We start from the raw sequence: 52,065 nt of genomic DNA on the forward strand, positions 1-52,065 counted from the left end.
CGAACGCCCCAGGAATTCGCCCTGGCGGCGGCCCTGCAGGCCGCCGAATGAGATCCGGAAGCTCACCTTCCGGCCGGACCAAAATCCGGGGGACCCTCATCACAGCCCGAGAACTTGCATAGGCCGTGGACCACAAACGGGGTCAACTCCAATGAGATCCGGAAGCTCACCTTCCGGCCGGACCAAAATCCGGGGGACCCTCACTCCCGAAGCGGACCCACCTTCAGCCCCGTCGGCACCGCCGCGCGGGGCTCTTTCGAATCTGCCCTGGCTTCAAAGATACCGAACCATCCATCAGGCGAACGCGTTTGCCAGCATTCAGATCAAAGGAAGGTTCTCATGCGCCATCGCGTTCTCGCAGCCGCCACCGTCTTCACTCTTCTTGCAGGCGGAGCCTCTGCACAGGCTCCCGCGGCGACTCCTGTTGCGCCCTCCGCTCCTGGCGCTTCAGGCGTAGTTGCGCCTCAGAACAGCACTACCGGTAGCAATGGCGCAGTAACGGCTTCGCCGACCGGACAGCCGGCCGACACGATTTCTAACAGCTCGTCGTCGGCCGGGAATGCCAATCAGCCTGAGCGCGCTGTTCCTCAGGGCGGCGGCGGTGGCGGCAGCAGCAAGTAGCCGCGGATCGCTATCATCTGCGTGCGCTTTCTTCGGCCCCGCCGGCCATGCCGCGCGGGGCTTTTTCGTGCCCGGTATCCCCAGGCGGGACGCACACCCGGCCGGCCTCGCACGGCCCGGTAACCGGCACTGACCATCCTGCTGCCGAGCCAAGTTGCGTATCGGCTCGGGTCACACGCTGGTGAGATCGGACGCTCCCCCGCCCCGTGAGCAGATCGGGGCGGGGCCGAGCGAACGGCTAGCGGGCCGGCAACCATTCCCCGCCGCCATGTCCGACCTCCCGCCTCCCGTCGCTTCCTGGCGCTACCAGATCGAGCGCCCGTCCGAGCACGCCTCGCCGTGCCGGCATCTTCTGCCGACGAAGTGGGCAGCCATGCGGGCGAACACGCTGGCCTTCATCGACCAGTTCGGCGCCGAGGCGCACCGGCTCGGCAGAGCGGCTGTTCGACGTCCGTCCGGAGCACGGCATGATTCGAGTGGGCTTCTGTTTGGTCTAATAGTAGGGAAATTCAGCGCGTGGCGTTAAAGCACATCGCCGTTCATCCCGCGCGGCAATACTCCGCTGATCGGTGTACCTGCCGTCAAGCATCACTTGTGTGTGAGTCGCGAATTCGAGCGGAGGCGGCCTGCCCGGTGACCGCAATATAGTCGCTCGCAGAGAGTTTGAATGCAATCAGCCGGCCGACGCCAATGTTATATCATCAGCCACTGACGGATTATTACCGAATTATCATCTTGCCGACACCGAGGCTCATCGTCTAAGGCGATAAATCCAGCTCGTCCGGTTCAATTCTGCAGTGGACCTCTTACTGCTGCCGGCGGGAGTACAATTCTATGTGTGTCGTTCGGCAGAAATGCGGATGCCCGACCAGGCGGAAATATAACATCAAGCGCCCACCTAATTCACCCAATATGTGTGGACACCCGGTCGTGCGCTGGATCGGCTTTGCGAAGCGTCGAGCTCTGGATCTTGCCCGGAGACGGGCAATTGAATCGACGAGTGCCCGCGTCATTCAACTGAATTGGGCCGACACATTTGGCCGACCGGTCAGAGTCAAATCTACCGGCATCGTTCGGCCTATTGCATTGATACTGCCCTTCTGATCGCACTCGCGTTGTGTGACGTAAGGCCAACCGCCATACGAAGCTCGGACAGACCTGGGGCCCACCGATCTGGGAGTACGCGTCCAAGGGGAGCGGCTGATCCCGCCTGTGATCTGCGAGGATGTCGGGGGCAACCACGGTCTTAGCCGGCGCAGGTTGTTGCGTCGGCCAAGCCATTAATGCGGCAGGCCTTTTCGCAGCGCATCATTCGGGTATGTCCACTCGCCTACCGAGTCCGAAATGCACTTCGAGATCCGATCCACCGGCCGCTATCTCTAGAGCTGGGTGCTGCTCGACGCGACGCATATGAGGGTGATGGAATCGGACCGGAGCTTTCCGTCCGAGGCGCAGGCATCGGCCGCCGCGCTCGCGTTCTCGAAGCTCGTGACCCGCGCCGGCAAGACGCTGACCGGTGGACCAACCGGCGGCTTGCTCTAATCCAACAGGGATTTTCGCGCAAGGCACTGTTTCTGCAGACCAAATCGGACGCCATTCACATTCGTCCACTGGTCACGAAGATCGTCGGCACCGACGTCTTGAAGGCAGCTGTCGCCTCAGGCTTGTTCCGTCTTCGTTCGCAAGCGGAGGGCCACCAGAATGGGGCGCCTGGGAGATGCGGGGCTCGGTCGGGTGTACGTCGACTGCGCCACCTGCAAGCGCTCGGGTCGCTACACCGTCGCCAGCCTGATCAATCGGTACGGTGTCGACATCTCGACGATCGACCTGCTGCGGCACCTGACGGCCTCGTGCCACCATCAGCGCGCGCCCGGGGAGCCGCCCGCGCGGAAATACGCGCACCTCTGCCTCGCCGCGATCACGCTCCCGCCGCCCGCCAAGAAGATCCCGCCAGTGCCGCCGGGCGTGCCCTACACGATCGAGATGTGGCGCGAAACTGGTGGCAACGTCGAGCTGCACCTGGCGACGATCTATCCGCTGTCCATGGCGATCGTTGCGTTCGAGGCCGCCTGCCTGGAATGGCCGACGCACGAAATCACGCTTCGGGATCGCGCCCGGATCGTGCGGAAGCGGGAGCGGCCGCTGCGGAGCGCCATCACGTCCAGTTCCGGCGGGTCTCGCTGACGGCCATGCCATCGGCCTCCAGGCGCACCAGTGCCCGGGTCGCGTGCATGGCGCGCTCCCGGCCAGGCAACCCGGCGCGCTCGGCGATCTCGGTGGCGGTTGAGGGCGCAGATGTCAGGACAGCGAGTACGCGCGGTCGGATATCCAAGCGCGGCCGGGCGCCTCGTGGCGATGGGGCCTTCGGCATGCTGCCGAGCTACTGCAACCGACTCGGACCGTCCGTGAGACCGAGCCGAAGCGCGAGACCCAGGAGATGCTCCAGCGAAACCCACTCGCCGCCATCGATCCGCCATTGCTCGAAATCGCCGTCCGGTTCGACGGAGTGCCGACACACGCGCAGCAACTCGACCGCTTCAACGACCGGGTCGTACTCGATGAAGTTCATCCCATCACCGGGTGCGCCAGCAGGATCGCAGTCCGTACCATGTTGCGCTTCCAGGCGGCCTTGTCGGTGGTGAGCGCCTCGGCCGCGCGCGTGTTCGTGCGGAGCGTCTCGACTAGATCGAGGGTCCAGCCTTTCGTGAGCGGATATGATTCGGTGGCGAGGTCGGCCAGCACGGCGTCGACCGCGGCGTCGATCTCCTGATCGGTGACATAGGAGGCCTTGCGCAGCTCGGAGACGGTCGGGTTGGAAGCAATGATGCACCGCAGCAAAACCGCGTCAGCGTCCCGATAAACGTCCCGGTGCGGTGTGCCGGTTGTTCAGGGGCGGTGCTAAGTCTCGGGAAAGATTGGTCGGAGTGGCAGGATTTGAACCTGCGACCCCCACGTCCCGAACGTCGGGGTGTTGCCTCATCCCGTAGTGCGGCGGCCTAAACCGATCACGTTTGTCCGCGTCTGTTCACGCTGGTTTCTGTCGTTTCTGTCTGGTTTCTGTCGGGACCGCCCGCCCGCCTTAGCCGCCGCCTCGCGCTGGTAGTCCGGGTGGTGATGCCAGTAGTGCCGCTCGATCGTCTCGACGGTGGTCGCGTAGAAGCCCGCGGCGTCCTCCTTCGTCATGCCGTTCTGCATGCCCCAGGTGATCGCGGTGTGCTTCAGGATGTGGGGCGTCACGTCGGCCGAGAGCCCGGCATCGGCGACCGCGCGGCGAAAGGCTTTATCGACGTCGCGAACCGGCGCGCCATTCCACTCCACGACGTGCTCGCGGCAGAGGCCCATGCGATGCCACCGGCGGAGATGCGCCAACAGGCGGTCGGGCAGCCGTACCGGCAGCTTGCGCTTGTTCGTCTCGCGCTCGCCGGCCGGCCGCCGGTAGAAGACGCCGGTCTCGAGGTTGATCCATCCCCTCCCCTCGGCCGGCTCGAACGAGGCCGCGCAGATCGCGCCGGCCCGAGTGCCGGTGTAGAGCGCGACGAGGATGAACCGCGCGACGTGGCGGCGCGAGCGGCGCCCGGTCAGCTGGGCCTTCTGGACCTCGCGGTAGCGGTACGCGGCGCGGATCAGGCGGGCGGCCTCCGCGCGGGTCAGCCAGCGCTCGCGAGCGACGCCCTTCTCCGGCAGCACGACGCGCACGATCTCGCGGTGCAGGCCCTCCCGCAGATGGTGCTCGATCGCTGCGCGCAGATCTTCGAGCTGCCGGCGAGTGCCGCCCTTGGCGACATAGGCCCGGCAGGTCTCGCCCGTGACTTGGGCGAGTGACTTGGATCCCCAGAAACGCTGAAGGGCCGCGGCGCGCTGGGCGACCTCCTTCGGCCGCGCCTGCCGCGCCGCGCAGTCGGTCAGGTAGATGTTGATGACGTCGGCGACCGGTATGGCAGAGAGTGGACGGTGGCCTTCGCGCGGCGGCGTGTGCTTCTCGGCGAGGTAGCGGGCGAGGGCTTGCTCGGCTTCCGGAGGAGCGCATCGATCGTCCTCGACAGGGACGCCTGTGCTGCGCTTGACGCTGCCGTCTCGGACGACCCAGACGGCTCGCTCGAGGAGATCTCCGGTTTCGGCGTGACGCCGCTCGGCTTGAGGGTAGAGACGGGCGCCCTTCGAAGGCCGCGACATGCTTCTCTCATCCGTTCGATCTGCCGAAGGGTGGTGTACTCCTTACCCGCCGTGAACTCGGTTACCAGGCGCCCGGCGTCGCGCTCCTTCCGGAGCCCGCTCGCCGACATGCCTCCGCCGGGATAGGCGAGCGCGGCCGCCACGTCGAGGCGCAGCGGGGTGGTGTCGTCGACCTCGTGCCGGTCCGGGATGCGGATGCTACGCGGCACTGCCCCCTCCCTGCTGCTTAAACCCAGTGCGTTCGAGCGGCGGCGTTCGGCACTTGGTGTCCCGCCACACCTCAACGCCCGGCGGCGAGGAGTACGTCGAATACTCTAGTAACGGAGTATTCCCATGGACACGATCAACCTTCGCCGATCCAAATCGCGCATCCTTATGGGCGTTTTGGGGTCCTGCTTGTTCGTTGCACTCGCCATGTGGCTCGTTCTGGTTCGCCCCAACGTTGGCGCCGACACTATAATACCTGGAAGCTTTCGGGATTATGAGATGCGCACCGGCGCAGTATTTTTCGGCCTTTGCGCAGTTATGTGGGGCCTGAAGTTGCTTCAATCCGACCCCGTCATCTCTGTCGGTCCGCAAGGCATCTATGACCGTCGTCTCTCGACGGACTGGATTCCCTGGGACGCGATCCGAGCCATAAAGCCTTTGCAGTTCTGGATGAGCAGCTACTACCGACTGGAGATTGATCCCGAAGCTTCTGCGCGGATCCATTGGACGAAACGGGCTCGCTTCACATCGTGGCTGAACATTATGTTCGGGCGGCGCTATTGGATCAGCGGCGCCGAACTCAGCGGCGGCTTCCCTGCATTGGCAGAGGCGATCGGGCGTAGTCGGCCCGACCGCTGAGAAGTGGCTGCCCCTCTTAACCTGGGGATGAGCTCGAAGAGTCATGCTGCCACCTCTTCGCAGCTCCCTGGGACAGCTTGGCCAGGACAAGCGCTGCCAAACGTAAAATGCAAATCGTCGAGGAAGGCTCGATTTAAGAAATCGAACAGAGGTTGTGTCGATAACCTAAGCGCGAAATAGAAAGTTGAGCGCCCAAAAATGCCCCGCGAGAGACGTGCCCGTCCGCGAAGCGAGGCGGATCTCACCGGCCGCATTGTGCCGAACTTCGGCCGGCCGATCGGCTGCAAGATCCTGGATCGATCGGCGAGCGGTGCACAGCTCCGCGTGAACAGCGTCTTCGGTTTCCCGGAGACATTCATGCTGGAGATCCCGCAGACCGAGGAGCGCATCAACGCGCGCGTGGTCTGGCGGTCTGCAGGCAATCTCGGCGTGGAGCTTGAGGAGCCGGCGCGGCTGGCGAGGTAGCAGCAGTCGGCCTGAGGGGTGCGGTAAGTCATTCCGCGCCCCCTCCGTCGCTCGCCGGCGCACACCGCTTAATTGTTGGCCCCAAGGTAGGCTTAGCGGCCAAGCCCCTTGATGATTGTCCTATGCCGAATCCCCAGCCGCACAGCGGCTGGAAATCGATCTGCGGAGACTTATCGAATGCTGTATTTACAATCCTAATTGCCCAATATATAGACTCCGCGCTCTGGGGAGCGTGTTGTGTAGGGAACACGCTATGACTGATATGACACCGATCGCGGATGAAGCCGCGACACGCTTGGCCTTTGGCCTCATGCGCAGTGCCTATCTCGATCTCGCGCGGACGTTGCGCAGTATCGAAAAGGATCCCGCAAACGAGTTGCTGCGCGCTGTAGAGCACAGAATTGTATATAGGCTTGGCTCTGCTGGGCACGATTGCCCGGACGGTTCCACCCAGGAGGGTGCGCTCACCTTGGCTGCCGGTCGCGTTCGAAGCGTGCTTCGTGAAGCGCAAGAGGTCTGAGTCCCGCTTCACGATGGGTGGGCGGTTCTCCGCCTCGCGTACGAACCGCCCCACCACCCCGCATGCGGTCAGCGGCTTCAGCACGCCACAGTCGTCCTCGTCGTCGATGTCGAGCCCGTAACCGAACTCGGCGTCGTCCGCGGTGGTGTCGTGGCACCGCGGGTTCGGGCAGTCGTCGCAGCCGCAGTGGCCGAACTCGTCGGAGCCACAGCACAGGTTTCCGCACGGGCAGCACATCTCAGGCGGCCTCCTCGGCGGGAGGCGCGAAGCCCGGGAATCCGTCGTCGTCGAGCGGCGGTCCATCATCGCGTGTGTCGGTCTCGGCCATCAGCCGGTCGAGCTCGCCCTCAATCTCGGCGAGGGCCTGGACCTGGGCGGGCTTGAGGAGGTCGCGCCACGCCTCGAACACTTCCCGGCCGGCCCGCGCCTTCTCGCGCGCGACATCGGGAAGGGTCCGCTTCGGGGCCGCGGGCTTCTCCGTTGAGCGCTCCTCGGCCAGCGGCTTGACCGTGAAGGCCCGACGGACCGCCTTCGTGACCGTCAGCGGCATCGTCACGGGGCTCGTGATGCCGGACATGTGGCTGATCCGGATGCCGCCGACGGCCATGCCACCGAACTGCACGGCGTCGTCCCGGTAGAGCGTCATCCGCCGGCCGGCGTAGGCCTCACCGTCGCTTCCCCAGATCCGCAGCAGCACGCGGCGCATCGACTTGCCGGGCTTGTACGGCTTGCCGCCGTCGCCCTCGAAGTAGATCGCGATCGGCTGATCCGGCTCCTTCATCTTCGACACGCGCGTGACCGTGATGGTGCGCGGGCCGCCGATCAGGTCGTCGGCGTTGAGCTGGTCGGACCGGGGAGCGGTGGTCTGCGAGATGTCGATCACGCCATGATCTCCCGTTCGATGCGCTGGGTCAGGACGCGGCCGAAGAGGCTCTCCACCTCGCGGTAGCGGCTCATCGCGTCGCGGAGGCGCTGCTCGAAGTCGCCGGCGGCGGACAGGATTGCGGCCTGGATCGCGTCGTCCGGGTAGGCGCGGATCACCGCGAGCGGCAGGCCGCCGGAATACGAGACGAGGTCACACCAGAGCCGCTCGGAGACGAGGAGGCCGGTCTGGATCTGAAGCACGTAATCGGCCGGGATCGTGCCGTCGGGCACGTGCACCAGGAACGTCTCGACCTGGTACTTCTGCCGGCGCGACTTGCACTCCACGAGGCCGTCAGTGCCGACCAGCGCGTCCGGCGAGTAGCCGAGCGTGAAGCCCCAGCGGTCGTTGGTGATGAAGCCGACGGTCTCGGTCGGCGCGTAGTGCTTCGCGTAGAGGGTGAGCGCCTCGATCTCGTCGTCGCGGCCGCGCAGCATGTCGTCGCTGACGTACCGCGGCTCGACGAACTTGGTGATCCGCTGGGCGAGCAGCTCGTACAGGTGCGCCCGCTCCTTCTCGTTCCTGGCCGCCTTGAGGGTCGGCGTGAGGATCAGCGACATCTCGCTTGCGGTGAGCATCCCGCAGCGGACCGCGATCCACTCGTCGGTGCCCTGGTAGAGGTCGGCGTGGATGCGCACGGTGGAGCGCTGCGCTGGGGCGTCGGGGGCGAGCAGGGCCATGGTGGTCACTCCCCTGCCCGCTTGGCCTGGCGCTCCAGCCAGCCGCGGACCTTCGCGTCGTCGGTCTGGACGAGGACGGATTCCCCGCTGTCGCGGACGAAGGAGAGGCCGAAGCCGGCGGAGCGGGCGGCGAGCGTGAGGCGCCGCTCACGGCCGGCCCGGAGCGCCGCGATGAGGTCGCCACGCTCCCAGCGTGCGCGGATGTCGCCGACCATGATGTGGACCATGCCGGCGCGCGGGAGCAGCTCGGTCGCCTCGGCGGGCGTGAGGTGCATATCCTCGGGCGCCGGCGCGGCGGGGCGCGGCTCGGGGGCGGCCAGCGCGAGGGCCGCCGGCAGTGCGAGGGCGAGGTCGAGATAGCTGACGATGCTCACGGGCGGGCAAGCTCCAGGAGGGCCCGGCGGTCGGCCGCGGGCATGTGGCGGAAGGCGGTGAGGAGGGAGCGCTCGTCGGCGGTCACGGCGACGCCATCGACGTCGAGGCCGCCGATCAGGCTGAGATCGAAGCCGTAGAGCCCCGCGAACTGGGCGCGGCGGGCGAAGGGGATCGCGTCCTCGCCGCGCTCCCAGCGGCTGAGCACCGTCTGGGACGTCCCGATCAGGTGAGCGACATCTTGCTGCGGCATGCCGGCGCGCAGGCGGGCCTCACGGACGATGCCCGCGACGGTCTCACGCTCGGACAGCTCGGCGCCGCTCGGGACACCGCGCGGGCGCGGCCCGGTGGCAGCGAAGCGCGGGCGGGACTGCGGTCGGTACTCCGGGCGCAGGAAGGCCGCGTCGGAAGTGCGAGCGGGCCTCATCGCGCACCCGCTAGCTTCGAGGTCAGCCGGCCGGCCGACATCTCCACCTTCTGGTGGATCTCGGCGAGGCGTTCGGTGATGCGCTGGAGCCGGTTGAGGTCGTAGGGCTGGCCGGCGCCACGCTCGACGGCGCGCTCGACGTGCCAAGCCATCGTGCCGAGGCTCTCGAGAAGACCGTCGAGTCCGGCGACTCCCACGCAGAGCTCGCCGTCGCCATGGACGCGCTCGTAGGATGGGATCGCCACGGCCGGGATCGTGCCGGGGTTTGGGCCGACGATGGCGAGGTGCCCGTGCAGGGCGCGGATCGGGTGCGGCGCGTTCATCTAAGCGGCCTCGCGAAACTGGTCGGCTTCGAAATCCGCGATGGCGGCCAGCTCGTCGGCGGCCTCCAGCGCGAGGGGATCGGCGTGGTCCTGGGCGGCGAAACAGGCCTCAGCCCAGCAGTCGAAGTCGTCGCCAAGGGGCCCGTAGGGGCCGCGCAGGGCGTAGCCGGCAGCGTGGCCGCGGATCGCGTAGCCGGCGGGGAGGTCGAGGCGCGCCATGGTCAGGCGGCCTCGGGAACGAGAGCGAGCGAGCGCGGGCCGGCAACGTCGCCGGCCACAAGCCGCGCCTCGACGTAGAGGTCGGCCGCCCGCAGGAGATGCTCGCGGGCCCTGTCGACGGTCTGCGGAGCCGCCAACGGTGCGGGCGTCTCCGGCACGTCGAAGAAGGACGCGATCGGTGCGCCGGTGAGCTTGGCGACGATGCTCAGCGCAATGGCGCTGATGCGGTTCGTGCCCTTCTCGTACTTCTGGAGCTGGGCGGCGGAGACACCGATTTCGGCTGCGACAGTGCGCTGGGTGAGGCGAGCGCGGATCCGGGCGGCGCTGATGCGCGCGCCGATCCGGACATCCACGTCGGTAGCGGGCTGGCCAGCCATCAGCGGGCGCCCCGGACAGCGGCCACGTGGTCGGCGATGAACGCCGGCACGAACGGGGCGAGGCCGATGGTCAGCGAGCCCAGCAGACAGTGAGCGATCTGCACCGTGGCCGAGGCGTGCTGGAGATTGTCGAGGTAGGCGGTGAGCATTTGGGCGCTCCATCGGCTCGGTGAGCGGCGATGAAGAAACGCTACATGACGTAGCGATTGCGGTCAACACACCATGTAGCGATTATGCGCGAACCGACTGCGGCCGGACCGGAAGGCGAGCGCTCCTATCCACATCCGTCCACAGGTGGCCGAAATTTTGTTCTTGATGCGTTCCTTTTACCGAGCGGATGATCCCGGCGTCGTTCCGGAGGAGCCCGATGCCGAGTACCGAGCGCTACGCTTTCCAGACGTTCAAGAAGATGCCGACCGGCAATTTCAGTCCGGGACGATCCATCCCGTGCAAGACCCTACAGGAAGCGCTTACGAAGGCAGAGCAGAGCTGCACAGGGAAAGAGGATCATGGTGCAGCCGCATATCTCCTCAGAGGCGATGAGGATATCGGCGAGACCGAAGGGCCTAAGACTGTTGGCGTCTACGGCGCTTGTCCGCCGGAGGTCACTGACGATCTGCCGTTCTGATGATTTACTCGGCGGCCTGCGTTGCGGTTTGCACCGCGGCCTGCGAGATTTGCGACCAGCTTCGGGCATGCACAGTGCTGATGATGCCCGAAGCCCACTTGATGCGTGCATCGGAGACCAGTGGCGCGTTGAAGCTCTCCAGGTGGAAGCGCCCCTTCTTTGTGCCCTGCAAGATTCGCTTGAGGTAGCGGTCGCCCGTGCCGGTCATCACGACCGCGTAGAGCCCCACAAGCCTTTCCGGGTTCTCTCCGTGCCTTGAGCACAGCACGACGTCGTCGGGATCGAACTTCGGATAACCCGAGGTCCCGCTGACCCGGAATGCGATCGTGCCTTCTTCGACCGGAAATGGTACCGAGATCTCGTACAGGTCGGCGCCATCGGGGAGCTGCTCCGATGCAGTCTCAATCAAGCCGCCTGCGCTTACCAGTCCCTTCACGCCGACGACGTTCTGCCCTTCGACCACGCGCACAGGCGCATCCGTGTCGCCGAACAGAATGCCGCGGGCGGTGACGTCCACGCCGTCGAACCGGAAGCGAGCGGCGTAGCGCTCGGCATCGTCCTGGCCGATCGTCCGCGTGCCGCCCTCATGGGCTCGATAGGTGCTCTCGGGCCACTCGTTCTGTAGTGCCGCATCGCGCGCCGAACGGTAGCCGGCCGCGGCGCGGGCCGCCTTCAGACGGAGCCCTTGCTCCTTCCTGATCTTCTTCACGTCCATGCCACGTAGCGTAGCGATCGGAACGCTACGTGCTGCGTTGACGCTGATCGCTACCTCATGTAGCGATTGTGCCATGAACTCGTTCTCCGATGTCATAGACGCTCTCGGCGTCGCTACAGTCTCCGAGGTCCTCGGCATCCCGGAGAGCCATGTTCGGACCCTCAAGGCCCGCGACAGCATCCCGGCCGGCTACTTCAAGCGGCTCGTCGATGCCGAAGCGGGGCGGCAGGCGGGCGTGACCTTCGAGCTGCTGTACCGGCTCCGCGACCAAATCGCTGAGAGGCGCACGAAGGCGGCCGCCTCGCCGGAGAAGGCCGCGTGATGGGCGCCGCCATCCTCATCGGCTCTGCGATCGTCTTTCACGGCCTCGTCTTGAGCGTCGCCCTGATCGTAATTGCGGATCGGCTCGGCGGTCGCGCGGCCCCCCTCAGCTCGACCTCGACTGCCTGGACTCGCCGCCCGAGCGGGCGGAGCCATGAATGCCGGGGCTCGAGCCAGAATTCGCCTGTTCCGGACACGTCCCGTAGCTGCCGCGAACTGGCGACCGGATACACGCGCCAGTCGACCGCGATGGATCGGTTGGCCACCACCGGCAGCAATGCTCCTTCCGGCTGGGTGGCCTGAATGAGCAGCGCTCGCGCACCTCTTGGCCGGACGACCCGCATACTTGCGATCCGGAACTCGTCGTCGGTGGCGTTGTGGAACAGGACGCGGATGTGTCTGCGGTCGCCGTTCAACGGTGAGATCTCTGCGAGTGAGGCCCAGGGAAGCCCCGCCTCCGCCTCTGCCTTCGCCTTCCGCACGGCATCGCGCCTGTTCAGCCAGTTCAGCGCCAAGGCCATGCATCCAGTTAGGGCGCCAACCCATCCAGCGACGGCGCTCGCGACGATGATCCACTCGGGTATTTTTCAGCTCCATCGGTCGGTTCGCACCCCGATGTTGAGGCCGCGCGGGCCGGGTGTCTATCGGATGCTCCGGCCCGCGCTGGTGGCCCTGTTGTTCGGGGGCCGCTGATGGGTACGGCATGCCTCCTCCTCGGCACGTGGTCCGTCTTGAGCTGCACCGCTGGGCGCGCCCTGATCTCGGGTGGTCCGGCTGACGCGCTGGTCCGTCGCGCGAGCCACGTCGGCCTCGCTATCGGCGCCGGGCTGATCGTCTGCGGCGGAGCGCTCCAGTGAGCACCCGCCCTCGCCTTTCGCCGCGTGCCCCTGCCGTCGCCAGCGTCGAGGCTGTGGCCTCGGTGGCGGTCTCCCTCCGGACGACTGCCATGCCGCAAGCCCTTACCGCTGCCGACCGCCTGATGCAGCTCGCGCGGATCCTCCGCTTCGGCGCCTCGGAGCTATTTCTTGAGGTGCAGCAGATCCAGCGCCGCCGTCCCGCGGAAGTGGCGACGGGCCGAGACGCGGACATCGCCCTTCTCGCGATGGGGATGCAGGAGGCGGCGCAGGAGCTCGACCGCCAAGCGGCGGATGCGGATCTGCAGGCCTACCTCGCGCACCGCGCCGCGGGTGGCGACGTGCTGCTCCTCCCGCTTCCGGTTGTCGTTCGCCAGCCGGAGCAGCATCGGCCTGCGGCGAACGATGCCGGCTTGCTGAACCGCGTCGTTCGCGCGGTCAGCCGCGTGCTCCGGAGGGCCGCCTGACATGTCCTTGTGCGTGCACATGGCTCGCTCTGCCGTTCTCAACCTTGAGAACCGTAACGCCGAGGCTGGGCCGACGTCGTTATTTACTAACGCGCGGCTGTGCATATCCATTCCCCATCGCAGCGGTCGCAGGCTCACGCCTCCCGTCGGCGAGCGACCCGGCCGAGACCATCGCAAACTCGGACCCTCGGCCGGGTCGTCCCCTCTCCTGCGCGCGCGGCTTCAGCTCCCCAGCCCCGCCGTTCGCGCTGTGTGTCGTGCGTACCCTCAAGAACTCCCTCTGCATGTCGGCTCCTTCCGTCCGTGGTCGCAAGTAACCACGGGTGGATTTGTGGATGTGCAAAAGGTTTTTGCGGAAAGCTCAAATGCCGGACGCTGACGTGATGCGGGCGCGAAGCGCCTTCGACGAGCTGTTGCGCTTCGAGGTCCGCGGACCGGGCGACACGGCCAACGCCATGCGCCGGATCGCGACGCGCGCCGCCATCCCGTTCGGGAAGCTGTGGGCGCTCCGGTACCGGCCGCCCAAGGAAATCGCCTCGCACGTCCTCGCGAGGATCGAGGCCGCCCACGCCGCTGAATGCGAGCGGCAACTCAGGAGGCTTGCCCATGACGTCGAGATTACCGCCGCCGTCGCTGGGTCTGCGCACCCTGCTGTGGCTGAGGCTCAAGCTGTTCTTCGCGCGGCGGCAGGCCCTGCTCCGCGCCGTCCAGGACGGTCGCCCGCACCCGCACTGGTCGGGTCGGATGCTGCACCGCGTGTGCCGAGCCTGCGGGGTTCGGCGGACCTGATCGACCTGCCGCTGTGGCGGGCCGCGAACGAGGAGGAGTGAGCATGGATCCCTTCAAGCCGACCCACGTCTCTCACAAGCAGGTCGAGGCCTACCCGATCGCTGCGGCCGAGTTTCAGGCCGACGGCTCGGGCCGGATCGCGCTCGAGGGCGGCCGCATCATCGATGTGGGTGCCGGCTTCGCCGCGCGCGGCGCCCCGGCCGAGGGCGATTACCTCGTCCGGTATGCGCCGGTGCCGGGTGAGACGGACGGCTACCTCTCGCACTCACCGCGCGGTGTGTTCGAGGCCGGGTATGCGCCTGTCCCGCAGCAGGCCGATGCCCGTGGCGAGCCCGCGCTGTCGCTCGGCGAGACACAGGCGATCGTCGAGACGAAGACGGCGCCCCGCGTCACCGAGGCTTCGATCAAGGCCAAGATCGCGGATGTCGAGTACTTCCGCGTCCGGCACCTGACGATCTGCATCATCACGCTGCAGAACGGCTTCTTCGTCGAGGGTCACAGCGCGCCGGCCGCGCCGGAGAACTACGACCAGGGCGTCGGCGAGCGCTACGCCTACGACAACGCCTTCCGGCAGCTCTGGCCGCTCGAGGGTTATTTGCTCCGCGAGCAACTCGCGGCATCTGAGGCTGATCCGATCCGGGCGGCCTGACCATGTCCGACGGCGCCTTCGTCACCACCCTGCCGGCGTACTTCGCGACCCTGCGCGAGGGTGTCGAGAAGCACGTCCCCGAGACGGCCGTGAACGCGATCATCCGCAAGGGCTTGATCACCCTGCTCGGTTGGGCGGAGGCGATGGCGCACGCGCTGGTGTCGATCACGCCGACGCCCCTGCAGCAGCGGTTCCACGCGCCGCTCGGCGACCGCTCGCCCGTCGTCGAAGAGCCGCGCGTGCCCCGGCACAGCGGCCGCGACCCGCGCCTGCCGGGCAGCCGCCCGCACCCCTGAAACGAGAACCGCCCGGCCTGCTGTGGGAGCGGGTGCCGGGCGGTCTGAAGAGAATGGGCGTGGTGCCCATCCATGGAGAGAGCAATGGAATCCACAACAGACGCGGTCGCGCAAGCGGAAGCCGCTGTAGAGCTCGGCATCGAGACCTTGCGCGGAGATATCCGAGACCGGATCCTCGACAACATCTGCCGGCAGATGCCGTGCTGGACCAAGATGTCCGAGCACGAGCAGCGGGTGATGATCAGCCGCTGCGAGGAGATCGCCGGGAAGACGGTGCGCGAGGCCATCAGGGTCGTCGCCCACCAGGGCTTCGACCACCTGGTGGTGTCGACCGGCAAGTGGACCGTGAAGGACGGCCTCAAGCTCGAGGTCGGCGCCTCCGGCTCTGTCGACGACATTACGAAGCTGGCCGAGCACGGCGCGAAGCCGGCGGTCCTCGTCCTGGCCGAGCCGAGCGTCTTCTTCGGCCAGCGCGCCGATGCGCTCGCGGACAAGGATCAGCCCGACCTGCCGATCGACGAGGAGACGGAGGCCGAGGAGGGCGACGAGGACGAGGCCGATCGCTCGCCCCTGCCCGAGCCGCCGACGCGCGAGACTCGGTCGCGCCGCACGCGCGAACCCGCGGACGCTTGAGCCTGGAGGCGCGCGGTGTCCGAGACCGTCATCATCCGCCTGCCAGGCGCCCCTCGCGGGAAGGGCCGGCACCGCGCGCAGCTCGTCCATCGGGGAGGAGTGGCGCGCATCCACTCCCATCCCGACCAGAAGACCGAGGCCTACGAGAGCGCGCTGCGCCTCGCGGCCGGCGCCGCCATGCGCGGGCGCGCCCTCCTCACCGGACCGCTGGAGGTTCGGATCTTCGCCACCATGCCGATCCCGGCGAGCTGGTCGAAGCGGAAGCGGCTGGACGCGATCGAGCGCCGCCTGCGGCCCACGACCAAGCCCGACTGGGACAACATCGCCAAGGTCATCGACGCGCTGAACCACGTCGTCTGGGCCGACGACGCCTCCGTGGTCGATGGCCTTGTCCGCAAGTTCTACGGCGAGACGCCCGAGCTGGTGATCCAGGTCACGGCTCTGGAGCCGCAAGCCGTGAGGGCGGCGGCATGACATGGGTGCTGATCTTCTCGGGCCGCGAGCTGTTCCGCGGCACCTATGGCGGCGCGCTCGACGCGGCCGAATCCATGCGCCTCTGCGAGCGCTCCTTCCATCCGGACGGGACGGAGCTGGCGCCACGCCTGGATCGCGGCGTGATGCTGGTGCTCGCGCGGATGGTCCCAGCCTTCCGACGGAGGGCTGCATCGTGAGCCACCGCGAGAACAAGGCGCACGCGCTCTCGGAGCGCGGGAACGACCTCTACGAAACGCCGGCCGTCGCAGTGCGGGCTCTGATAGGGACCGAATGGCTGCCGCAACGGATCTGGGAGCCAGCCTGCGGGCCCGGCGCCATCGTGCGCGAGCTGTACGCGGGCGGGCACGACGTGCTCGCCACCGATCTCGTCGATTACGGTTGGGACGGCCAGGTCTCGGGCGTCGACTTCCTGAAGGTGCCGGAGGCCCCCGAGGGCATCGACTGCATCGTCACGAACCCGCCCTACAAGGACGCTCGCGCCTTCGTGGAGCAGGCCGTGCGGCTCTGCCCGCGCGTGATGATGCTGCTGCGGTTCTCGTTCTACGAGAGCATCTCACGCGGCTCCATCCTCGACACCGGCACGCTGGCCCGGGTGCATTGCTTCCGCAAGCGCCTGCCGATGATGCACCGGGATGGCTGGGTTGGCCCGAAGGCCTCCTCGAACATGGCCTTCGCGTGGTTCGTTTGGGACGTCTCCCATCGCGGCCCGACGCAGCTCAGTCGCATGTCCTGGGAGGACTTCACCGACGAAGCCGGCGCCGATCCCCTCCCCATGGCCGCGGAGTAGGCGATGGCGATCCGTTCAGAAGCCCTTCGCGCGCTCGTGGCGGCCGGTGCTTCGGCCGAGATGCTGCTCGCGGTGATCGAGGCTGACGAGAAGGCCGCGGCTGCCGAGGTCGACGCCAAGACCGAGAAGCGCCGAGCTCAGACCGCCGCGCGGGTGCGCCGGCACCGTGAAACGCACCGTAACGCTGGTAACGGCGGTAACGCGTTACCCCCCGTCCCCTCCCCGGATGGTCCGCCCCCTCCTCCTGCACCTCCACCCCCACCCCTTAACCCCTCCCCGACCCCCGGTTCCGATCCTGACGGATCGGCCGACGATGTCGGGCAAGCTGGCGGCGCGAGCGCGGCAGACGAGGCCCGAGCCTTCCGCAAAGCCCTGCTGACCCGGGGCGCAGCGCTGATCTGCGCCAACACTGGCCGGTCCCAGCGCTCGGCCCTCGCCCTGATCGGCCACTGGCTGGCCATTGCCCACGACGAGGCGGTGGTCGTGCTCGGACTGATCGAAGAGGCCGACGGACGCGAGCTGGCCGACTTCACGAGTTGGGTCGACCGGCGCCTCCAGGCCCGGCGCGAAGCGATGGGCCGCCGCCCGGATCGCGGCCGCCCTGCCCAGCCCGCGCCTACCGGCCTCGCCGCCCGCCTCATCCGCCAACGTGCCGAATCCCTGACGGGAGCCTACGATGTCGAACCGCGTGCCATCGACGCGAACGACCCTGACGCCGGCCCAAGCCGAGGAGAGGATCTCGGCACTCCATGGCAGGCTGGAGGCGCATCCCGTCCTTCCGACCCGCTACTGCGTGCGGCGGGACAGGGCGGCCACGATAGCCGAGCGTCGAGTGCTCTCCGACGTCGCCGAGCGGCTTAACGCCGAGCTGACGGCGGTCTCGAATCCCCGCCACGTCGACACGGTCGTGACCCGGGTACTCCTGGGATTCGAGCAGGGGCGCGGGCGCGGGGACGACGAGAACGACTGGCTCGTCGCGGAGTACGTGTCGGCGCTGAAGGCTCTCCCGCTGGCCGCGATTCACGCCGCCGCCGAGCGCTTCCGGTCCGGCGAGACGTTGCGGCCCTGGTCGAAGCGTTTCCGACCCTCCCCGGCCGAGTTCGCCGACGAGGCGCGCGAAGGCCTGATCCCGCTCCGGACGCAGCTGCTGCACATCCGGCGCGTGCTCGATGCCGAGGTCTATGATGTGCCGACGGCGGAGCAGCGCGCGCAGGTCGCGAAGGCGGCCGAGGCTCACCTGAGGCGCATGCGGCAGACCGACCCCGCGCGGCACCGCCCCGAGACGTCGGCCGAGATCGCCCGAGCGCAGCGGGCGAAGCTGGACGAGGACCTCGCCCGGCTCCGCGCGACGGGCCACGGGCCGGACATCGGCCGGCTGATGGCCCGCCTCGACCAGCGCCAGGGCTTGGCGGGAGGTGCATCGTGAGACCCGACCTGTGGAAGGCCGAGCTCCAACGCCGCAAGGCGGCGCAGCAGGCCGCCGAGGAAGCGGCCGAGCAGGCGGCCAAGCGCCCGACCGAGCGCACCTGCGCGTCCTGCGGCGTGTTCGGGGCCTCGTTCGGCTTCGGCGTCTTCCGGAACCGCAGCGACGGCATGTGGTCGTGCGCCGATCCGGACTGCCGCGCGATCGTCAAAGCGCGGGTCGCGGTGCCGCCGATGCCGGCGGAGGCCGCCCGCGCCGACCCGCCGGCAGTTGACCTGTTCGGCCGCTCGGCTGCGTGAGGAGTATCCGCGTCCGGTGCTGATGGCGAACCCGCTAAGGATCGAAGGCCCGGACCCGCCGGCCATGACGTGCGCGGACGTGGAGCGGTGGCTGGTGGCGGCGTTCATGGCCTTCACCAGCTCGGGCATCTTCAGCGTCCGGCCGAACCGGCTCCAGCCGAATGACCCGCAGGAGATGCGGGCGACGTTCGACTGGATCGTGTTCTCGGCCGAGATCCTGGGCCGAGACAGCGAGGAGCGTGTCGCTCTCCTCACCTGGGCCCGTGCCAAGGCCCGCGGCAGGATCAGACGCCACCGCCGGCTCCGATTGTTGAAGGACGTGCCGGGCGGATCGGTTAGCGACCATTGCCGCGAGTTCGGCGTCCAGCGTCGCACATTCGACCGGCGACGAAAGCGTGCCTGCGAGCGGCTAGCGGAGGCCTGGAACAGGCGCGGGCTGGGTGGCGGATCAGACTAATCTCTTCCAGGGCAGGTCAGCTTTGACTGAGCAGTCTGGCGAGGCTGCTTGCGACCCAATTCGGCGATGCGGACCACAATCAGCATTTCCTGAAAGCCGCCATTTGTCAGTCGTCCGGCGACGTTGGCTCGGGGCGGCAAGTGTACAATGGTACTTCGCCCCAAAGCGAGCTGATTTAGCGTAGACGCAAGTTCACTATAGTAAAAGATTAATCATTCTGTCACAACATGCTGCCGACTGCTCACAAAATAGTCAGCAATTCGCTGTCTCTCTAGGCCAAAATGAAATCAGCCGTTGGTCTTAATTGTCACTAAAACTTCAGCATGTGAAGCCTGTTCCAATCACTCGGGTTGCTGGCTGTGTGTCGTCGAAGCAATTTCCAATTTCCTGACCCTTTGTATTAGGGGGAATATTGAATGGCGTCTTGATTTCACATCGGCGAGTCCCGCCGGGGATGTTGATGAACGCTTCGCAGTGTACCTCACTGCAACTTATATTTTGTCCGGAGCTATTATTTCCCTGGATGACCATCCGTTTTCCACCTTCGCGGAGCTGGCATGTGAAACTTGGGTCCGCTGCAAAGGCGGTGGTTGCAGGTGCATTCACTATTGCGACAATAATTGCCGCGACCGCAAAACGATTTTTCATAGATGATCGCTCCTGATTTACATGATTTGGCAGGTATTTTCGGTAATTTTCGATGTAGCTCACCATTATGCTCGTCTTTAGAATTTAATAATTGTGTTTATTGCTTAAGTTTTGGACGAACAGCTTGTATCTGATCTGTCGGTAAAGTTTTTACAAGATCGTCGCCACATACCTTCGCGGCTTTCTCTTGCTCACCCGAAAACGTAAAGTCGTAGCAGGCCTTCACGGCAGCAAGAAAAGCATTTTGAATAATAGTTGCAAGGGTATTTTTTGTTTTAAGACTTTCAGAAGTCTCGTCATAGAAAATGCGACGCTTGGCGTCATCATTAAACTCGTTAAGTGCGAAATCTATGTCCGACAATGCACTCAAGAGCCTTGAATAGGCAGGTTGCTTATTTTTTATATTATCCAAAATCGCATTCTGCCAACGTCCGAAGGCGTCCCGACCCTGTAAATTGAACCTCCAGTACGGCAGAACATCGATTCCGATAATTGCACTCGTGGTAGGATCTAAGTCAGCCACTTGGTCGGCATAAGTGGTGTGAGCATACTGCGCAGCAGCTAGAGGGCCGCCAGGTGAATTAGGATTAGGAGCCGATTTGCCGATGGCGCCTTGGTCCCCATTTTTGATGAAAATAAATTCAGAAACGGTCTTTAGATTATTTTGCGAAGCAGTATCTGAATATCCCGCACTAAATATCCCTTTTAGACCGGCTGAAAAATTCTTCTTACCTTCCTCGGTGTAGCTATCTTTGTTGAGATTAAATTTGACGGTTTGGTCAAGTAAGTCACCGCGATAGATAGCTGAAATGAAATGCGTCCCGCACAACTCAGTAAAATTTTTCATTACGTTCAGTTTATTTAGGTCCTGCGAAACAACTTTCTCTATGCTAGGTTGCCATTTGCCGTCGTTCCGGGTTTCGGCCTGGGTGACGAGCCGCCGATAAATTCGGGCGAACTGATTAACGGAATTGAATGACTTCGATGTATGAATCTCGTCGCCAAGATCAGCGTTGAATAGCTTATACGCAAATGAAAGGCTCACTGATTGTTGCGAGGCCTTGTCGTACGACTGCATATCAGACGTCGTATTGATATACTCTATGTCGAGAAGAGCTGCGCCTTTATGACCATCGGTATAGTCATGACCATTTCCAGCTACGCAATCTTGTCGCAGTTCATTAGCGAAAACATCGTAACCCTGGCCGAGCACAGGCTTCAGAGCTGGCGCTGGGAGACCCGAAGTGCTGAGAGTCTGGGCGTTGTTGATTGTTCCGAGTGGGACATATTCTGCCGATGCACTTGTTGCGAGACATGTGATCAGTAACGAGAAAGTTAGCCCTCTCATCGATCCCTCTTCATCGTTCCGGTTCGGTATTTTGCATAGCTTATTGGAATTTTTGTTCTGCGCAAGTGAGTTATGATTTGTCAATCTGCAGACCTTCCGCCCGGGAACGTGGGCGTGAATTCTAGGTAAAATTCGTAAGACTTGCGGACGTTTTCTATATGCTGGCAGATCCGACTCTTGGTCGCAGCCAAATTCGGTCGCCGTATAAACGTTTGGGTCGCAGGTATTTTGTTGAATAGAAGACTGCCGCAAACCTACCCGGCCCTGTTTTGGCGCATCGTCTATCGAACTGCAGGCAGGTGGATTTTTTCAGAGGCTGCAGCGCGTCGTCAGTCACGCCGCTATGTCCGCTTCGATACATCCCCTGTCCGGAAGCTGACGGGAAGGAACCCACCCGTTGCGGCCTCTGAACATGGGTGCCGGACGATAATTTGGACCAATGGCGAGGGCTTACGGATCTGATTGTCGCGTGGGCCTGCATTCGCTTGCCAGTGTCCAAAAACGGGACGCAGATCAGGTGTCACGGATCGACGGAAGGTCGACCGCCTCAAGGGGCACCACCGTGGCAGCGTCCAGGACCAAGGCCATCACCCTCGCCGGCTCGCCGGCCACCCACACGCACGAGCGGTTCGCTCGGCCGGAGCGGCGCCGGGATCCGCGCGGCGACCGGTACGACCACGCTGGCGCCTTCGACCCGCGCACCGACCTATCGAAGCCGGTCCGGGGCAAGCGTGGCCCCATCCAAACAGCGGCCGTGGCGGTCGACGATCCGTGGACCCCGGGCGGCCGCTCGCTCGCTTCGGTCAACCGCCGGGTCGACGTGCTGGAGATGGAGCGCTCGCACGGGCGGCTCACGGTCTCGCAGTACGAGGTCGGGCGCCAGGTCCAGGCCATCTTCGAGCGCGCCTCCGGCGCCCGGCTCGGCTCCATGGACTTCGGGGTCCGTGGCTCGAAGGACATGACCATAGCGCACGAGCTGTCGGTCATCTACGCGATCGACGACGCCCGGCTGGTGGCGAAGCTTAAGGACAAGGTCGTCCGGGCCGTCGGCGCCCCCGGCGCCCGATTCCTCCACGAGGTGCTCACCGGCCGGAAGACCTTCGCGCAGTTCGCCGAGGCTCGCGGCAAGGGCGGCGAGCGCGGCACCGCCTACATCGCCGAGCACTTCCGGATCCTGATGGAGAACCTCGACGAGGACTTCGCGGCCGAGGGCGTCGCGAATGTGCAGGAGCGGTTCTTCCAGGGCCAGAAGACCGGCGAGGAGACCGACGCGCGTGGCCGCGCCGTCCCGGCCGGCCAGGGGCAGTACTGGGGCGCCGAGGAAGCGCGCTATGCCCCGCAGGCCAAGCCGGATGTCCAGCGGGCCGTCGCCGGACGCGGGCGGGTGCGAGACATCGTGGCGGTTCGGTGCCGGGTCAGCGGGGAGGCCTGACGGCGTGTGCAGCGGCCACCTCGCGATATATCCGCCGCTTGGGATGCGGCGGGTTGAGCGTCCCCGCGTCCGGTACGAGCGCCTTAACCGATCCGCAGCCGACCGGATGCTCGCCGCCCAGACGCCGGCGGCACACCGCTTCTGGAAGCGCGTGCTCGCCTCGACAGTGACGGTCGAGGCGACTTGGGTGCGCGATGAGGCGTTCTGGCGCTCTTTCGATCGACCGCAAAGCTGACATCAGGGCCGACACGTGCCAGCTTCTCCGTCTGACCGGAGCATGTAATGGCACCCCATATCGGACCAGAAACCGAAACCAGGATCGGATTTATTGACGATCATCCGGATATTGTCATAGCGCTCGGTAAGTTCATCGCCCGATGGTCACTTGCGGAAGCTACGTTAACGATCGCGTTTGGCATCGCGGCCAAGGTTGAGCAGGACATATCCGCCGGAGTTCTCTCTTCCACAAACAGCGCAGAGGCAAAAATCCGCCTTGTAAAGACGGCGGTAAAGCAGAGCGATTTGCCGGAAGACAATAAGAAAAGCATGACCGAAGCCTTGAGCGGCCTTCTCAAATTATGCGAGCGACGCAACGAAATATGCCACCACATATGGGGCGCAACTAATCATGGAGATGTTCTTACCTGGGACTTCAGGCAGCCTCCAGGGCTCATGAAACGCCATAAATTCAGGACGACGGCGGACATAAACCGTCTCTCGAACGCAGCAATCAAGTCCGCTTACGAGATTTGCAAATCGAGCGGCTCGCGTTGGGTGACCGAAGCCACCGTCGCGAAGTACCACCTCCCTGACGGCAGTCGTCCTTGACCCGTCGGGCGAAACCCGGCAAAACCCGATCGTCGCGAGACGCACGCCCGGGGCTGAAAAGCCGCCGGGCGTTTGCATTCTGGTAACGCGCTTCGACCTATCATCCGGTTTGGAGGTGGTCAGCGTCATGAACTGATCCCCCAGCGAGCAGATGCTGTCTCACTGGCGGTCGCAGACGCTGCGGGCCTCCCGCGAATTTCCCGGCCTTGAAGGCGCAGCCTCGGTCGCAACCCGAACCCGCTCAACAGCTTAGGCGTTGCCCCGAGAGACGCGGGCGGTGTTCCATGTCATGATCGGTCCCCGATGAGCGCCCACGCTATCGTCACCGCAATCGAGGAGGAGAGCCTCGCGCTCTGCCGCCTGCGCGCGACCGGGCGCCAGGACGTCGACCTCGAAGCCCGCGACCATCACTGCCGGCGCATCCGGTCGCTGATCCGCCACCTCCGGCCGCTGATCGGCACCGTCGAGAAGCGCACCTTCGGCCTGTCCGGACAGAGCGAAAAGGGCAAGCCTTTCACGGTGGCCCGGCGTCGTCGGGCGGCCTGACGCTATCGCGGGCTACAGCCGATGCAGATGCCGCGGCTGAGCTTGTCACCGACCGCATCGTTCTTTGCCCGGCCGGTCGCGGCTCCTCGAAAGGTCGAGTCGTCTGGGCGGCGGGGCGGCTTGATCTGACCGAGCGTGGTCGTATGCCGGACCAGCATCACTGAAGCTCCGATCGGTTCGGCTCCGGCGGCTGTCGGGGCGATGATCGCGACGGCGAGCGTCAGGGTGCGCAGCAAGGTCATTGTGTTCCTCTTCAGGAGGTAACGTCCTCCGACCTGCATCACGGGTGCGGCGTCTTCACCGATCGAGGGGCAGATCCGACGCCCCGATGCGGAATTACCAAGACATTTCCGCAAAAACCGCCACGCCAGCGTAAATAGATCAACGGAATGAGTGACTTAACCGCGATTTCAGGGTCGCGGCGAACCGCTCGCGCCCGGGGCAGAATAAAAACCCAAGAGGCCGCGAAGGCGGTTCTGGCCACCCGCGCGGTGGCCTACCTCCGGGTCTCCACCGACGAGCAGGCCGCTCACGGTTTCGGGCTTGAGACACAGGAGCGAGCCCTCCGCGCCTTCGCCGAGAGCCAGGCCTACGAGCTCGTCGCGGTCATCACCGACGCGGGCGTATCTGGTGCGACCCGGCCCGCCGACCGGGCTGGGTTCGGCGAGGTCCTGCAGCTCGCTGCCGACGGGAAGTTCTCGGTGCTGCTGGTCTATCGGTTCGACCGGCTCGCCCGCGAGATCCGGTACGCCGTCACCACCGTGGCGGATCTGGCCGAGACGCACGAGGTCGGCATCCGGTCCGTCACCGAGCCGATCGACACGGCGACGCCGATGGGGCGCACCGTGTTCGCGATCCTCGCCGGCATGGCGGAATCGGAGCGCTTCACGATCCGGGACCGGACCGCGGGCGGGAAGCTCGCGAAGGCCGGCCGCGGCGGCTTCGCCGGGGGTCGGGTCCCCTACGGCTACGCGACCGACCGGGCGGGCGGCCTCATCATCGTGCCGGAGCAGGCGGCGGTCATCCGACGCATCTTCCGAGAGCGGGGCCGCGGCAAGCGCCCGCGGGCGACCCTCCAGGCGATCGCCGAGGGGCTGAACCGCGACGGCATCCCTTCACCGACCGGCCGCCGCTGGCGGCACGACACGGTCGGCTACGTCCTCGACAACCCGAAGTACCGCGGGGCGGTCGAATACCTGTTCACCTGGACCGGCGCCGAGCAGCACGTGCTCCGGCCTGGCGCCCATGAGGCGATCATCCTTTGACCGCACGCCCCGACTTCACCCCGGCCGACGCGGACCGGGCGCTTCGCCATGCGCAGCGCCTCCAGCGCGACCCAGCGGCCCAGGCCTACGGCGACCAGCTCCGCCGGCAGGGCGTCATCGGCCACCCGGCCGCCACGCCGCTCCCGGTCGAGACCCCGTACGACGAGGCCCGGGCCGGCGAGTTCGAGGTCCGCCGCTCCATGGCGATGCTGCGAGCCCGGCCATGCTGAAGCGCCTCGTCCTTCTCTGGCTGCTCAGCACGCACCCGGCCGGCCCCCAGCCGGCCCGCGTCCATCGCGGCGAGCACGAGCTGTCCGTCGGTGCCGAGAACCTCGGTGCGCCGGCCGGCCCGATCCCGAAGCTGTCGCGCGCCGACGCGGAGCGGCTGCTTGGTATCCCGGTGAGGATCCTCCGCTGATGCCCCGCCTCTGCGCCGCCATCCTGCTCGCCGGCATCGCCGTGGCAGCCCTACGCTCGCGCCGAACGGCCTCGTTCGTGATGGTTCGGCCCGCACTCCCCGACGACATCCGCGTCGCGGCCGAGCGTCTGACGCTCCTGTTCGGCGATATGCCGTCCCGGGCCAAGCACTGACGGCGGGCTGAAGTGTGATGGGGGCCACAGAGATACGGCTCAGCGTCTGCGCTGATGTGCTGGTCATGGAGATCGCGACCGATGCTTGAGATCGCCCGCAGCATTCTCGGTGTCCGGCAGCTGGCCGGTATTTTCCTCATCCTGATGCTCGGCTGGGCCTGGGTCTGGGTGTTTGACCAGCCTGCACACGCCCAGTCTCCGGGCTACATGGCCGGCGCACTCGCCTGCCCGCCCGGTGTCGAAGGGCCCGACTGCACGAGCGATACCGCCCTCGACGTGCTCACGCAGCCGGTGGCGCTCGTCACCGAATGCCCGATGGTCGGCACGCTGCTGACCACGCATCTGAGCCTGCCGGCCGGTGGCACGCATAAGACGTTCTGCCAGCGGCGGCGCTCCTGAGATCAGGAACGAAACAGGCTCATGAGCCAGTTCCAGCCCGGCCAGTCCGGCAACCCCGGCGGCCGCCCAAAAGCCTCGGCCAAGGTGCGCGACCTTGCCCGCGCGCACACTGAGACCGCGCTGCAGGTCCTGGTCGCGATCGCGACCGCGGGTGAGAGCGAGGCCGCCCGCGTAGCAGCCGCCAACGCCATCCTCGATCGCGGCTACGGCAAGCCGACCCAGCCCATCGACGGAGATGGCGAGGGCGGCGCGATCCCGACCGGCATGACGGTGACCTTCATCCGGCCCGGGCAGCCGCCCGATGCAGGTTGAGTTCCCGGAGAAGCTCGACTTCCTGTTCGAGCCGGCGCGCTACAAGGTCGCTTACGGAGGTCGCGGCGGGGCGAAATCCTGGGGCTTCGGCCGGGCGCTTCTGATCCAGGGCGCACAGCGGCCGCTCCGGGTGCTCGCCGCTCGTGAGTTTCAGAACAGCATCGCGGAATCGGCGCACGCGCTGTTCGCGCAGCAAATCGACCTCCTGGGACTGCACGGCTTCTACGACGTCCAGGAGAAGCGGATCCTCGGCCGGAACGGCACCGAGTTCATCTTCAAGGGGCTTCGGCACAACGTCGCCTCGGTGAAGTCGACCGAGGGTGTCGACATCTGCTGGGTCGAGGAGGCCCGCACCGTCTCGAAGACGTCCTGGGACGTGTTGATCCCGACCATCCGCAAGGAAGGCTCGGAGATCTGGATCAGCTTCAACACGGAGCTGGAGGAGGACGAGACCTACCAGCGCTTCGTGAAGAAGCCGCCGACCGGCGCGCGGGTCGTGAAGATCGGCTGGGAGGACAATCCCTGGTTCCCCGACGTGCTCCGGCAGGAGGCGTTGGACCTGAAGGAGCGGGACCCGGTCGCCTACGAGACGGTCTGGGGCGGCAACTGCAAGGCGGTGCTCGACGGCGCGATCTACGCGAACGAGATCCTCGCCGCGGCGACCGCCAAGCGGTTCACGAAGGTCCCGTACGACCCGACCAAGCCGGTTCACACGTTCTGGGATCTGGGCCGGGCGGACAAGACCAGCATCTGGTTCGCCCAGATCGTCGGCTTCGAGTTCCGTCTGATCGACTTCTACGAGAACCGGGGCCACGCGCTCGGCCACTACCTCGAGGTGCTGAAGGAGCGGGCGCTTCCGGTCGAGCAGGGCGGCAAGGGCTACGTCTACGGCGAGCACTGGCTCCCGCATGACGCCCGGAACGAGCTGCTCGCCTCCGAGCGCACGATCGAGCAGCAGATGTGGGCGGCGGGGCACCGGGTGCGGATCACGCCTCGCCTGACGGTCGCCGCCGGCATCGACGCGGCCCGCAAGATCTTCGCGCGGTGTTGGTTTGACGAGGAGGCTTGCGCCGACGGGCTCCAGGCGCTCCGGAACTACCGGTTCGACGTCGACCCGAACACGCAGGCCTTCTCCAAGGCCCCTCTGCACGACTGGGCGAGCCACACGGCTGACGCCTTCCGGTACTTCGCCATCGGCATCGCCGAGCCCCGTGAGGACGATCCGCCGGTGGATGGTCCGAACGACGTCTACGCGCGCCGACGCCGCCGCGAGGCGGATGAGAGCACATCAGGATCAGGTTGGGCGGCATGACGGACACGGACGCGCCCGCCCTCGACGGCGAGGGGGTGGATCAGGCTGGGCTCGACCGCGAGGCGCTGCTGCGCCGTCTGCGCGGCTGGTACCGCACCGACCGGGAGGCCTCCGCGAAGTGGCGCGAGGATGCCCGCGAGGACTTCGACTTCGTGGCCGGCCGCCAGTGGAGCACCGAGGACGAGGCCGTGCTGCGCCAGCAGGGCCGGCCGCCCGTGACGTTCAACCGGATCCTGCCCGTCATCAAGGCCGTGGCCGGCTCCGAGGTGAACAGCCGGCAGGACATCCAGTACCTGCCCCGCGAGATCGGCGACGCGGCCAAGAACGAGCTGCTCACCGAGGCGTCGCGCTACCTCGCGGACGAGGCCGAGGCGGAGGACGAGGAATCCGACGCGTTCGTCGACTGCGCGATCTGCGGCATGGGCTGGGTCGAGATGCGTCTCGACTATGAGACCAATCCGGACGGCGCGTATGTCGAGGACCGGGTCAACGCTCTGGAGATGAACTGGGACGCCGCGGCCCGGAAGCGGAACCTCGCCGATGCCCGCCGCCTGTTCCGCGCGAAGACGATGGACCGGGCGGAAGCCGAGGCGCTGTTCCCCGAGGTCGATCCCGCGCTCCTCGATGCCGCCTGGGCCGAGGATCGTGATGGTGACGGCGAGCATCACGAGATCCAGCCCGGCGAGCGCCGCATCGACCGGCCGGGCCAGGATGCCGACGCCTCGTCCTCGCGCGTGACGATCGTCGAGTGCCAGTGGTGGGAGCGCGCCCGCGTCGCGGTGGCGATCGACCCCACGTCCGGAGAGCCGCAGGAGATGGATCCGAAGCAGGCGGCCGTCCTCGCCCGCCGCGCCGAGATGCTCGGCATGCCGCTGAAGGTGTTCCACCGGATGAAGCGGGTCTACCGCCGCGCCTTCCTCGGCGCCGTGGTGTTGGAGGACGGCCCGGCTCCTGCCGGCGACCAGTTCTCCTACGCCTGCCTGACCGGCGACCGCGACCACAACAAGGGAACGTGGTTCGGGATCGTGCGGCCCATGCGCGACCCGCAGCGCTTCGCCAACAAGTGGCTGTCGCAGACGCTCGATATGCTGAACCGCCAGTCCAAGGGCGGCTGGATCATGGAGAAGGGCGCGGTTCCGGATCAGCGCGCCTTCGAGGCCAGCATCGCCAAGCCCGGCGCGGTGTCGTGGGTCTCCGACGGCGCGCTGATGTCGGCTCGCATGAAGGAGAAGCCGCTCCCGGTGCTGCCATCGGGTCACTGGCAGCTCATGGAGTTCGCCATCGGCTCCATCCGCGACACGTCGGGCGTGAACCTGGAGCTGCTCGGTCAGAAGCAGAACGACCAGGCCGGCGTGCTGGAGTACCAGCGCAAGCAAGCCGCCATGACGATCCTGGCGACGCTGTTCGACTCCCTGCGCCGGGCCCGGAAGCACATCGGCCGGGTGCGCCTGTTCTTCATCCAGACGTACCTCTCGGACGGACGCCTGATCCGCATCGTGGGTGACGAGGGCGCCAAGGTCGTGCCGCTGATGCGCGACCGGACCATGGGCGATTTCGACGTGGTGATCGACGACGCTCCGGCCTCGCCGAACCAGCAGCAGATCGTCTGGCAGACCTTCACCTCGGTCCTGCCGATCATCAAGGACATGATCACGCCGCAGGTCCTGCTCGAGATCCTGCCCTATTCGCCGTTCCCCGCCTCGTTCGTCGCGAAGATGCGCGACCTGCTTGCCCAGAGCGCCGACACGCCGGAGCAGGAGCAGCAGAAGCAGATCGCCGTGCAGACGGCGGTCGCCCGTATCCAGGACATGACGGCCGGCGCGAACCTGAAGAACGCCAAGGCCGGGCGCGAGCAGGCGCTCACCCATCAGGATCACGCCTCGGCCGCCGTGCAGCTCGCTCAGCTCCTGACGGCTCCCGAGGCTGCAGCCCAGACCGCGGAAGCAGCGGCCTGACCCCTTACGCCCGTCGGCGGCGCACGCCGGCTTTCGTCCCCTTCACGTCACGAGGACCACATGACCGATACCGACCTCGCCATCGGCGGCGGCGATGACGCCTTCACGCCCGAGGAGCAGGCTGCCTTCGAGGCCTACGAGCGCGGCGAGGAAGCCCCCGCGTCCGATGGTCTGACCCCGCCGGCCGCCGAGCCTGCCCCGGCCGCTGCCGAGCCGCCCGTGGCCGAGCCCGAGTCCGGTGAGGAAGGCGCCAAGCCCGAGGGCGCACCGGAGAACCAGCCGCGCGACGAGAAGGGCAAGTTCGTCCCGCACGGCGCTCTGCACGAGGAGCGCGAGCGTCGGAAGGCGGTCGAGAAGGAGCGCGACGAGCTGCGCGAGCGGTTCGCCCGTGGCGACGAGCGCCTGCGCATCCTGTCCGAGGCGATGCAGCGCCCCGCCACCCCGGTCCAGCCGGCGGCCACGCCCGAGCCGGTGAAGGTGCCGGACCCGGCCGAGGACATCTTCGGGTACGCGAAGCACCTGGAGCAGCAGATCGAGGCGCTGCGCACCGGCCAGACCCAGCTCACCGAGAGCCAGAAGAAGGCCGAGGAGACCCGCCAGGCCGAGGCGGCGCGGAACGAGGTGATCGGCTTCTACCAGCAGGACCTCCGCACAGCGATGCAGGCGGACGCCACGGTCGCGGACGCCTACGAGCACCTCTTCGCTGGCCGCGTAGCCGAGCTGACGCTGTTCGGCATGGAACAGAAAGCCGCGATCGACGCCGTGCGCGAGGAGGAGTTCAACCTCGCCCAGACGGCCCGCCAGCGCGGCCAGTCGCCGGCTGCCATGATCGCGGCTCTGGCCAAGAGCCGCGGGTTCGCCCCGAAGGCTCCGGAGCCTGCTCCCGCCGCTGCACCACCGGCCGCGCCGGCTGAGACCGCCGCCGATAGGGCTGCGCGCGCCGCCGCCGGACAGGCCGGCCCGGGTCGCTCGCTCTCGGCCGCCGGTGGCCAGCCTGCCGGCGAGATCACGCTGGAGACGCTGTCGAGCATGTCCGAGGCGGACTTTGAGAAGCTGATGGCCGCGAACCCGGCGCGCATCCGCGCGCTGATGGGCGGCTGATCCGATACGGCGCGCGGGTCAGCTCGCGCGCCGCTTTCTGCACGGCTGCGCATCCGGTAGAGTCCGACGATGGCCCGGTACGAGCATCATCCCGAGAACGTTCTCGCTGCGCATGTCTGCGTCTGGGACGGGCCGCTGGGTGTTGTGTGGTTCGCTTGTGCGACCCGGGAGCGTGCCGAGACGCGGATCGCTTGGCTGAACGATGGTGCCGTAGCCCAATCCGCTTGACCCGACGGGCGAACACGCTCAAAGGACTACCGCCGCGAGACGCGCGGGCCCAGCTGGCCCCGTCTCCCCGCTTCCCAAGTTTCCGTCCGGCCCCGTGCCGCACCTTGCTGCAAGGCGGGGCGCTCGCGCGTGTCCGGTCGTTCGACTGATCCCCGCATAGGATCCGCCCGGCCGCGTCAGAGCCTTCGTCCGCGCCACGCACGGCGCCCGTCCGACCCCGTCCCCAACGGTCTTTCTGGGGCCCGGCTTCCGTCCGCGCGCCGACGCACGGCCCGCACGAACCCTCCCCCACGGAATCCAGCCTTCAGAGGCACCCCCATGTCTTACACCGCGTTCGGGCAGAACGACCCGATGGCCGTCAAGCTGTGGAGCAAGAAGCTCGCGGCCGAGGCCAACAAGTCCATCGACATCGATCCCCTGGTCGGTACCGGCGACGACGCCGTGATCCAGGAGAAGACCGAGACCAAAAAGGGCAACGGCGACCAGGTCACCTTCGGCCTGCGCATGCAGCTCCGCGGCCCGGGCTTCTCCTCGTCCGACGTGGCCGAGGGTAACGGCGAGCAGATCGGCATCAACTCCGACAAGGTCACCATCGACGAGCTCGGTGAGGTCGTCGGCGTGAAGTCGGAGAACACGATCGACCAGCAGCGCGTCCCCTTCAACCTGCGCGAGACCGCCCGCGCGGGCATCGCCGACTGGTTCCAGACCCGCCGCACGGTGTGCTTCTTCAACCACGTCTGCGGCTTCACCCCGGCGAACCAGCTCAATGGCGCGAAGAAGTTCACCGCCAACAACGTCGTCACCCCGGCGACCGCGGGCCGGATCTTCCGCCCGAACGCCCGCGCCAACGATGCGGCGCTGACCTCTGCCGACATCTTCACCCTGGACCTGATCGACAAGGCGGTCGAGCTGGCCAAGACCGGCGGCGTGAACCGCAAGGTCATGATCCGGCCGGTCGTGGTGGGCGGGCGTAAGCTCTACGTGATGTACCTCGCCACCGAGCAGGTCACGTCGATCCGCACCAACACCAGCGCCGGCCAGTGGCTCGACATCCAGAAGGCCGCGATGGCCGGCATGCAGTCGAGCAAGAGCCCGATCTACACGGGTGCTCTCGGCGAGTATAACGGCGTCGTGCTCCGCGAGGCGCAGGACGTCACGGCGGGCGTCTCGGCCGACGGTCTCGCCCCTGTCGCCAACACCCGCCGCGCGGTGCTGCTCGGCGCCCAGGCGGCGACCATCGCCTACGGCAAGGCTGGCGGCGACACCCGGTACCGCTGGAACGAAGAGCTGCTCGACCACAAGCGCAACCTCGAGGTCTCGGCCTGGGCGATCTGGGGCCTGAAGAAGACGACCTTCAACGGCGACGACTTCGGCACGATCGTCATCCCGACCTACGCCAAGCCCGCCGACGCCTGATCGGTCGCTGATCCAGCCTGACGGCTGACTTGGGCCGGGGCCTAGCGCTCCGGCCCCTCGCCTGTCCCTGCCTGTCCAGAATAGGAGGCCATCGTGGCCACCAACGTCACCCCGGTGCAGCCGGCCGCGCGCGAGCTGCGCGAGCAGGTCTCGCACACCATCCGCAAGACCGTGAACTTCGCCAACGGCGCCTTCGTCATGCCGGCCTCGCTGCCGGCCGGCGCGCTCATCACCTCGCTGCTCGTGCTGGTCGAGACCGCCTTCACGGCCGGCGCCTCGCTCACGCTGGGCACGTCCATCGGCGGCAACGACCTCGCCGCCGCGGCCGATACCGCCGTCACCGCGGCCGGTGTGAAGCGCGTCGACACCGCGACCCTGAAGGGCCGCCTCGTCGCTGACTCGCCGATCTACGGCACGATCGCCGGAGCCCCGGCGGCCGGCGTGGCCACGCTCGTGTTCCACTACGCCCCGGACAACGACGCCTGATGTCGGCGTGGATGCTGCTGCACTTCGGCGCGGCGGCCCTGGCGGCGGAGGCAGAACAGCCCCCGCCGCCGTCGCCCTCGAAGACGGAGACGGTGCCCGATGCCCACACAGGACGGGCGGCCGACGCTCGCCGATCTGTACGCGGAGATCGCGGACGACATCGAGCGCGCGGACCTCGGCCCGCAGATCGCGACGGCCGTTGACCGGGCGATCCGGTTCTACCAGCCGGACCGCTTCTTCTTCAACGAAGGGTACGTCACCTTCCAGACCATCGCCGGCTCGGACGTCTACTCGGCCGGCGATGCGGGTGCGATCCCGGACCTGATGGCGATCGACAGCGTCGTGATGCTCGACGGCGAGACCCCGACCGTCCTGCAGCGTGTCGATGAGGCCTGGATCGAGAAGGGCGACGAGCCCACCAGCCAGTCGCGACCCTGCGCTTACTCGTATTTCGAGCGCTCGCTGCGACTGTGGCCGATGCCGTCGGATGCCTGGACGGTCCGCCTCATGGCGCATGTCCGGCTGCCCGCGCCGGACCTCGACGAGGCGAACGCCTGGACCGACGAGGCCTCCAGCCTGATCGCCGCGTGGGCGAAGCGGCACCTCGCCCGCAACGTCCTGCGCAGCCCCGCGATGGCGAAGGAGCAGGGCGACATCATCGCCGAGGAGCTGAACGCGCTCCGCGGCCGCTCGAACGCCATCGCCTCCACCGGCCAGGTGCGGGCCTACTATCTCTGAGGCAGCCGTGGCCGCACCGATCACCGATCTGGCGAGCCTCCAGGCCGCCGTCCTGGACTACATCGCCCGTCCCGACCTCGCGGACGCTGTGCCGGGCTTCATCACGCTGGCTGAGAGCCACTTCAACGCGGTCCTGCGCGCGCGCGAGATGGAGACGGAGGCCAGCGGCGGTACCGCCGCGGCGCCGGTCGCCGTGATGGACCTGCCCACCGACTTCATTGAGTGGCTGGCCGTGTCCTGGGCCGGTTCGGGCCGCACGGCGCGCCCGACCTTCGCCGAGGCCGACAGCCCGGAGGCGCGGTTCCGGCACCGCCCGGGCGGCGACCCGCAGTACTTCACGATCCGCGCCGGCAAGGTGCGCATGGTGCCGGAGAAGCCCGGCGTGGTGACGCTGGCCTACTATGCCGCGATCCCGCCGCTGACCTCCAACGCACCGAAGAACTGGCTGCTGGCCAAGGCGCCCGACGCCTACCTCTACGCCGTCCTGGCGGAGGCCTACCTGTTCCAGAAGGATCCGGCCGCGGTCCAGGCGCACACCGGCCTGATGCTCCAGGTCCTGGCCGCGCTCGGGATCAAGGCCGACACGGCGAAGGTGGCCAAGCGTACCGGCCGCCCAGCCGAGCTGCAGGCCTCTGCGCAGGCCGTGGCGCGGCCCGAGTAGCATGGACCCGATCAAGCTGGCGCCATTCGCGCCCGACAGGGCCTCGGTCGACGCCTCGGTCTCGGCGGTCGCGACCAACGTGGTGCCGCGCTCGGACGGGTACGGCCCGGTCCTGGCGCCGGTACCGCTGTCGCTCGCCCTGCCGGCGGAGTGCCGCGGCGCAATCGCGGTGTTCTCGCCGACCTACAACTTCCCGATCTACGTGGCCGGCACCTCGAAGGGCCTGTTCGTCTACAAGACGACGGACCAGGCGTGGCACGAGGTGACGAACCCGAGCACCTCCTACAGCGTGCCGCCGGGGGACTATTGGTCCTTCGTCGTCTACGGCACGCTGCTGCTCGCCTGCTCGGCCGGCACACCGGTGCAGAAGGCCACGATCGACGTCCTCCAGGCCGGCACGCAGCCCTTCGCGGATCTCGGTGGCGGTCCGCCCCGGGCCCGCCACATGGGCGTCGTCGGCGACTTCCTGGTGCTGGCGGGCCTGCCCGACACGCCGCAGACGGTGCGCTGGTCCAACAGCGGGAACATCGAGCAGTGGCCGCTCGGCCAGCTCGACCAGACCGGCGACGAGCAGCAGCTCCCCGACGGCGGCGCCGTGACCGGCTTTGCGGGCGGCGAGTATGGCGTGATCTTCCAGGAGCGGGCGATCCGGCGCATGACGCTGAGCCCGGATTCCGGGAACGTGTTCGACTGCTCGGTGCTGGAGGAGAACCGCGGCGCGGTGGCGCCCTGGTGCATCGCCAAGGTCGGGCCGCGCATCTTCTTCCTCGACCGCGACGGCTTCTATGCCCTGGTGATCGGCGGCGGCCCGTCCACGCCGATCGGTGCCGAGCGGGTGAACCGGTTCTTCCAGGGCCGCGTCGACCCGGAGCGCGTCGGCATGACGGTGGCGTTCCGGGACCCGACCGGCGAGCGGATCCTGTTCGCCTACCGGCTCGCCGGCACCGACGCGTCCGACCCGTCCCTGCTGGGCGAGGCGCTGCTGTACGACTGGCTCCTCGACCGCTGGTCGTTCCTCGATACGCCGCTCCGCTTCGGCATGTCGGCCGCGACGCCGGACACCTCGATCGACAGCATCGAGGGCTCGATCGACGATCCAGCCCAGCCCTCGCTCGATGATCCGATCTACCAGGGCGGTGCCACGCTGCTCGCGGTGATGACGACCGACAACCGGCTTGCCGTGCTCGACGGGCCGGCGCTGGAGGCGGTGGTGCAGACCCCCGACGCCATGCTGGCACGGCCGAACCGCGCCTTCCTGCGCGGGGCCCGCCTCGATACGGATGCAGACGACTGGCGCGTGGCGATCGGTGTCCGCGAGAGCCTCGCGGCCTCGGTGCCCTCCCGCTGGCTGCCCGAGACAGGTCCGACCGTGGAGCGGATCGCGCCGTCCCGCGCTTCGGGCCGCTACCACCGCGCCCGGGTGCGGATCCCCGCCGGCACGACCTGGTCCTACGTCTCGGCCATCGAGCCGGACGCGACGGCGGAGGGTTCGCGATGAACGTCCCCGGCCGGAACGAGAAGGACCTGTCGCTCTTCAGCCGCGCGATCGACGATCTCGCGCGCGGGGCCACCAACGCGATCTCGTCGGACACCTTCACCCTGGCCAACGGGGTCTCGCGCACGAAGGTGCCCTGCGAGAACTGCAGCGTGGGCGCCCTGCCGCGCTGGGTTCCGATCACGGAAGCCGCGTCGAAGGCTATGGTGTGGCTGATCTCGGCCGACCGCGGCAGCTTCACGGTCGGGCACGATCTGAACCCGGCCACCGATCGCACCTTCCGCTTCGAGATGCGCCGGGCCTGAATGCGCCTCCAGCCCCTGTCGATGCCGCTCGCGCCTGACCTCGCCGAGCGCGTCGAGGCATGCCTGGGCGCCGCCTGTGCCCTGCCCCGCTGCGACCTGACCGTGGCCGGCCTGCTCGCGTCGTGCTCGGCCGGCGAGGCCCAGCTCGTCGGCATCTTCGACGGCGACCGCTTCGTGGCGGCGGGCGTGACGCAGGTCCGCCAGCACCGCGGTGGCCGGCTCTCCTGCTGGGTCCTGTCCCTCGGTGGCCGCGCGGCCGGCCCGTGGGGCGCCGTCATCGCCGCCGTCGAGCGCGGCGCGGCCCAGCTCGGCTGCACCACCGTCGAGTTCGTCGGCCGCCGCGGCTGGGCCCGCGTGCTGCCGGACTACACCGCCGCGCCCTGCGAGCTCGGCCACCACTTCACGAAGCGCATCGGGGCCTGACATGGGCGGCGGTACCAAGACCCAGACCACGGTCCAGCAGCAGAACAACGACCCGTGGGCGCCGGCACAGCCCGCGCTCCAGGGCGTGCTCTCCGGCGCGACCGCGGCGTACAACTCGGGCGTCGGCTCGCAGGTCTACGGCGGCCAGCGCTATGCCGGCCTCGGGGACACCTCGCTCGCCGCGCTGGATAGCATCGCCGGCAGCGCCAGCGCGGGCCAGGGCGCGGCCCAGGCGGGTGACAGCTACCTGAAGGGTCTCCTGTCGAGCGGCGGCACTACCTCCGGCATCCAGTCCGCGCTCTCCGGGCTCGACAGCGTCGGGAAGATCGACACGTCGCGGGTGAGCCAGCTCGCCGACACGATGGCCGATCCGAACAACCTCGCCTACTCGACGGCCCGGAAGCTCACGAACGGCGACTATAACCTCTCGACCTCGGGCTACACCGGCCTGCTCGACAGCCTTTCCGGGCAGACCCAGACCGAGAAGTCGCTGCAGGATGCCGCCGACGGCAAGTTCCTGGGCGGGGCGAACCCGTACCTCGACGCGGTGATCGGCCGGAGCCAGGGCGAGGCGGCCTCGAAGATCGCCCAGCAGATGGGCGCGGCGGGTCGGACCGGCTCGGGGCGCTACGCCGCGACGATCGCCGACTCCCTCGGCGCGATCGGCACGCAGGCGCGCTACACCGACTATGACAATGAGCGCACCCGGCAGGCGCAGGCGGCTACGGCGATCGACAGCTCGCGCAACGCCCGCACCAGCCTCCAGCAGGGGCTCTACGGGTCGATCAACAACGCCGAGCAGGTCAACGCCGGCCTCGCCCTCTCCGGAGCCGGGCTCTACAACGACACGAACACGACGGCGCTCGGCGGCGCGACTGCCCTGGCCGGCATCGACAATCAGAACATCCAGAACGGCATTCAGACCGCCGGCATGAAGCTCTCGGCCGCGCAGGCGGACCGGGCCGCGGCGCTCCAGGGTCTCGGCATGGTCGGGACGAACATCGACAATCTCCAGCGCCCGGGTCAGACGCTGGCCGGTGTCGGCGCCGCCCTCGACGCGGATCGCCAGCAGCAGCTCGACACTGCCCAGCAGGTCTTCGACGAGCAGCAGGCGTCGCCCTGGAAGCAGCTCGGGCTCTACTCCGGCCTCGTGAGCCCGATCGCGGGTCTCGGCGGCTCCTCGAGCGGAACGTCGGTCCAGAAGATCCCGCAGCCCGGTGTCATGCAGCAGCTGTTCGGTGCTGGCCTCGCCGGCGCCAGCGTCGCGTCGAAATTCATCTGAGGACCACAGCCATGTCCGCAGGTCTCACGCCGTTCGGCGCCCTCTCCCCGGCCGACATCGCCCGTCTGATGCAGCAGGCTCGGCCCCAGGTCGATGTCTCGGCCGACGACGTTCCGGCCGCGATCTCACCAGGCTTCACCGGCTTCGTGCCGCCAACCGCCCCGACCATGCAGCCGCAGGTCGCCGCCGCGGTGCCGTCCGCCGAGCCCGAGGCTCCCGCCCGCGCCCCGCTGCGCATGTTTGGCGCTCTGCCGCCTCAGATGGACGCCCCGACTGCGCCAGAGCCTGCGCGGTCCCCGCTCCCAAGCCTCATCGGCTCGCGCGCGCCGGCCATGCCGATTTCTGCTGCGCCCGCACCGCGTGGTGATGACGAGGCACCCGCACCGCCCGTTCCCACTCGTCCGCTGAGCTTCGGCAGCCTGCCGACCCCGACCGCCCCGGCTCCGGCCAACGCGGCCGGTGTTTCCTCTCCCGCGCCAGCCACGGCCACCTCTGCCGCGGAGCCGTCATTTTTCGACCGGATCGGCGATGGCCTGCGCAGCCTCAATAAGAACGGCGGCGCCGACCTGTTGATGTCGCTCGGGATGGGGCTGATGTCGACGCCGGGGTTCGGTCGCGGCGCTGCGGTCGGCCTGAAGAACTACCAAGACAACGAAGGAAAGCGCGCGGCCTCCTCGCTGGCCCAGGCCGAGTTCGGTCTGAAGGCGCGCAAGGCGCAGCAGGAGCAGGGCGTCCAGAACCTGACCGCCCGCGCCATCATGACCAAGATGCCCGGCACGTCGGCCGAGGATGCCGTCGCGCTCGCGGGCAACCCCGACTTCGTGAAGAGCTTCCTCTCGGGGAACTACGGCGCGCCGGAAGGCTACGTCCGGACTTCGACCGGTCTCGTGCCGGTAGCGGGTGGCCCGCAGGACCTCGGGACGCTCAAGGCCCGCGCGCAGGCGCAGGCCGAGGGCACCGCCGCTGGTGCGAAGGACGACGTGCAGGTCATCACCCGCCCCGACGGATCGATCGTCGGCGTGAACAAGTCCCGGATCGGCGAGACCGATGGTCCGTCTGCGCTGACCCCGGTCGCCCCGGCGACGGGCGGCGCGCGGGTCTGGGGCACGGTCGGTGCCGATGGCCGGATGATCGAGCCGCCACCCGGCACCCCGGCGGGCACGCCTGGAGCGTACGACGAGAAGGGCATGCCGCATGTCGCCCTGACGCAGGGCACGAACCAGCTACCTCAGAAGGCCAACGCCGAGCTGGATCAGGCCGCCGTGAAGGCGATCACTGAGAGCCGGGCGAAGGCCGAAGGCGCCATCGGCACCATCGCCGCGATCAACCGGCAGAAGGAAGCGCTCGACAAGGGGATCATCGCGGGCTCCGGCGCCGACTGGCGGACGCAGGCCCGCGCGATCACCGCACAGGTCTTGGGCATCCCGGACAGCTACGTGACCAACTCGCAGCTCTTCGATCAGGCCGCGACCCAGAAGAGCGCCGAGTTGGCCAAGGCAATCAGCCAGTCCGGCCACACGACCAACATGGACCTCCAGCTCGGCAAGACGATCTCGTCGGGCGACCGGTCCAGCGTCGAGGCAGCCCTGCGCGCCGGCATCGAGGCGCAGGAGATCCTCGCCAAGAACACGATCGCCCACCACAACGCGAGCGTGGATCGGTTCGCGACGCCGGAGACGGCGCAGCGCGCGGGCTTCTTCAAGGTGGAGCAGCCCGAGGTCTACCAGTACAAGCCGGCCGCCCCTGATCGGGCGGCTGTCGAGGCCGAGATGCGCCGCCGCGGGATGATGCGCTGATGGATCTCTCGAAGATCTCCGACGACGAGCTGCAGCGCCTCTATCAGAGCGCGGCCGCGCCCCAGGCGACGGCCGGCGCCGCGCCGAAGGCCGACCTTGCCGGCATGTCGGATGCGGACCTGCTGAAGCTGCACCGTGGCTTCTCGGACGCGCCGACGGCCGCCGAGCCGGGCGACGCCTCGGCCGCGGTCGGGCGCGGGCTCATCGAAGGCGTGCCCGTCGTCGGCCCGTACCTACTCGCGGGCGCGAACCGCGCCGCCGCGGGGATTCGCGCGCTGAAGAACGACACGCGCTTCTCGGACGAGCTGGCGAACGTCGAGCGGTTCGGCGAGCGCACGGCGGCCGAGCATCCGATCGCGTCCGGTGCCGGTGAGATCGGCGGTGGTGTTGTCGGCGCGCTCCCTCTGATGGCGGCCGCGCCCGCGGCGTTCGGCATCTCGGGCGCTGCGCTCCCCGTTCGTATGGCGGCTTCCGGACTGTCTGGTGCTGGCCTCGGCGGTGCCGATGCTGCCGTCCGGTCCGGCGGCGATCTCGGTGCGATCGAGCAGGGGGCTGCCATCGGCGGCGGTCTAGGCGCTGGCGGTCCTCTCATCGGTGCGGGCGTCGGCCGTGTCGTGCGCGCGATCAAAGGCGGCAATCCAGGCGAGCACCTCTTGCGGGAGGCGACCCACGGCCTCACGGAATCCGAGCTGGCCGCGGCCCAGTCACTGCGCGATGGGGCGATGAACAGCCCAGGAGGGCCGGTCGCCCTCTCCGTGGACGAGGCGTTGAACGCAGCCACCGGCGGGAAGGCGGTGCGCGCCTCGCAGCTCGCCCGCGTGGCGGCGAACTCGGGCGGTGAGGGCAGCCGGATCGCGGGCGAGTTCTACGCGGCCCGTCCGGCGCAGGTCGACAACGCTGGCCGCGCTCTGTTCGACCGCATCGGTGCGGAGCCGGCGAGCCCGACCGGCCTCGGCTTCGACGTCCAGACCGCGGCGCGCCAGGGTGTGATGCAGACGCCGGAGGGCACAGCGCTGTCGCAGGCGCGCGCGGCGACCGGCCCCCGGATCACGCCGGAGCAAGCCGGACGCATCATCCAGGACGAGATGCGCGGCGTGGCCGATGCGCTGGAGGCGCGCCGGGCGGCGCAGGCGGACGTCGACTACCGGGCAGCCCGGGCCGCGCCGGAGACGGTCGGCATCGAGCGCACGACCACGGTGGAGCGCCCCGGCGAGCCCATCGTGACGCCGCAGCAGTACAGCCGCCCGCAGTTCGCCGATGGTGCGCCGGCCCCGCTCGGACCGCCCCCAGGTCGCGCCGATGGAGCCATCCAGGAGGCGGGCCCGGTCAGCCTCGGGCGGTTCATCGCCCAGAACGGCGGTCTGCCGCTCGAAGGCGACGTGCTGGCCACCGACCTGCACAAGTTCGGCATCCCCGGCCTCGGGAACGTCGCGCGGCCGGGCGGGAAGTCGATCGACAACTTCTGGCGCGAGCGGCTGATCGAGGAGGGGTATTTCCGCCCCGACGCCGACGGCGGCATGGCCCGGGACATCTCGTCCGAGCTGCTGCGCAAGCTCCAGAACGAGCAGCGCGGCGTCCCGTCTTACCCGCTCGGCTCCAGCCGGGCGATGGGGGCCGGTCCGACCGCTGGGCAGCTCGGGGACGAATATGCCACCGCCCTCTCGCAGGCGGAGAACCGGCTGAACGGCGACCTGCGTGCTGCCGGCGTCGATCCGGCCAGCGTTCACCCCGACGTGCGATCGCGGACCCTCGGCGCCCTGATGCGCGGCGAGACCGCCGAGCCCCTCGACGCGTTCGAGCGCACGGTGAACGCGATGCGCGAGCAGCCCGCGCCGCTCGTGAAGACGCCGACCGTGACAGAGGAGATCCCCGACATCCGGTTCGGGCAGGTCGACCCGCGCCCGGCCCTTGCCGCCGTCGCTGAGCAGGGACGGACGGCGAAGGGGGATGTGCGGGGCGCCTTGACGGCGGCCGGCCGCGACCTGCGGGAGCCCGGCGGCGACCTCGACATGAGCGTCGCCGGCCTGCTGCATGCCCGCGAGCGGCTCGACTTCAGCATCCGTGCCGCGCAGGACATCGGCGACGCGACGAAGGTGCGCGATTTGCAGGCCACCCGCTCGGCGCTCGACGCGCAGTTGAAGAGCGTGCCGGAGGTGGCGACCGCCGACGCGAACTTCGCCGCCAACTCGGCCCCCCTGGAGCCGTTCACCGGCAACAACCCGCTCGGCCGCGTGGTCAGACGGGACGATCTCACCGGCCGCATGGCGACCCCAGCCGAGCAGGTGCCGGGCATCGTCGGCCAGCCGTCCGCCGCGCGCGAGATGCTGGCCCAGCCGGCCCCGAACTCGCGCCAAGCCCTCGGCCGGCACGTCGAGACCCAGATCCTCGACCGCGCAACGGGAGCCAACGGAGACTTCTCGGCCGACACGCTGCGCGCGGCGATGCGCGAGCATGCCGACGTGCTCGACGCCCTCCCCGAGGTGCGTGATCGGCTCTCCCGCCTCACGATGGCGCGCGAGGGCATGGCCCGGATCGAGGCGTCGCCGCTCGGCCAGATCGCCCAGCGCCCCGACGTGGCCGCCGCGACCCGCGCCCTGTTCGCGCCGAACCCGGGCCCGGGCAGCCATATCGAGGTGGCAGGCGCGATGCAGGCCCTGGCCCGCAACGATGCCCCGGCCGCGCAGAGCCTCGCCCGGACCTATCTGGAGACGGTGTTCAACGAAGCGACCCAGCAGTCGAAGGGCATTGCGTCCCAGTATGGCGGAGCCGGGTTCGCCTCAGCGATCCGGGGTAACGCACAGCAGCGCCACAACCTGGAAGCCGTGATCCGTGCACTGCCTGACGGCGAGACGCGCTGGGGCGGCCTCGACCGGCTGCTGACGACCCTGGAGGCGACGGGCTACCGGCCGGCGAAGGGATCGGACACCGCCTTCAACCACGCCATCCAGAAGGAATTCCAGTCCGGCAAGACCCACGTCGGGCAGGCGGTCTCGGATGCGGTCACCGGCATGGTGGCCGGGGCGGCAGCCGGTGGCTTAAAGGGTGGCGTCGCTGGTCTCGCGGTCGGCGCCAAGCACGGGATCGGCGACGCGATGATGCGAGCACGGATGCTGAACTCGGGCGAGGCCGTCGCGCGCCTGATGTTCGATCCGAAGGCGCTTCCGGACCTGCGGGCGCTGTCGAAGTCCCCGCCCGGCAGCAAGAACGCCGAGCTGTTCACGAGCCGGCTGCTATCGCTGGCGAATGCGGGAGCTGCGCCGGCGCGCGAGCCAGCTGCGCAGTAGAGGCGGGTAGATGTAGAGGGCGAGCGCGAGCCAGCCTACCAGCATGATCACGCCGAGCGGGCCGACGCCGATCGATCCCTGAAGGGCGGTCATCACCGGCGGCACGATGGCGTGCAGCACCACCGACAGGAGCGCCATCGCTCCGGTGAAGAGCAGCCAGCAGAGGAAGACCTGGGCGCGGGTCGGCATAGGCGTCTTTAGAGCGTTTTCGGTTTAATCTGGCTCATATCCCGCAGCGGCGAAGAAGTTGGCGCATTCATCGGGTGTGATGGTGTCGATGAGCCGGCCGATGGCGGCCCATAGCCCTTCGACCGTGCGCTCAGCCGCCTTGCGCAGGAGCGCCTTGAGCTTGGAGAAGGCCATCTCGATCGGGTTAAAGTCCGGCGAGTAGGGCGGCAGGAACAGCAGCCGTGCGCCGACGGCTTCGATCGCTGCGCGGACGGCCGGCCCCTTGTGGCTGCCGAGGTTGTCCATGATGACCACGTCTCCGGGGGCGAGTTCGGGCACGAGCACACGCGCGACGTAAGTCTGGAAGGCGTCGCGGTTGATCGGTCCGTCCAGCACGAACGGCGCGGCGATCCCGGACAGGCGCAGGCCCGCGACGAAGGTCGTGGTCTTCCAATGGCCGTGCGGCACGGGAGAGCGCAGCCGCTCGCCGCGCGGGCAGCGTCCGCGGGTTCGGGCCATGTTGGTCGAGGTCCAGGTCTCGTCGAGGAACACGAGGCGGGCGGGGTCGAGGTCGGGCTGGCCCTCGAACCACGCCTCGCGGGCGGCCTTCACGTCCGGGCGGTCCTGCTCCGCGGCGTGGGCTGTCTTTTTTTGTAGGTCAGGCCGCGCGCGTCGAGGAAGGCCCACAGCGTGCCGAGCCCGACCGTGAGGTCGCGCTCGTCCTTCAGGCAAGTGCGCATCTCCTCCAGGGTGATGTCGGTCCTCTCGGCGATCAGACCTCGCAGGTAGGCCTCGTGCGGGTCGAGCTTGGAGCGGCGCGCCCGCCCCTGGGGACGGGGAGCCACCGTCCCGGTCGTCGTCAGGGCGGCCATCCAGCGGATCGCCGTGGCCACGCCGACCCCGAAGCGCGCGGCCGCCTGTCGACGCGACGTTGTCCCGGCCGCGTCGACGACGCGTTCGCGGAGGTCCTGGCTGTAGGGTCGGCCCATACCTCGCTCCTCGTCTGGAGCACGTAATGAATCAGTCCCACACCGCCGCGTGAACCCCACACACCCGATTCAGCTCAGACCGAAAACGCTCTAGCACGGCTCAGCCGTTCCGGCGCGCCTCTCTGGCCGCGTCGCGACGCTGATCCTGTATCGCCCGGCACTGGATGTATTCTGGTGCGCCTGGTTGAGCGCCGTAGCCTCGGCAGATCGCGTCATCCTTCGCCGTGACCTCCGCGTCGCTCATGAAGAGCTCGCCTCGGCCGGGACGGTTGGCGGAATTGCAGGCGGTCAGGGTGGTGGTCATCGCCAGAAGTAGAACGAGGTGTTTCATGGTGCTCCTCACGACGAAGGAGCAACATGCTGGCGGAGCCTTGTCGATGGCGCGGTCGCCACACTCACATCCCGACGGCCCCAATGGCTAACGAGAGGTCATGAAGCCACTGCGCAGCGTCAGGGCTTTATCGCGTACTGAGGGCCGCACGGCGCTTGCATCGTGCTTGTCTTCGCGATCGCGGGCGTGATTTTGCTGATTGTCCAGACCATAGTACCGACGCCTAAATCATTCTGACGGATCAGATAGGTCTCGGAAAAGTCGGCACCATAAGCAGAGATCAGCATGGTCTTAGTGGCTTGATCGAAGTTGATTAGGCCTACCTTGTAGCCCGTTTTGAGATAGCTGCGCGTGGTTGCCCTGTCCTTCACCAGCAGATCGAGCTGGTCGTTTTCGTTGAGGAATACGGTCACGCGCCCGTCGTCAACGCCGTCTTTTTTCCAGCCCCCTTGGCCAGGCCCGACAAAGCCGCCCTCAAAATAGTAGGATTGTCCATCTGACGCTCCGCACCGAGCGAGAACTGTAATATCCTTCGCTTGTCCGGCAGCCGGCGTCATGAGCAGAGCGGTTGCCAAGGCGGCTCGGTGCCAGTTGGTGCGCATGCGGCAACCTACGCGAGCATCCGGCCCGCCGGATATGGCGCGTCCGCCACACACTTGATCCGACGGGCGATATGGCGCTGCCACAGCCTCGCCGCGGATCGGCTAAGCGACCGCCTTCGCCCCACTGGCATACGCCCACATTGCTAGCGCGATGCCAGCGAACACGGTCAGGTTCAGGGCGATCCGAAGCCAGTGGGGCATCACGTTTCGTCATCCGTCTGCTGAGACCGGTATCCCCGCGCCGCTCGCACGATGATCGTCACGAAGGCGACGGCCAGTGCCAGGATCAGCGCCTCGTAGCTCCAGCGCTCCATCCCCTCCGGCAGGTGTCGCGCGAGTGTGCGAACGATGGCCGCGGCGAGTGCGACCAGCGTGACAAGGCCGAGAGCGAATTGGAGCCAGCGGGGCATGGCGCTAGGGTAGCACGTCCACCCGCGCCGATCAGCGCCCGGCCCACCCCTTGACCCGACGGGCGAACCGCGGGAAATAGCCACCGTCCGCAGCGCTGCGCGCCGGACCCTGAAAGCCGCTCCGCAAGGGCGGCTTTTCGCGTTTCAGGACCCCTGCCCATGCCGACCGACCCGCGCGTCGCCGCTGTGATCGCCGCAGCGGCGCAGGGCAGTGGCCTGGATCAGCGCTACCCCGGCTTCATGGCGCGGATGGCGCAGGTTGAGAGCAGCGGGGATCCCGGCGCCTCGAACCCGTCCGGCGCGGCGGGGCTGTACCAGTTCATGCCGAAGACGGCGGCGGCCTACGGGCTGGCTGACCCGTACGACCCGGACGCTTCGGCGCAGGCCGCCGCCCGGCTCACCCTCGACAACGCCGCTTCACTGAAGCGGGCGCTTGGTCGGGACCCGACGCAGGGCGAGCTCTATCTCGCCCACCAGCAGGGTGCCGGCGGCGCATCGAAGCTGCTCGCGAACCCGGATGCGGCCGCAGCCGACCTCGTCGGCGCCAAGGCCGTCACAGGTAACGGCGGCAACACCGGAATGACGGCCCGGGACTTCGCCGGGTTGTGGCTTAGCAAGTTCGACGGTGGCGGCCGAGCCATGACGATGCCGGGCGGCGCGGCCGGTCGCGGCGCCTTCGGTCTGTCCGGCCCGGTAGCCGCCGGCACCGAGGGCTCGGTGACGCCGGCCGGCGGCGCCGCGATGCAGGCTCCCGAGGCGGATCGCAGCCTCCAAGTCGCGGCGCTGCTCCGGACACTCACCGCCGCGGATGCGCCGGCCGCCTCCCCGGTCGCGCAGGCCGCTGCGGCTCCGGCCGCACCGGCACCGGTCCAGATGCACCCGGCCCGCCGGCAGGCCCCCGCCTTCGATGCGCAGCGCTTCTTCGCGCTGCTGCCCGGCGCCAAGACCCGCTAACCCGAGGACGACCCTATGCCCGGCGCCATCAACTGGGACGTCGCGCCCTCGGGCAACGACGTCTCGGATCCCCCGATCATCTTCAACGAAGGGCAGCCGGCCAAGACCATCAACGACGCCATGCGCGCGCTGATGGCCTCGGTGAAGCTCTGGATGCTCGACAACGCGGGCGTGAACCAGGCCTACGGGTCGGACGCCTACACGGTGATCACCCGGCAGGGCGTGACGGCGAAGGCAGCGGCCCAGGCGCACACGCTCAAGTTCCGGACCACGACCACCAACCTCAACCCGTGCACCCTGTCGCCGGACGGGAACACGCCGCGGCCGTGGCTGCGCTCGGACGGGACACAGTTCGGCCCGGGCGACATCTACCCGACGGTCTGGTCGGTCGTGTTCGACCCCGATGCCGGCGTCTACCGCACCCTATCGCCGACCACGGAGGCCGCCGGCAAGATCGCGGCGTTCGGCGGCCCCAACGTGCCCTCCGGCTGGGAGATCTGCGACGGCCGGCCGGTCTCGCGCGCCTCGTACGCCGCGCTGTTCGCCTCGATCAGCAGCCTGTGGGGCGTCGGCGACGGCTTCCAGACCTTCAATCTGCCCGACCTTCGCGGCCGGTCGCTGTTCGGCGCGAACCGAGGGCTGAACCTGCTCACCGCGGCCGGGGGGCTCGTCGGCTCGCTCGGCACGCTCGGCGGCTCCGAGGTGGTGGCGATGCTGGCCACGCAGATGCCGCGGCACATGCACACCTCGACCATGTCGCCGGCCGGCTTCTTCCAGCCAGAGATCCAGAACGCCGGAGCGCACAACCACGGCGGTACCAACATCGACGGCGCCCACGACCACACCGGCTCGACCAACTTGACCGGCAACCACGCCCACACCGGCACCAGCGACATCAGCGGCGATCACGCCCACGTCGTGCAGTACGGCTACGGCTTGGTGAGCACCGCGACGCCGAACAACGCGCAGGTCGTCACCGGCATCAACCTGGGTTCGCAGGGTAACGGCCAGACCACCCAGAGTGGCCCGCACGTGCACACCTTCACGACGGGCGCGACCGGTAATCACGCGCACAGCTTCGCGACCGATCCCGGCGGCACCCACAGCCACGTCATCTCGCTCGATGGCGATCACACCCACACGATCGATCCGACCCCGAACCACACGCACACGCTGGTGATCGACACGGCCGGCTCGGGCGACCCGCACCCGAACGTGCCGCCGGGTGCCGTGGTGACGTGGGCGATCAAGACCTGAGGACCGGATGAGCGCCTTCAAGTGGAAGACCGACCCGACCGAGAACGGGCAGGTCGACGCGTCCGTGCCAGCGCTGCCGGGCACCTCGGCGCGCGATCTGCCCGGCGCTGCGCGCGGGATCATGGCGGGCGTCGCGATGCTCGTCGCCGATCAGGGCGGCGCGCTCGTGTCCGAAGGGCTGACCGACGTGTTCGAGGTGCAGACGACCTCGGGCCTTCGCCCAGGCCCCGGCGTGATGATCGGCTTCTGGGCCCATCGCGACAGCGTGGCCGAGCCCGCGCTCGCGGTCGACGGCTACGGCCCGGCACCGCTGCTCGCGGCCGATGGCGGCGAGCTCGCTGCCGGCGCCATGCGGAAGGGCGAGTTCCAGCTCGTCGTCTGGGACGAGGCGATCGCCGCCGGGCAGCCGGCGTGGCGCAAGGTCAACCCGGCCCCGACCGATCTCGCCGTGGTGAACGCCGCGACCGTCCTGGCCGCGCTGCAGTCGATCCTCCCGACGTCGGCGCCCCCCGGCAAGGGCAAGCTGTGGTTCAACGGCGGTCAGTTCGCCGTGACGACGGAGGACTGACATGGGCGCCTTCGACTGGTCGACACAGGCCGCGCAGAACGCGACGGCCGATCCCGACGTGCCGGCCCGGGACGGTACCTCGGCCCGTGATCTGCCCGGGCTTGTCCGCGACCTGATGGCGGCCCAAGCCGCGGTTCTGGCGGATCAGGGTGGCGCGATCCGCACCGCGGGCCTCGCCAACGCGTACCTCGCCCGGACGGCGTCCGGCTTGTCGGCGATGCGCTCCGGCGTGGCGCTTCTGGTCCAGGCCGACCGGGACAACACCGGCAGCCCGACGCTCAACGTCGACAGCCTCGGGGCGCGTCCGTGGCGCGACCTCGACGGCACGCCGCCTCCGCCCGGCCGGATCAAGGCCGGCGCGTTCTACCTCGCCGTCGCCAACGGCGCGGTCTGGACCTCCGACTTCGGTGCGCTCGCACAGGCGACCGCGGAGGACGCGGCGATCACGGCAGCCCTCATCTTCGGCGGCATCTGACATGAAGCAAATCGACCTGACCGGCGTGGTGCTCAACCCCGCCGCGCGGACGCTCGACTTCTCGGCGCTCGCGATCGATCCGCGGTCCGTGCTGGCCGTCCTGCACGAGCCGACCAACCGCTTCATCTTCGCGGCCGGTCGCTCGGGACTCGGCTACGCCTCGATCGCGGGCGCGGTGATGACGCTCGCCGCGGACACGTCCGGCCTCGCCCCGGGACCGCTGACCGGCTTCCGCGACGACGGCGCCGACGTCGCCACCGACGTTCGCCTGGAAGCGTGCCGCGCCCTGCTCGCCACCGGCAACGCCACGCTCTCGAACCTGTCCACTGCCATTGGCACTCCGTCCGATGCCGCGACGGGCTCCGATGCCGCGGCCGGTTCGCTCATCGCCAAGGTGACGCGCCTGCTCGGCACGCAGACCGGGATCGCGACGGTGCTCGCCGCCGTGCGTGACCGGCTGCCCGCCGCCCTGGTCGGCGGCCGCCTCGCGGTCGACGGCTCCGCGGTGACGCAGCCGATCTCGGCGGCCGCGCTGCCGCTCCCGACCGGGGCCGCCACCTCGGCGGCGCAGGTCACCTCGAACACGGCGCTGGGTGCGCCCGGCGACGCTGCATATGCCGGCGCCGGCTCTCCTTCGATCATCGGCGCGCTGAAGGGCCTCTACGTGGCCATGGTGGCGGCGACCCCGGCCGGCGCGAACGTCATCGGCCGGGTCGGCATCGATCAGACGACGCCCGGAACGACGAACGCCGTGGCGGTGACCGCTGCCGTCCTGCCCGCTGGCGCCGCGCAGGATGGCGCCGACCCGGCCTCCCCTGCGGTCGCCAATGCGGGTACCGGGATCCGCGGTTGGCTGGCGACCATCGCCGGCTTGCTCAAGCTCGGCCCGGCCGCGAAGGCGGCCTCAGCCTCCATGACGATCGCGACGGATCTCAACAACCTGGAGCCGGCCGGCGCGGCGATCACGGGTGCAGCGATGCCGACGGGCGGTGCGGGTCTGACTGGGTGGCTGTCCGCGATCTGGTCCGTCCTCAGCAATGCCCAGACCCGCGTGGTCATGTTCGCAGACCAGTCGGGGCAGGCCTACGCCGTCTCGGCCGCGGTCACGGGCGCAACGCGGGATGCGAGCGCCTATCCGGGGATGACGAAATACAACATCTCCGTCGCGGCGGATCAGAGCGGGACGCTCTTCTTCCAGGGCTCGAATGACGGCTTTGTTACCTCGGTAAGCACCAGCATCCAGCCGGTGACCGCCAATATTCCTGTCACATACTCGGTTCCCCTGACCTACCGATACAACCGGTTCGTCTACGGCAACGGAAGCAATGCTGCGGCGACAGTGTCTATCGCCTCGTCCCTCTCGGCGGCCTGACGGGCTCGCCGCACCGCCTCCTCCAGACCCGAGCCTTCGATGACCGCTGATCCGGCGCGGCTGCCTTCGCCTGCCTTCAACGACGTGAGCGCCGAGGTGCTCAGCGGCTCCATGAAAGTGGCCTCGCGCGGGGTGACCCAGTCGTTGGTCGACTTCGTCGGGCCGGATTACTACGATTTCGACTGGGGCTGGCCGGGACTGGGTAAGCCCAAGCGCAACGGCATCGACGACGATAGCGCGATCTGGAATGCCATCGCGGCCAACAAGCCGGCGATGAAGGTCATCCCCGGCGTCATCAACGTGAAAAGCGCCGGCCTCGTCCACGAGCTGCCGAACCTGAAGCTCTCTGTGCCTGGGGGCGGTCAGTCCGTCCAGGTGGTGCGCGACCTCGCTCTTCAGGGCGTCCCAACCATGCGGATCGGCAGCGTGGAGGCCAACAAGCCAGCCGGCAATGTGCATATGGACCCTCTGTTCATCGTCCACCCGTACCGGCTGGGTTTCGCTGGGTCGGCGTTGCCGTCCCGCCTCACGAACGACGAGAGCGCTCTCGAGGTCCACGGAGCCCAGGGTGGCGATATCGGCCTCGTCTGGTTCGGGCACGTGAACGGGATCAGCATGTACGGCGGCGATGGCTACACGCTGCGGCCCTACTTCGCCGGCGGGATGTGGGACAATACGAACGCGGATCTCCAGGAGACCAAGTCGGCCCTCCGTTTCCTGGCCAGCCCCACGCACGGGCATGGTAAGACGGGCGCGATCCTGGGCGGCAACCTAATCGGCGGCTACGAGTCGGCCGCGCGTGACTTCCAGATCGGCCTTCAGACGCTGCATCGACCGGAGGCCATCGGCGCCCAGGCCCTCGTCCTGATCGAGAGCCTGGAATACGGCTACATCGACAGTACCTTCGTCGGAGGCGCGAACGAGCATTCCATCGCCGTCATCCCGACCTCGGCGAGCTGTGTGCTTCAGTCCCTCAAGATTACGAACTCGGACATCGACCAGTCTCGGATCTCCGGCGTCTACGCCCGTCGTGATAGCGCGTCCTATCCGATACTGCAGACACTGCTCATCAGTCATACCGAGCTGAATGGCGTCTATGAGGGCCGACACGCTGTCTTCATCGATGACATAGGCGGGGTCCGATCCGTACGTAACCTCGGGATGAGCAATCTCGTCACGCGGGCTCATCTGGCAACGCCGTTCTACCTTCGCGGCGTCGACGGGGGGTTCGCAAGCCAGATCCGGGCGTGTGGCTACAACGAAGCCGGAAACGTCAACGATTCCGGCCCCGGCCTCCAGTCCTGCGTGTCGGGCATGTACATCACGGGCCTGACCCGCAACTTCCGTCGATCGTTCTGCACCTTTGGCGGCGACGCCAACGATGACGACGCCACGAACAAGTGTCAGTGGGGCGCGATCGACGGCACACTGGCGTCGGCCAATAACCGGTACTTCGCGGACATGGCGCTGAACCTCGGCATGGCCGGCGGCGCGCTGCGCGCGGGCGGGACGGCAGAGACCGCCTGAGGCGAACGAGCCGGTCGCCTAAGCTCTCCTCGTAAGCTCTCCTTTCAGAGGTCCTGATGCCCCTGCGCTTCCCGGCGCGGGCCGCCCTCGCGTGCCTCGCGCTCGCGGGGTCGGCCCCGTGCGCCCTGGCCGAGACCGCCTCCTGGTACGGCTCCGGCCATCGCACCGCGAACGGAGAGCGCTTCGCGCCCGACGGTCTGACCGCAGCGCACCGGAGCCTGCCGTTCGGCACCCGCGTGCGGGTGACCTACGGCGCCCGCTCGGTGGTCGCGCGGATCAACGATCGCGGCCCCTTCATCGCCGGCCGGGCGATCGACCTCTCGCGCGGCGCGGCCCGGGCCATCGGCCTGTCGGGCGTCGGCCGCGTCCACCTCGCCATCCTCGGCTGACCCTCGACGATCCGGAGACCGCCATGGCCACGTCCACCGACGGGGGCGCCTTCGCGCGCCTGGACCGCACCAAGTTCTTCGCCGCGCTGAAGCCGATGTTCGGCTCGTACACGCAGGCGCAGGTCGACGGCCTCAACCACCTCCTCGACGTGTTCCTGGCCTACGCGCTCGTACTCGACCGGCGGCTGCTCGCCTACATCATCGCGACCTCGTTCCACGAAACCGGGCGGCGGATGCAGCCGGTCCGTGAGGGGTTCGCGACCACGGATGCCGGCGCCCGCGCGGCGGTGACGAAGCTGTTCGCCCGCGGCGCCATCAGCCGGAACTACGCGCTGCCGAACGCCCGGGGCCTCAGCTTTTACGGCCGCGGCGACGTCCAGCTCACCTTCGAGGACAACTATCGCCGGATGGGCG

General features: G+C 68.0%; 72 protein-coding genes (1 of these 72 only partly in view). 51 read left to right on the forward strand and 21 right to left on the reverse strand.

The window, feature by feature from the left end; genetic code table 11:
• The first annotated feature begins 2,010 nt into the window (after positions 1-2,010).
• Positions 2,011-2,163 (forward strand): hypothetical protein, encoded by a 153-nt coding sequence (locus tag CIW48_RS19155; RefSeq protein ID WP_246695326.1) that lies wholly within the window; start codon positions 2,011-2,013, stop codon positions 2,161-2,163.
• 159 nt (positions 2,164-2,322) lie between these two features.
• Positions 2,323-2,805, forward strand: a complete 483-nt coding sequence (locus CIW48_RS19160; RefSeq protein WP_149312184.1) for a hypothetical protein — start codon at positions 2,323-2,325, stop codon at positions 2,803-2,805.
• A 196-nt stretch (positions 2,806-3,001) separates the two neighbouring features.
• Here the strand turns inward: CIW48_RS19160 and CIW48_RS19165 are convergent, their stop codons facing one another.
• The 3 genes from CIW48_RS19165 to CIW48_RS19175 all read right to left on the reverse strand — a co-directional run bounded on the left by CIW48_RS19165 (position 3,002) and on the right by CIW48_RS19175 (position 4,794).
• Positions 3,002-3,190 carry a hypothetical protein gene (locus CIW48_RS19165; protein ID WP_149312185.1) on the reverse strand — a complete coding sequence of 63 codons (189 nt, stop codon included), beginning with the start codon at positions 3,188-3,190 and terminating at the stop codon, positions 3,002-3,004.
• On the reverse strand, positions 3,187-3,444 hold the full coding sequence (locus CIW48_RS19170) for a hypothetical protein (protein ID WP_149312316.1): 258 nt from the start codon (positions 3,442-3,444) through the stop codon (positions 3,187-3,189). Before CIW48_RS19170 ends, CIW48_RS19165 begins: the two co-directional genes overlap by 4 nt.
• Before the next feature lie 153 nt (positions 3,445-3,597).
• Entirely contained in the window at positions 3,598-4,794 is a 1,197-nt protein-coding gene (locus CIW48_RS19175) for a tyrosine-type recombinase/integrase (protein ID WP_149312186.1), read from the reverse strand.
• Between the two features lie 333 nt (positions 4,795-5,127).
• Here CIW48_RS19175 and CIW48_RS19180 point away from each other — a divergent pair, with 333 nt between their 5' ends.
• The 3 genes from CIW48_RS19180 (at position 5,128) to CIW48_RS19190 (ending at position 6,625) form a co-directional block, all read left to right on the forward strand.
• Entirely contained in the window at positions 5,128-5,640 is a 513-nt protein-coding gene (locus CIW48_RS19180) for an STM3941 family protein (protein WP_246695327.1), read from the forward strand.
• A gap of 198 nt (positions 5,641-5,838) precedes the next feature.
• The gene (locus CIW48_RS19185; RefSeq protein WP_149312187.1) at positions 5,839-6,105 is read left to right on the forward strand and encodes a PilZ domain-containing protein; all 267 of its coding nucleotides are present in this window, start codon (positions 5,839-5,841) and stop codon (positions 6,103-6,105) included.
• A 253-nt stretch (positions 6,106-6,358) separates the two neighbouring features.
• Positions 6,359-6,625 (forward strand): hypothetical protein, encoded by a 267-nt coding sequence (locus CIW48_RS19190; RefSeq protein ID WP_149312188.1) that lies wholly within the window; start codon positions 6,359-6,361, stop codon positions 6,623-6,625.
• Positions 6,626-6,863: 238 nt separating this feature from the next.
• Here CIW48_RS19190 and CIW48_RS19195 read toward each other — a convergent pair whose 3' ends face one another.
• Genes CIW48_RS19195 through CIW48_RS33335 form a run of 8 tightly spaced genes read right to left on the reverse strand, consistent with a single transcriptional unit; the run spans position 6,864 to position 10,094 of the window.
• Positions 6,864-7,508 (reverse strand): hypothetical protein, encoded by a 645-nt coding sequence (locus CIW48_RS19195; protein ID WP_149312189.1) that lies wholly within the window; start codon positions 7,506-7,508, stop codon positions 6,864-6,866.
• A complete protein-coding gene (locus CIW48_RS19200) occupies positions 7,505-8,227 on the reverse strand; it encodes a YqaJ viral recombinase family protein (protein WP_149312190.1) in 723 nt (240 codons plus the stop codon). The genes CIW48_RS19195 and CIW48_RS19200 overlap by 4 nt, the downstream gene beginning before the upstream one ends.
• 5 nt (positions 8,228-8,232) lie before the next feature.
• Positions 8,233-8,601 carry a hypothetical protein gene (locus CIW48_RS19205; protein WP_149312191.1) on the reverse strand — a complete coding sequence of 123 codons (369 nt, stop codon included), beginning with the start codon at positions 8,599-8,601 and terminating at the stop codon, positions 8,233-8,235.
• Positions 8,598-9,026 (reverse strand): helix-turn-helix transcriptional regulator, encoded by a 429-nt coding sequence (locus tag CIW48_RS19210; RefSeq protein ID WP_149312192.1) that lies wholly within the window; start codon positions 9,024-9,026, stop codon positions 8,598-8,600. The genes CIW48_RS19205 and CIW48_RS19210 overlap by 4 nt, the downstream gene beginning before the upstream one ends.
• The gene (locus CIW48_RS19215) at positions 9,023-9,349 is read right to left on the reverse strand and encodes a hypothetical protein (protein WP_149312193.1); all 327 of its coding nucleotides are present in this window, start codon (positions 9,347-9,349) and stop codon (positions 9,023-9,025) included. Before CIW48_RS19215 ends, CIW48_RS19210 begins: the two co-directional genes overlap by 4 nt.
• On the reverse strand, positions 9,350-9,568 hold the full coding sequence (locus CIW48_RS19220; RefSeq protein ID WP_149312194.1) for a hypothetical protein: 219 nt from the start codon (positions 9,566-9,568) through the stop codon (positions 9,350-9,352). It abuts the gene before it with no gap.
• A gap of 2 nt (positions 9,569-9,570) precedes the next feature.
• Positions 9,571-9,945: a helix-turn-helix transcriptional regulator gene (locus tag CIW48_RS19225; protein WP_149312195.1), complete on the reverse strand. Its 375-nt coding sequence runs from the start codon at positions 9,943-9,945 to the stop codon at positions 9,571-9,573.
• Positions 9,945-10,094 (reverse strand): hypothetical protein, encoded by a 150-nt coding sequence (locus CIW48_RS33335; RefSeq protein WP_173009313.1) that lies wholly within the window; start codon positions 10,092-10,094, stop codon positions 9,945-9,947. Before CIW48_RS33335 ends, CIW48_RS19225 begins: the two co-directional genes overlap by 1 nt.
• 218 nt (positions 10,095-10,312) lie before the next feature.
• Between CIW48_RS33335 and CIW48_RS19230 the strand changes: the two genes are divergently transcribed.
• Entirely contained in the window at positions 10,313-10,573 is a 261-nt protein-coding gene (locus CIW48_RS19230) for a hypothetical protein (protein ID WP_149312196.1), read from the forward strand.
• Positions 10,574-10,577: 4 nt separating this feature from the next.
• On the opposite strand, the gene CIW48_RS19235 is transcribed toward CIW48_RS19230, so the two are convergent.
• Complete coding sequence (locus tag CIW48_RS19235) at positions 10,578-11,288, reverse strand: S24/S26 family peptidase (RefSeq protein WP_149312197.1); 711 nt, start codon at positions 11,286-11,288, stop codon at positions 10,578-10,580.
• Between the two features lie 73 nt (positions 11,289-11,361).
• On the opposite strand from CIW48_RS19235, the gene CIW48_RS19240 reads away from it, so the two are divergent.
• Entirely contained in the window at positions 11,362-11,610 is a 249-nt protein-coding gene (locus CIW48_RS19240) for a hypothetical protein (RefSeq protein WP_149312198.1), read from the forward strand.
• A gap of 37 nt (positions 11,611-11,647) precedes the next feature.
• On the opposite strand, the gene CIW48_RS19245 is transcribed toward CIW48_RS19240, so the two are convergent.
• Positions 11,648-12,124 carry a hypothetical protein gene (locus CIW48_RS19245; RefSeq protein WP_149312199.1) on the reverse strand — a complete coding sequence of 159 codons (477 nt, stop codon included), beginning with the start codon at positions 12,122-12,124 and terminating at the stop codon, positions 11,648-11,650.
• A gap of 177 nt (positions 12,125-12,301) precedes the next feature.
• On the opposite strand from CIW48_RS19245, the gene CIW48_RS33340 reads away from it, so the two are divergent.
• The 13 genes from CIW48_RS33340 to CIW48_RS19300 all read left to right on the forward strand — a co-directional run bounded on the left by CIW48_RS33340 (position 12,302) and on the right by CIW48_RS19300 (position 18,758).
• Entirely contained in the window at positions 12,302-12,466 is a 165-nt protein-coding gene (locus CIW48_RS33340; RefSeq protein ID WP_173009314.1) for a hypothetical protein, read from the forward strand.
• A 62-nt stretch (positions 12,467-12,528) separates the two neighbouring features.
• A complete protein-coding gene (locus tag CIW48_RS19250; protein WP_149312200.1) occupies positions 12,529-12,930 on the forward strand; it encodes a hypothetical protein in 402 nt (133 codons plus the stop codon).
• A 365-nt stretch (positions 12,931-13,295) separates the two neighbouring features.
• A complete protein-coding gene (locus CIW48_RS19255) occupies positions 13,296-13,760 on the forward strand; it encodes a hypothetical protein (RefSeq protein WP_149312201.1) in 465 nt (154 codons plus the stop codon).
• Positions 13,761-13,762: 2 nt separating this feature from the next.
• Entirely contained in the window at positions 13,763-14,368 is a 606-nt protein-coding gene (locus tag CIW48_RS19260) for a Gp49 family protein (RefSeq protein ID WP_149312202.1), read from the forward strand.
• A 2-nt stretch (positions 14,369-14,370) separates the two neighbouring features.
• Positions 14,371-14,664: a hypothetical protein gene (locus CIW48_RS19265; protein WP_149312203.1), complete on the forward strand. Its 294-nt coding sequence runs from the start codon at positions 14,371-14,373 to the stop codon at positions 14,662-14,664.
• Between the two features lie 84 nt (positions 14,665-14,748).
• Positions 14,749-15,297 carry a hypothetical protein gene (locus CIW48_RS19270; protein WP_149312204.1) on the forward strand — a complete coding sequence of 183 codons (549 nt, stop codon included), beginning with the start codon at positions 14,749-14,751 and terminating at the stop codon, positions 15,295-15,297.
• A 15-nt stretch (positions 15,298-15,312) separates the two neighbouring features.
• Positions 15,313-15,771 carry a RusA family crossover junction endodeoxyribonuclease gene (locus tag CIW48_RS19275; protein WP_149312205.1) on the forward strand — a complete coding sequence of 153 codons (459 nt, stop codon included), beginning with the start codon at positions 15,313-15,315 and terminating at the stop codon, positions 15,769-15,771.
• Positions 15,768-15,968 carry a hypothetical protein gene (locus tag CIW48_RS19280; protein ID WP_149312206.1) on the forward strand — a complete coding sequence of 67 codons (201 nt, stop codon included), beginning with the start codon at positions 15,768-15,770 and terminating at the stop codon, positions 15,966-15,968. The genes CIW48_RS19275 and CIW48_RS19280 overlap by 4 nt, the downstream gene beginning before the upstream one ends.
• On the forward strand, positions 15,965-16,579 hold the full coding sequence (locus CIW48_RS19285) for a class I SAM-dependent methyltransferase (protein ID WP_149312207.1): 615 nt from the start codon (positions 15,965-15,967) through the stop codon (positions 16,577-16,579). The genes CIW48_RS19280 and CIW48_RS19285 overlap by 4 nt, the downstream gene beginning before the upstream one ends.
• Positions 16,580-16,582: 3 nt before the next feature.
• On the forward strand, positions 16,583-17,440 hold the full coding sequence (locus CIW48_RS33345; protein WP_173009315.1) for a hypothetical protein: 858 nt from the start codon (positions 16,583-16,585) through the stop codon (positions 17,438-17,440).
• Positions 17,412-18,005, forward strand: a complete 594-nt coding sequence (locus CIW48_RS19290; RefSeq protein WP_149312318.1) for a hypothetical protein — start codon at positions 17,412-17,414, stop codon at positions 18,003-18,005. Before CIW48_RS33345 ends, CIW48_RS19290 begins: the two co-directional genes overlap by 29 nt.
• Positions 18,002-18,301, forward strand: a complete 300-nt coding sequence (locus tag CIW48_RS19295) for a hypothetical protein (protein WP_149312208.1) — start codon at positions 18,002-18,004, stop codon at positions 18,299-18,301. The genes CIW48_RS19290 and CIW48_RS19295 overlap by 4 nt, the downstream gene beginning before the upstream one ends.
• A 64-nt stretch (positions 18,302-18,365) precedes the next feature.
• Positions 18,366-18,758 carry a hypothetical protein gene (locus CIW48_RS19300; RefSeq protein WP_246695328.1) on the forward strand — a complete coding sequence of 131 codons (393 nt, stop codon included), beginning with the start codon at positions 18,366-18,368 and terminating at the stop codon, positions 18,756-18,758.
• 318 nt (positions 18,759-19,076) lie between these two features.
• Here CIW48_RS19300 and CIW48_RS19305 read toward each other — a convergent pair whose 3' ends face one another.
• The gene (locus tag CIW48_RS19305) at positions 19,077-19,469 is read right to left on the reverse strand and encodes a hypothetical protein (protein WP_149312209.1); all 393 of its coding nucleotides are present in this window, start codon (positions 19,467-19,469) and stop codon (positions 19,077-19,079) included.
• Between the two features lie 34 nt (positions 19,470-19,503).
• Positions 19,504-20,754 carry a hypothetical protein gene (locus CIW48_RS19310; RefSeq protein WP_149312210.1) on the reverse strand — a complete coding sequence of 417 codons (1,251 nt, stop codon included), beginning with the start codon at positions 20,752-20,754 and terminating at the stop codon, positions 19,504-19,506.
• Between the two features lie 562 nt (positions 20,755-21,316).
• On the opposite strand from CIW48_RS19310, the gene CIW48_RS19315 reads away from it, so the two are divergent.
• From CIW48_RS19315 to CIW48_RS19325, 4 genes are all read left to right on the forward strand, one after another.
• Complete coding sequence (locus CIW48_RS19315) at positions 21,317-22,186, forward strand: hypothetical protein (RefSeq protein ID WP_149312211.1); 870 nt, start codon at positions 21,317-21,319, stop codon at positions 22,184-22,186.
• A 106-nt stretch (positions 22,187-22,292) separates the two neighbouring features.
• Entirely contained in the window at positions 22,293-22,421 is a 129-nt protein-coding gene (locus tag CIW48_RS34565; RefSeq protein WP_281407363.1) for a hypothetical protein, read from the forward strand.
• A 47-nt stretch (positions 22,422-22,468) separates the two neighbouring features.
• Positions 22,469-23,014, forward strand: a complete 546-nt coding sequence (locus tag CIW48_RS19320; protein ID WP_149312212.1) for a hypothetical protein — start codon at positions 22,469-22,471, stop codon at positions 23,012-23,014.
• Positions 23,015-23,317: 303 nt separating this feature from the next.
• Positions 23,318-23,560, forward strand: a complete 243-nt coding sequence (locus CIW48_RS19325; protein ID WP_149312213.1) for a hypothetical protein — start codon at positions 23,318-23,320, stop codon at positions 23,558-23,560.
• A 2-nt stretch (positions 23,561-23,562) separates the two neighbouring features.
• On the opposite strand, the gene CIW48_RS19330 is transcribed toward CIW48_RS19325, so the two are convergent.
• Positions 23,563-23,802, reverse strand: a complete 240-nt coding sequence (locus CIW48_RS19330; protein ID WP_149312214.1) for a hypothetical protein — start codon at positions 23,800-23,802, stop codon at positions 23,563-23,565.
• A 249-nt stretch (positions 23,803-24,051) separates the two neighbouring features.
• Between CIW48_RS19330 and CIW48_RS19335 the strand changes: the two genes are divergently transcribed.
• From CIW48_RS19335 to CIW48_RS19415, 19 genes are all read left to right on the forward strand, one after another.
• Entirely contained in the window at positions 24,052-24,825 is a 774-nt protein-coding gene (locus tag CIW48_RS19335) for a recombinase family protein (protein WP_246695329.1), read from the forward strand.
• On the forward strand, positions 24,822-25,055 hold the full coding sequence (locus CIW48_RS33350) for a hypothetical protein (protein ID WP_173009316.1): 234 nt from the start codon (positions 24,822-24,824) through the stop codon (positions 25,053-25,055). Before CIW48_RS19335 ends, CIW48_RS33350 begins: the two co-directional genes overlap by 4 nt.
• Complete coding sequence (locus CIW48_RS19340) at positions 25,049-25,243, forward strand: hypothetical protein (RefSeq protein WP_149312320.1); 195 nt, start codon at positions 25,049-25,051, stop codon at positions 25,241-25,243. Before CIW48_RS33350 ends, CIW48_RS19340 begins: the two co-directional genes overlap by 7 nt.
• Positions 25,243-25,416, forward strand: coding sequence for a hypothetical protein (locus CIW48_RS33355; RefSeq protein WP_173009317.1), 174 nt, complete (start codon positions 25,243-25,245; stop codon positions 25,414-25,416). The genes CIW48_RS19340 and CIW48_RS33355 overlap by 1 nt, the downstream gene beginning before the upstream one ends.
• An 81-nt stretch (positions 25,417-25,497) precedes the next feature.
• Positions 25,498-25,815 carry a hypothetical protein gene (locus CIW48_RS19345; RefSeq protein ID WP_149312216.1) on the forward strand — a complete coding sequence of 106 codons (318 nt, stop codon included), beginning with the start codon at positions 25,498-25,500 and terminating at the stop codon, positions 25,813-25,815.
• 21 nt (positions 25,816-25,836) lie between these two features.
• A complete protein-coding gene (locus tag CIW48_RS19350) occupies positions 25,837-26,127 on the forward strand; it encodes a DUF5681 domain-containing protein (RefSeq protein ID WP_149312217.1) in 291 nt (96 codons plus the stop codon).
• Positions 26,117-27,439 (forward strand): PBSX family phage terminase large subunit, encoded by a 1,323-nt coding sequence (locus tag CIW48_RS19355; protein WP_149312218.1) that lies wholly within the window; start codon positions 26,117-26,119, stop codon positions 27,437-27,439. The genes CIW48_RS19350 and CIW48_RS19355 overlap by 11 nt, the downstream gene beginning before the upstream one ends.
• Positions 27,436-29,394, forward strand: a complete 1,959-nt coding sequence (locus tag CIW48_RS19360) for a portal protein (RefSeq protein WP_149312219.1) — start codon at positions 27,436-27,438, stop codon at positions 29,392-29,394. Before CIW48_RS19355 ends, CIW48_RS19360 begins: the two co-directional genes overlap by 4 nt.
• Before the next feature lie 60 nt (positions 29,395-29,454).
• Positions 29,455-30,495, forward strand: a complete 1,041-nt coding sequence (locus tag CIW48_RS19365; RefSeq protein ID WP_149312220.1) for a hypothetical protein — start codon at positions 29,455-29,457, stop codon at positions 30,493-30,495.
• A 546-nt stretch (positions 30,496-31,041) separates the two neighbouring features.
• Positions 31,042-32,139 (forward strand): N4-gp56 family major capsid protein, encoded by a 1,098-nt coding sequence (locus tag CIW48_RS19370; RefSeq protein ID WP_149312221.1) that lies wholly within the window; start codon positions 31,042-31,044, stop codon positions 32,137-32,139.
• A 93-nt stretch (positions 32,140-32,232) separates the two neighbouring features.
• Positions 32,233-32,625 carry a hypothetical protein gene (locus tag CIW48_RS19375; RefSeq protein WP_149312222.1) on the forward strand — a complete coding sequence of 131 codons (393 nt, stop codon included), beginning with the start codon at positions 32,233-32,235 and terminating at the stop codon, positions 32,623-32,625.
• Between the two features lie 99 nt (positions 32,626-32,724).
• Positions 32,725-33,363, forward strand: a complete 639-nt coding sequence (locus CIW48_RS19380; RefSeq protein ID WP_149312223.1) for a hypothetical protein — start codon at positions 32,725-32,727, stop codon at positions 33,361-33,363.
• A gap of 7 nt (positions 33,364-33,370) precedes the next feature.
• Positions 33,371-34,024, forward strand: a complete 654-nt coding sequence (locus CIW48_RS19385) for a hypothetical protein (protein WP_149312224.1) — start codon at positions 33,371-33,373, stop codon at positions 34,022-34,024.
• Between the two features lies 1 nt (position 34,025).
• Positions 34,026-35,522 (forward strand): hypothetical protein, encoded by a 1,497-nt coding sequence (locus CIW48_RS19390; RefSeq protein ID WP_149312225.1) that lies wholly within the window; start codon positions 34,026-34,028, stop codon positions 35,520-35,522.
• The gene (locus CIW48_RS19395; RefSeq protein WP_149312226.1) at positions 35,519-35,824 is read left to right on the forward strand and encodes a hypothetical protein; all 306 of its coding nucleotides are present in this window, start codon (positions 35,519-35,521) and stop codon (positions 35,822-35,824) included. The genes CIW48_RS19390 and CIW48_RS19395 overlap by 4 nt, the downstream gene beginning before the upstream one ends.
• Entirely contained in the window at positions 35,825-36,247 is a 423-nt protein-coding gene (locus CIW48_RS19400; RefSeq protein WP_149312227.1) for a hypothetical protein, read from the forward strand.
• Between the two features lies 1 nt (position 36,248).
• On the forward strand, positions 36,249-37,529 hold the full coding sequence (locus CIW48_RS19405) for a hypothetical protein (protein ID WP_149312228.1): 1,281 nt from the start codon (positions 36,249-36,251) through the stop codon (positions 37,527-37,529).
• 11 nt (positions 37,530-37,540) lie between these two features.
• A complete protein-coding gene (locus CIW48_RS19410) occupies positions 37,541-39,325 on the forward strand; it encodes a hypothetical protein (RefSeq protein ID WP_149312229.1) in 1,785 nt (594 codons plus the stop codon).
• Positions 39,325-42,609, forward strand: a complete 3,285-nt coding sequence (locus CIW48_RS19415; protein ID WP_149312230.1) for a hypothetical protein — start codon at positions 39,325-39,327, stop codon at positions 42,607-42,609. The genes CIW48_RS19410 and CIW48_RS19415 overlap by 1 nt, the downstream gene beginning before the upstream one ends.
• On the opposite strand, the gene CIW48_RS19420 is transcribed toward CIW48_RS19415, so the two are convergent.
• The 5 genes from CIW48_RS19420 to CIW48_RS19440 form a co-directional block, all read right to left on the reverse strand.
• Positions 42,556-42,798, reverse strand: a complete 243-nt coding sequence (locus CIW48_RS19420) for a hypothetical protein (protein ID WP_149312231.1) — start codon at positions 42,796-42,798, stop codon at positions 42,556-42,558. The two genes, CIW48_RS19415 and CIW48_RS19420, sit on opposite strands and share 54 nt — an antisense overlap.
• Before the next feature lie 24 nt (positions 42,799-42,822).
• Positions 42,823-43,766, reverse strand: a protein-coding gene (locus CIW48_RS19425) for an IS630 family transposase (RefSeq protein ID WP_149312232.1) whose coding sequence is annotated in 2 segments (ribosomal slippage) — positions 42,823-43,430 and positions 43,430-43,766 — 945 coding nt in all. Because the reading frame shifts where the segments join, the coding sequence is not laid out codon by codon here.
• Positions 43,767-43,866: 100 nt separating this feature from the next.
• Positions 43,867-44,097, reverse strand: a complete 231-nt coding sequence (locus tag CIW48_RS19430) for a hypothetical protein (protein ID WP_149312233.1) — start codon at positions 44,095-44,097, stop codon at positions 43,867-43,869.
• Between the two features lie 119 nt (positions 44,098-44,216).
• Positions 44,217-44,699: a hypothetical protein gene (locus CIW48_RS19435; protein WP_149312234.1), complete on the reverse strand. Its 483-nt coding sequence runs from the start codon at positions 44,697-44,699 to the stop codon at positions 44,217-44,219.
• 200 nt (positions 44,700-44,899) lie between these two features.
• Complete coding sequence (locus CIW48_RS19440) at positions 44,900-45,109, reverse strand: hypothetical protein (protein WP_149312235.1); 210 nt, start codon at positions 45,107-45,109, stop codon at positions 44,900-44,902.
• Between the two features lie 159 nt (positions 45,110-45,268).
• On the opposite strand from CIW48_RS19440, the gene CIW48_RS19445 reads away from it, so the two are divergent.
• The 8 genes in view from CIW48_RS19445 to CIW48_RS19480 are tightly spaced (at most 56 nt apart) and all read left to right on the forward strand, a layout consistent with a single transcriptional unit that may run on beyond the window.
• Positions 45,269-46,063 (forward strand): transglycosylase SLT domain-containing protein, encoded by a 795-nt coding sequence (locus CIW48_RS19445; RefSeq protein WP_149312236.1) that lies wholly within the window; start codon positions 45,269-45,271, stop codon positions 46,061-46,063.
• A gap of 15 nt (positions 46,064-46,078) precedes the next feature.
• The gene (locus tag CIW48_RS19450; protein ID WP_149312237.1) at positions 46,079-47,320 is read left to right on the forward strand and encodes a tail fiber protein; all 1,242 of its coding nucleotides are present in this window, start codon (positions 46,079-46,081) and stop codon (positions 47,318-47,320) included.
• Between the two features lie 7 nt (positions 47,321-47,327).
• Complete coding sequence (locus tag CIW48_RS19455) at positions 47,328-47,888, forward strand: hypothetical protein (protein ID WP_149312238.1); 561 nt, start codon at positions 47,328-47,330, stop codon at positions 47,886-47,888.
• Between the two features lies 1 nt (position 47,889).
• Complete coding sequence (locus tag CIW48_RS19460) at positions 47,890-48,363, forward strand: hypothetical protein (protein ID WP_149312239.1); 474 nt, start codon at positions 47,890-47,892, stop codon at positions 48,361-48,363.
• Position 48,364: 1 nt separating this feature from the next.
• Positions 48,365-49,735, forward strand: coding sequence for a hypothetical protein (locus CIW48_RS19465; protein WP_149312240.1), 1,371 nt, complete (start codon positions 48,365-48,367; stop codon positions 49,733-49,735).
• 39 nt (positions 49,736-49,774) lie between these two features.
• Positions 49,775-51,262: a hypothetical protein gene (locus tag CIW48_RS19470; RefSeq protein ID WP_149312241.1), complete on the forward strand. Its 1,488-nt coding sequence runs from the start codon at positions 49,775-49,777 to the stop codon at positions 51,260-51,262.
• Between the two features lie 56 nt (positions 51,263-51,318).
• Positions 51,319-51,651 (forward strand): septal ring lytic transglycosylase RlpA family protein, encoded by a 333-nt coding sequence (locus tag CIW48_RS19475; RefSeq protein WP_149312242.1) that lies wholly within the window; start codon positions 51,319-51,321, stop codon positions 51,649-51,651.
• A gap of 23 nt (positions 51,652-51,674) precedes the next feature.
• Positions 51,675-52,065 carry the 5' end (the start) of a glycoside hydrolase family 19 protein gene (locus tag CIW48_RS19480; protein WP_149312243.1) on the forward strand. 434 nt of this gene lie beyond the right edge of the window, so 391 of the gene's 825 nt are visible here — the first part of the coding sequence; its start codon is at positions 51,675-51,677; the stop codon falls past the right edge of the window.

Origin of the sequence: Methylobacterium sp. P1-11, assembly GCF_008329595.1 — a bacterium.
Taxonomy (GTDB): Bacteria; Pseudomonadota; Alphaproteobacteria; order Rhizobiales; family Beijerinckiaceae; genus Methylobacterium.

Excerpts from the sequence above, each read along its gene's own strand:
- CIW48_RS19360 (WP_149312219.1), top strand. The coding sequence starts at position 27,436 with ATGACGGACACGGACGCGCCCGCCCTCGACGGCGAGGGGGTGGATCAG.
- CIW48_RS19230 (WP_149312196.1), top strand. The coding sequence starts at position 10,313 with ATGCCGAGTACCGAGCGCTACGCTTTCCAGACGTTCAAGAAGATGCCG.
- CIW48_RS19320 (WP_149312212.1), top strand. The coding sequence starts at position 22,469 with ATGGCACCCCATATCGGACCAGAAACCGAAACCAGGATCGGATTTATT.
- CIW48_RS19185 (WP_149312187.1), top strand. The coding sequence starts at position 5,839 with ATGCCCCGCGAGAGACGTGCCCGTCCGCGAAGCGAGGCGGATCTCACC.
- CIW48_RS19180 (WP_246695327.1), top strand. The coding sequence starts at position 5,128 with ATGGACACGATCAACCTTCGCCGATCCAAATCGCGCATCCTTATGGGC.
- CIW48_RS19345 (WP_149312216.1), top strand. The coding sequence starts at position 25,498 with ATGCTTGAGATCGCCCGCAGCATTCTCGGTGTCCGGCAGCTGGCCGGT.
- CIW48_RS19390 (WP_149312225.1), top strand. The coding sequence starts at position 34,026 with ATGGACCCGATCAAGCTGGCGCCATTCGCGCCCGACAGGGCCTCGGTC.
- CIW48_RS19475 (WP_149312242.1), top strand. The coding sequence starts at position 51,319 with ATGCCCCTGCGCTTCCCGGCGCGGGCCGCCCTCGCGTGCCTCGCGCTC.
- CIW48_RS19450 (WP_149312237.1), top strand. The coding sequence starts at position 46,079 with ATGCCCGGCGCCATCAACTGGGACGTCGCGCCCTCGGGCAACGACGTC.
- CIW48_RS19175 (WP_149312186.1), bottom strand. The coding sequence starts at position 4,794 with ATGTCGCGGCCTTCGAAGGGCGCCCGTCTCTACCCTCAAGCCGAGCGG.
- CIW48_RS19190 (WP_149312188.1), top strand. The coding sequence starts at position 6,359 with ATGACTGATATGACACCGATCGCGGATGAAGCCGCGACACGCTTGGCC.
- CIW48_RS19200 (WP_149312190.1), bottom strand. The coding sequence starts at position 8,227 with ATGGCCCTGCTCGCCCCCGACGCCCCAGCGCAGCGCTCCACCGTGCGC.
- CIW48_RS19240 (WP_149312198.1), top strand. The coding sequence starts at position 11,362 with ATGAACTCGTTCTCCGATGTCATAGACGCTCTCGGCGTCGCTACAGTC.
- CIW48_RS19325 (WP_149312213.1), top strand. The coding sequence starts at position 23,318 with ATGAGCGCCCACGCTATCGTCACCGCAATCGAGGAGGAGAGCCTCGCG.
- CIW48_RS19440 (WP_149312235.1), bottom strand. The coding sequence starts at position 45,109 with ATGCCCCGCTGGCTCCAATTCGCTCTCGGCCTTGTCACGCTGGTCGCA.
- CIW48_RS19415 (WP_149312230.1), top strand. The coding sequence starts at position 39,325 with ATGGATCTCTCGAAGATCTCCGACGACGAGCTGCAGCGCCTCTATCAG.
- CIW48_RS19365 (WP_149312220.1), top strand. The coding sequence starts at position 29,455 with ATGACCGATACCGACCTCGCCATCGGCGGCGGCGATGACGCCTTCACG.
- CIW48_RS19410 (WP_149312229.1), top strand. The coding sequence starts at position 37,541 with ATGTCCGCAGGTCTCACGCCGTTCGGCGCCCTCTCCCCGGCCGACATC.
- CIW48_RS19235 (WP_149312197.1), bottom strand. The coding sequence starts at position 11,288 with ATGGACGTGAAGAAGATCAGGAAGGAGCAAGGGCTCCGTCTGAAGGCG.
- CIW48_RS19310 (WP_149312210.1), bottom strand. The coding sequence starts at position 20,754 with ATGAGAGGGCTAACTTTCTCGTTACTGATCACATGTCTCGCAACAAGT.
- CIW48_RS19330 (WP_149312214.1), bottom strand. The coding sequence starts at position 23,802 with ATGACCTTGCTGCGCACCCTGACGCTCGCCGTCGCGATCATCGCCCCG.
- CIW48_RS19455 (WP_149312238.1), top strand. The coding sequence starts at position 47,328 with ATGAGCGCCTTCAAGTGGAAGACCGACCCGACCGAGAACGGGCAGGTC.
- CIW48_RS19435 (WP_149312234.1), bottom strand. The coding sequence starts at position 44,699 with ATGCGCACCAACTGGCACCGAGCCGCCTTGGCAACCGCTCTGCTCATG.
- CIW48_RS19465 (WP_149312240.1), top strand. The coding sequence starts at position 48,365 with ATGAAGCAAATCGACCTGACCGGCGTGGTGCTCAACCCCGCCGCGCGG.
- CIW48_RS19430 (WP_149312233.1), bottom strand. The coding sequence starts at position 44,097 with ATGAAACACCTCGTTCTACTTCTGGCGATGACCACCACCCTGACCGCC.
- CIW48_RS19300 (WP_246695328.1), top strand. The coding sequence starts at position 18,366 with ATGACGTGCGCGGACGTGGAGCGGTGGCTGGTGGCGGCGTTCATGGCC.
- CIW48_RS19355 (WP_149312218.1), top strand. The coding sequence starts at position 26,117 with ATGCAGGTTGAGTTCCCGGAGAAGCTCGACTTCCTGTTCGAGCCGGCG.
- CIW48_RS19255 (WP_149312201.1), top strand. The coding sequence starts at position 13,296 with ATGCCGGACGCTGACGTGATGCGGGCGCGAAGCGCCTTCGACGAGCTG.
- CIW48_RS19405 (WP_149312228.1), top strand. The coding sequence starts at position 36,249 with ATGGGCGGCGGTACCAAGACCCAGACCACGGTCCAGCAGCAGAACAAC.
- CIW48_RS19220 (WP_149312194.1), bottom strand. The coding sequence starts at position 9,568 with ATGGCGCGCCTCGACCTCCCCGCCGGCTACGCGATCCGCGGCCACGCT.
- CIW48_RS19395 (WP_149312226.1), top strand. The coding sequence starts at position 35,519 with ATGAACGTCCCCGGCCGGAACGAGAAGGACCTGTCGCTCTTCAGCCGC.
- CIW48_RS19420 (WP_149312231.1), bottom strand. The coding sequence starts at position 42,798 with ATGCCGACCCGCGCCCAGGTCTTCCTCTGCTGGCTGCTCTTCACCGGA.
- CIW48_RS19210 (WP_149312192.1), bottom strand. The coding sequence starts at position 9,026 with ATGAGGCCCGCTCGCACTTCCGACGCGGCCTTCCTGCGCCCGGAGTAC.
- CIW48_RS19160 (WP_149312184.1), top strand. The coding sequence starts at position 2,323 with ATGGGGCGCCTGGGAGATGCGGGGCTCGGTCGGGTGTACGTCGACTGC.
- CIW48_RS19225 (WP_149312195.1), bottom strand. The coding sequence starts at position 9,945 with ATGGCTGGCCAGCCCGCTACCGACGTGGATGTCCGGATCGGCGCGCGC.
- CIW48_RS33340 (WP_173009314.1), top strand. The coding sequence starts at position 12,302 with ATGGGTACGGCATGCCTCCTCCTCGGCACGTGGTCCGTCTTGAGCTGC.
- CIW48_RS33355 (WP_173009317.1), top strand. The coding sequence starts at position 25,243 with ATGCCCCGCCTCTGCGCCGCCATCCTGCTCGCCGGCATCGCCGTGGCA.
- CIW48_RS19165 (WP_149312185.1), bottom strand. The coding sequence starts at position 3,190 with ATGAACTTCATCGAGTACGACCCGGTCGTTGAAGCGGTCGAGTTGCTG.
- CIW48_RS33345 (WP_173009315.1), top strand. The coding sequence starts at position 16,583 with ATGGCGATCCGTTCAGAAGCCCTTCGCGCGCTCGTGGCGGCCGGTGCT.
- CIW48_RS19445 (WP_149312236.1), top strand. The coding sequence starts at position 45,269 with ATGCCGACCGACCCGCGCGTCGCCGCTGTGATCGCCGCAGCGGCGCAG.
- CIW48_RS19470 (WP_149312241.1), top strand. The coding sequence starts at position 49,775 with ATGACCGCTGATCCGGCGCGGCTGCCTTCGCCTGCCTTCAACGACGTG.
- CIW48_RS19265 (WP_149312203.1), top strand. The coding sequence starts at position 14,371 with ATGTCCGACGGCGCCTTCGTCACCACCCTGCCGGCGTACTTCGCGACC.
- CIW48_RS19460 (WP_149312239.1), top strand. The coding sequence starts at position 47,890 with ATGGGCGCCTTCGACTGGTCGACACAGGCCGCGCAGAACGCGACGGCC.
- CIW48_RS19370 (WP_149312221.1), top strand. The coding sequence starts at position 31,042 with ATGTCTTACACCGCGTTCGGGCAGAACGACCCGATGGCCGTCAAGCTG.
- CIW48_RS19350 (WP_149312217.1), top strand. The coding sequence starts at position 25,837 with ATGAGCCAGTTCCAGCCCGGCCAGTCCGGCAACCCCGGCGGCCGCCCA.
- CIW48_RS19340 (WP_149312320.1), top strand. The coding sequence starts at position 25,049 with ATGCTGAAGCGCCTCGTCCTTCTCTGGCTGCTCAGCACGCACCCGGCC.
- CIW48_RS19280 (WP_149312206.1), top strand. The coding sequence starts at position 15,768 with ATGACATGGGTGCTGATCTTCTCGGGCCGCGAGCTGTTCCGCGGCACC.
- CIW48_RS34565 (WP_281407363.1), top strand. The coding sequence starts at position 22,293 with ATGCTCGCCGCCCAGACGCCGGCGGCACACCGCTTCTGGAAGCGCGTG.
- CIW48_RS19380 (WP_149312223.1), top strand. The coding sequence starts at position 32,725 with ATGCCCACACAGGACGGGCGGCCGACGCTCGCCGATCTGTACGCGGAG.
- CIW48_RS19270 (WP_149312204.1), top strand. The coding sequence starts at position 14,749 with ATGGAATCCACAACAGACGCGGTCGCGCAAGCGGAAGCCGCTGTAGAG.
- CIW48_RS19215 (WP_149312193.1), bottom strand. The coding sequence starts at position 9,349 with ATGAACGCGCCGCACCCGATCCGCGCCCTGCACGGGCACCTCGCCATC.
- CIW48_RS33335 (WP_173009313.1), bottom strand. The coding sequence starts at position 10,094 with ATGCTCACCGCCTACCTCGACAATCTCCAGCACGCCTCGGCCACGGTG.
- CIW48_RS19400 (WP_149312227.1), top strand. The coding sequence starts at position 35,825 with ATGCGCCTCCAGCCCCTGTCGATGCCGCTCGCGCCTGACCTCGCCGAG.
- CIW48_RS19260 (WP_149312202.1), top strand. The coding sequence starts at position 13,763 with ATGGATCCCTTCAAGCCGACCCACGTCTCTCACAAGCAGGTCGAGGCC.